General features: G+C 38.5%; 50 protein-coding genes and 1 pseudogene (1 of these 51 running past the window's edge). 42 read left to right on the top strand and 9 right to left on the bottom strand.

Annotated elements, in window-relative coordinates; all coding sequences use genetic code 11:
- From H7T98_RS07775 to htpX, 5 genes are all read left to right on the top strand, one after another.
- Nucleotides 1–727, top strand: partial view of an Rpn family recombination-promoting nuclease/putative transposase gene (locus H7T98_RS07775; protein ID WP_201061608.1) — the 3' portion only. Its footprint begins 197 nt before the window's first position; 727 of the gene's 924 nt are visible here — the last part of the coding sequence; its start codon lies beyond the left edge, outside the window; its stop codon occupies nucleotides 725–727.
- Between the two features lie 532 nt (nucleotides 728–1,259).
- Entirely contained in the window at nucleotides 1,260–4,250 is a 2,991-nt protein-coding gene (locus H7T98_RS07770) for a YSIRK-type signal peptide-containing protein (protein WP_201035937.1), read from the top strand.
- 145 nt (nucleotides 4,251–4,395) lie between these two features.
- On the top strand, nucleotides 4,396–5,400 hold the full coding sequence (locus H7T98_RS07765) for a DNA/RNA non-specific endonuclease (RefSeq protein WP_037600896.1): 1,005 nt from the start codon (nucleotides 4,396–4,398) through the stop codon (nucleotides 5,398–5,400).
- Between the two features lie 148 nt (nucleotides 5,401–5,548).
- Nucleotides 5,549–6,109 carry a LemA family protein gene (locus tag H7T98_RS07760; protein ID WP_002890636.1) on the top strand — a complete coding sequence of 187 codons (561 nt, stop codon included), beginning with the start codon at nucleotides 5,549–5,551 and terminating at the stop codon, nucleotides 6,107–6,109.
- Between the two features lies 1 nt (nucleotide 6,110).
- A complete protein-coding gene (gene htpX / locus H7T98_RS07755) occupies nucleotides 6,111–7,010 on the top strand; it encodes a zinc metalloprotease HtpX (protein WP_048790736.1) in 900 nt (299 codons plus the stop codon).
- Nucleotides 7,011–7,060: 50 nt separating this feature from the next.
- Here htpX and H7T98_RS07750 read toward each other — a convergent pair whose 3' ends face one another.
- From H7T98_RS07750 to H7T98_RS07735, 4 genes are all read right to left on the bottom strand, one after another.
- Nucleotides 7,061–7,708: a metal-dependent transcriptional regulator gene (locus H7T98_RS07750; protein WP_048790737.1), complete on the bottom strand. Its 648-nt coding sequence runs from the start codon at nucleotides 7,706–7,708 to the stop codon at nucleotides 7,061–7,063.
- A gap of 79 nt (nucleotides 7,709–7,787) precedes the next feature.
- Nucleotides 7,788–8,714, bottom strand: coding sequence for a metal ABC transporter substrate-binding protein (locus H7T98_RS07745; protein WP_048790738.1), 927 nt, complete (start codon nucleotides 8,712–8,714; stop codon nucleotides 7,788–7,790).
- 19 nt (nucleotides 8,715–8,733) lie between these two features.
- Nucleotides 8,734–9,573 (bottom strand): metal ABC transporter permease, encoded by an 840-nt coding sequence (locus H7T98_RS07740; RefSeq protein WP_021147014.1) that lies wholly within the window; start codon nucleotides 9,571–9,573, stop codon nucleotides 8,734–8,736.
- On the bottom strand, nucleotides 9,563–10,291 hold the full coding sequence (locus H7T98_RS07735) for a metal ABC transporter ATP-binding protein (RefSeq protein WP_002890643.1): 729 nt from the start codon (nucleotides 10,289–10,291) through the stop codon (nucleotides 9,563–9,565). Before H7T98_RS07735 ends, H7T98_RS07740 begins: the two co-directional genes overlap by 11 nt.
- Before the next feature lie 288 nt (nucleotides 10,292–10,579).
- On the opposite strand from H7T98_RS07735, the gene H7T98_RS07730 reads away from it, so the two are divergent.
- The 6 genes from H7T98_RS07730 (at nucleotide 10,580) to H7T98_RS07705 (ending at nucleotide 17,747) form a co-directional block, all read left to right on the top strand.
- On the top strand, nucleotides 10,580–11,053 hold the full coding sequence (locus tag H7T98_RS07730) for a substrate-specific component CbrT of cobalamin ECF transporter (RefSeq protein WP_021147012.1): 474 nt from the start codon (nucleotides 10,580–10,582) through the stop codon (nucleotides 11,051–11,053).
- Complete coding sequence (locus tag H7T98_RS07725) at nucleotides 11,050–11,445, top strand: DUF4430 domain-containing protein (RefSeq protein ID WP_048790740.1); 396 nt, start codon at nucleotides 11,050–11,052, stop codon at nucleotides 11,443–11,445. Before H7T98_RS07730 ends, H7T98_RS07725 begins: the two co-directional genes overlap by 4 nt.
- A gap of 173 nt (nucleotides 11,446–11,618) precedes the next feature.
- Nucleotides 11,619–14,441 (top strand): phosphoenolpyruvate carboxylase, encoded by a 2,823-nt coding sequence (gene ppc / locus H7T98_RS07720; protein ID WP_073689706.1) that lies wholly within the window; start codon nucleotides 11,619–11,621, stop codon nucleotides 14,439–14,441.
- A gap of 67 nt (nucleotides 14,442–14,508) precedes the next feature.
- Nucleotides 14,509–15,543, top strand: a complete 1,035-nt coding sequence (holA, locus tag H7T98_RS07715; RefSeq protein WP_195917818.1) for a DNA polymerase III subunit delta — start codon at nucleotides 14,509–14,511, stop codon at nucleotides 15,541–15,543.
- Between the two features lie 95 nt (nucleotides 15,544–15,638).
- The gene (gene sodA / locus H7T98_RS07710) at nucleotides 15,639–16,244 is read left to right on the top strand and encodes a superoxide dismutase SodA (protein WP_004182735.1); all 606 of its coding nucleotides are present in this window, start codon (nucleotides 15,639–15,641) and stop codon (nucleotides 16,242–16,244) included.
- Nucleotides 16,245–16,340: 96 nt separating this feature from the next.
- Entirely contained in the window at nucleotides 16,341–17,747 is a 1,407-nt protein-coding gene (locus H7T98_RS07705; RefSeq protein WP_195917817.1) for a serine hydrolase, read from the top strand.
- Between the two features lie 31 nt (nucleotides 17,748–17,778).
- Here the strand turns inward: H7T98_RS07705 and H7T98_RS07700 are convergent, their stop codons facing one another.
- Nucleotides 17,779–18,435: a prepilin peptidase gene (locus tag H7T98_RS07700; protein WP_195917816.1), complete on the bottom strand. Its 657-nt coding sequence runs from the start codon at nucleotides 18,433–18,435 to the stop codon at nucleotides 17,779–17,781.
- 109 nt (nucleotides 18,436–18,544) lie between these two features.
- On the opposite strand from H7T98_RS07700, the gene H7T98_RS07695 reads away from it, so the two are divergent.
- From H7T98_RS07695 to ileS, 17 genes are all read left to right on the top strand, one after another.
- Nucleotides 18,545–19,066 (top strand): Dps family protein, encoded by a 522-nt coding sequence (locus tag H7T98_RS07695; RefSeq protein ID WP_195917815.1) that lies wholly within the window; start codon nucleotides 18,545–18,547, stop codon nucleotides 19,064–19,066.
- Nucleotides 19,067–19,153: 87 nt separating this feature from the next.
- On the top strand, nucleotides 19,154–19,591 hold the full coding sequence (locus H7T98_RS07690) for a Fur family transcriptional regulator (protein ID WP_195917814.1): 438 nt from the start codon (nucleotides 19,154–19,156) through the stop codon (nucleotides 19,589–19,591).
- A 101-nt stretch (nucleotides 19,592–19,692) separates the two neighbouring features.
- A complete protein-coding gene (locus tag H7T98_RS07685) occupies nucleotides 19,693–19,899 on the top strand; it encodes a YqgQ family protein (protein ID WP_014634249.1) in 207 nt (68 codons plus the stop codon).
- A complete protein-coding gene (locus H7T98_RS07680; RefSeq protein WP_195917813.1) occupies nucleotides 19,892–20,860 on the top strand; it encodes an ROK family glucokinase in 969 nt (322 codons plus the stop codon). Before H7T98_RS07685 ends, H7T98_RS07680 begins: the two co-directional genes overlap by 8 nt.
- A 144-nt stretch (nucleotides 20,861–21,004) precedes the next feature.
- On the top strand, nucleotides 21,005–22,855 hold the full coding sequence (gene typA, locus H7T98_RS07675) for a translational GTPase TypA (protein ID WP_002884130.1): 1,851 nt from the start codon (nucleotides 21,005–21,007) through the stop codon (nucleotides 22,853–22,855).
- Nucleotides 22,856–22,874: 19 nt separating this feature from the next.
- Complete coding sequence (locus tag H7T98_RS07670; protein ID WP_002884134.1) at nucleotides 22,875–23,144, top strand: DUF3165 family protein; 270 nt, start codon at nucleotides 22,875–22,877, stop codon at nucleotides 23,142–23,144.
- 127 nt (nucleotides 23,145–23,271) lie between these two features.
- Nucleotides 23,272–24,624: a UDP-N-acetylmuramoyl-L-alanine--D-glutamate ligase gene (gene murD / locus H7T98_RS07665; protein ID WP_201061606.1), complete on the top strand. Its 1,353-nt coding sequence runs from the start codon at nucleotides 23,272–23,274 to the stop codon at nucleotides 24,622–24,624.
- Nucleotides 24,625–24,627: 3 nt separating this feature from the next.
- Nucleotides 24,628–25,698: a UDP-N-acetylglucosamine--N-acetylmuramyl-(pentapeptide) pyrophosphoryl-undecaprenol N-acetylglucosamine transferase gene (locus H7T98_RS07660; RefSeq protein ID WP_014634252.1), complete on the top strand. Its 1,071-nt coding sequence runs from the start codon at nucleotides 24,628–24,630 to the stop codon at nucleotides 25,696–25,698.
- A 9-nt stretch (nucleotides 25,699–25,707) separates the two neighbouring features.
- Nucleotides 25,708–26,847, top strand: a complete 1,140-nt coding sequence (locus H7T98_RS07655; RefSeq protein ID WP_201061604.1) for a cell division protein FtsQ/DivIB — start codon at nucleotides 25,708–25,710, stop codon at nucleotides 26,845–26,847.
- A 126-nt stretch (nucleotides 26,848–26,973) separates the two neighbouring features.
- Nucleotides 26,974–28,350 (top strand): cell division protein FtsA, encoded by a 1,377-nt coding sequence (gene ftsA / locus H7T98_RS07650; protein WP_022496829.1) that lies wholly within the window; start codon nucleotides 26,974–26,976, stop codon nucleotides 28,348–28,350.
- Nucleotides 28,351–28,378: 28 nt separating this feature from the next.
- Nucleotides 28,379–29,701 (top strand): cell division protein FtsZ, encoded by a 1,323-nt coding sequence (gene ftsZ / locus H7T98_RS07645; protein WP_002884133.1) that lies wholly within the window; start codon nucleotides 28,379–28,381, stop codon nucleotides 29,699–29,701.
- Between the two features lie 2 nt (nucleotides 29,702–29,703).
- Entirely contained in the window at nucleotides 29,704–30,387 is a 684-nt protein-coding gene (locus tag H7T98_RS07640; protein WP_048674456.1) for a YggS family pyridoxal phosphate-dependent enzyme, read from the top strand.
- A 4-nt stretch (nucleotides 30,388–30,391) separates the two neighbouring features.
- On the top strand, nucleotides 30,392–30,976 hold the full coding sequence (locus H7T98_RS07635) for a cell division protein SepF (protein WP_038675734.1): 585 nt from the start codon (nucleotides 30,392–30,394) through the stop codon (nucleotides 30,974–30,976).
- Nucleotides 30,977–30,979: 3 nt separating this feature from the next.
- Entirely contained in the window at nucleotides 30,980–31,237 is a 258-nt protein-coding gene (locus tag H7T98_RS07630) for a YggT family protein (RefSeq protein WP_004182719.1), read from the top strand.
- The gene (locus H7T98_RS07625; RefSeq protein ID WP_002883997.1) at nucleotides 31,237–32,040 is read left to right on the top strand and encodes an RNA-binding protein; all 804 of its coding nucleotides are present in this window, start codon (nucleotides 31,237–31,239) and stop codon (nucleotides 32,038–32,040) included. Before H7T98_RS07630 ends, H7T98_RS07625 begins: the two co-directional genes overlap by 1 nt.
- Nucleotides 32,041–32,092: 52 nt before the next feature.
- Nucleotides 32,093–32,968, top strand: coding sequence for a DivIVA domain-containing protein (locus tag H7T98_RS07620; RefSeq protein WP_002884119.1), 876 nt, complete (start codon nucleotides 32,093–32,095; stop codon nucleotides 32,966–32,968).
- Nucleotides 32,969–33,214: 246 nt separating this feature from the next.
- The gene (ileS, locus tag H7T98_RS07615; protein WP_048674459.1) at nucleotides 33,215–36,013 is read left to right on the top strand and encodes an isoleucine--tRNA ligase; all 2,799 of its coding nucleotides are present in this window, start codon (nucleotides 33,215–33,217) and stop codon (nucleotides 36,011–36,013) included.
- A 93-nt stretch (nucleotides 36,014–36,106) separates the two neighbouring features.
- Here ileS and nrdF read toward each other — a convergent pair whose 3' ends face one another.
- From nrdF to nrdH, 3 genes are all read right to left on the bottom strand, one after another.
- Nucleotides 36,107–37,066, bottom strand: a complete 960-nt coding sequence (nrdF, locus tag H7T98_RS07610) for a class 1b ribonucleoside-diphosphate reductase subunit beta (protein ID WP_014633295.1) — start codon at nucleotides 37,064–37,066, stop codon at nucleotides 36,107–36,109.
- A gap of 157 nt (nucleotides 37,067–37,223) precedes the next feature.
- A complete protein-coding gene (gene nrdE / locus H7T98_RS07605; protein ID WP_013990782.1) occupies nucleotides 37,224–39,383 on the bottom strand; it encodes a class 1b ribonucleoside-diphosphate reductase subunit alpha in 2,160 nt (719 codons plus the stop codon).
- A 90-nt stretch (nucleotides 39,384–39,473) separates the two neighbouring features.
- Nucleotides 39,474–39,698, bottom strand: coding sequence for a glutaredoxin-like protein NrdH (nrdH, locus tag H7T98_RS07600; RefSeq protein ID WP_003096895.1), 225 nt, complete (start codon nucleotides 39,696–39,698; stop codon nucleotides 39,474–39,476).
- Nucleotides 39,699–40,032: 334 nt separating this feature from the next.
- Here nrdH and acnA point away from each other — a divergent pair, with 334 nt between their 5' ends.
- The 9 genes from acnA (at nucleotide 40,033) to H7T98_RS07555 (ending at nucleotide 51,866) form a co-directional block, all read left to right on the top strand.
- Nucleotides 40,033–42,696: an aconitate hydratase AcnA gene (acnA, locus tag H7T98_RS07595; RefSeq protein WP_201061602.1), complete on the top strand. Its 2,664-nt coding sequence runs from the start codon at nucleotides 40,033–40,035 to the stop codon at nucleotides 42,694–42,696.
- Between the two features lies 1 nt (nucleotide 42,697).
- Nucleotides 42,698–43,822: a citrate synthase gene (locus tag H7T98_RS07590; RefSeq protein ID WP_002890679.1), complete on the top strand. Its 1,125-nt coding sequence runs from the start codon at nucleotides 42,698–42,700 to the stop codon at nucleotides 43,820–43,822.
- A 13-nt stretch (nucleotides 43,823–43,835) separates the two neighbouring features.
- Nucleotides 43,836–45,011, top strand: a complete 1,176-nt coding sequence (gene icd, locus H7T98_RS07585) for an NADP-dependent isocitrate dehydrogenase (RefSeq protein WP_002890680.1) — start codon at nucleotides 43,836–43,838, stop codon at nucleotides 45,009–45,011.
- 261 nt (nucleotides 45,012–45,272) lie between these two features.
- Complete coding sequence (locus tag H7T98_RS07580; protein WP_002884015.1) at nucleotides 45,273–45,536, top strand: phosphocarrier protein HPr; 264 nt, start codon at nucleotides 45,273–45,275, stop codon at nucleotides 45,534–45,536.
- Between the two features lie 4 nt (nucleotides 45,537–45,540).
- Nucleotides 45,541–47,274, top strand: a complete 1,734-nt coding sequence (gene ptsP / locus H7T98_RS07575; protein ID WP_002890681.1) for a phosphoenolpyruvate--protein phosphotransferase — start codon at nucleotides 45,541–45,543, stop codon at nucleotides 47,272–47,274.
- A gap of 218 nt (nucleotides 47,275–47,492) precedes the next feature.
- Nucleotides 47,493–48,926, top strand: a complete 1,434-nt coding sequence (locus tag H7T98_RS07570) for an NADP-dependent glyceraldehyde-3-phosphate dehydrogenase (RefSeq protein WP_175057514.1) — start codon at nucleotides 47,493–47,495, stop codon at nucleotides 48,924–48,926.
- Between the two features lie 115 nt (nucleotides 48,927–49,041).
- Nucleotides 49,042–49,869 (top strand): alpha/beta hydrolase, encoded by an 828-nt coding sequence (locus H7T98_RS07565; RefSeq protein ID WP_201061600.1) that lies wholly within the window; start codon nucleotides 49,042–49,044, stop codon nucleotides 49,867–49,869.
- Between the two features lie 46 nt (nucleotides 49,870–49,915).
- Entirely contained in the window at nucleotides 49,916–50,656 is a 741-nt protein-coding gene (locus H7T98_RS07560) for an esterase family protein (protein ID WP_002884014.1), read from the top strand.
- A 46-nt stretch (nucleotides 50,657–50,702) separates the two neighbouring features.
- Nucleotides 50,703–51,866 carry an ATP-grasp domain-containing protein gene (locus H7T98_RS07555; RefSeq protein ID WP_002890685.1) on the top strand — a complete coding sequence of 388 codons (1,164 nt, stop codon included), beginning with the start codon at nucleotides 50,703–50,705 and terminating at the stop codon, nucleotides 51,864–51,866.
- A 52-nt stretch (nucleotides 51,867–51,918) separates the two neighbouring features.
- Here the strand turns inward: H7T98_RS07555 and H7T98_RS07550 are convergent, their stop codons facing one another.
- The gene (locus tag H7T98_RS07550; RefSeq protein WP_175057515.1) at nucleotides 51,919–53,001 is read right to left on the bottom strand and encodes a DEAD/DEAH box helicase; all 1,083 of its coding nucleotides are present in this window, start codon (nucleotides 52,999–53,001) and stop codon (nucleotides 51,919–51,921) included.
- 91 nt (nucleotides 53,002–53,092) lie between these two features.
- Between H7T98_RS07550 and udk the strand changes: the two genes are divergently transcribed.
- The 5 genes and pseudogenes from udk to H7T98_RS07525 all read left to right on the top strand — a co-directional run.
- Nucleotides 53,093–53,728, top strand: a complete 636-nt coding sequence (udk, locus tag H7T98_RS07545; RefSeq protein ID WP_002890688.1) for a uridine kinase — start codon at nucleotides 53,093–53,095, stop codon at nucleotides 53,726–53,728.
- A 36-nt stretch (nucleotides 53,729–53,764) separates the two neighbouring features.
- Nucleotides 53,765–55,684, top strand: a complete 1,920-nt coding sequence (locus tag H7T98_RS07540) for an ABC-F family ATP-binding cassette domain-containing protein (RefSeq protein WP_175057516.1) — start codon at nucleotides 53,765–53,767, stop codon at nucleotides 55,682–55,684.
- Nucleotides 55,685–55,773: 89 nt separating this feature from the next.
- Nucleotides 55,774–56,034: a YiaA/YiaB family inner membrane protein gene (locus tag H7T98_RS07535; RefSeq protein WP_048674474.1), complete on the top strand. Its 261-nt coding sequence runs from the start codon at nucleotides 55,774–55,776 to the stop codon at nucleotides 56,032–56,034.
- A gap of 139 nt (nucleotides 56,035–56,173) precedes the next feature.
- Nucleotides 56,174–56,629, top strand: coding sequence for a hypothetical protein (locus tag H7T98_RS07530; protein ID WP_201061598.1), 456 nt, complete (start codon nucleotides 56,174–56,176; stop codon nucleotides 56,627–56,629).
- Between the two features lie 30 nt (nucleotides 56,630–56,659).
- Nucleotides 56,660–57,671, top strand: a pseudogene (locus tag H7T98_RS07525) (ATP-binding protein); the annotation flags it as partial.

Raw genomic sequence — 57,671 nt, 5'->3', positions numbered from 1 at the left:
TTGGGCTAAGTTGAATGATGGAACTGAGGTTATCATTGAGATTCAGGTGCGTAAGCAGCATTATTTTCTCAATCGTTTTCATTATTATTTGGCTAACCAGCTGGTGGAAAATGTGCAACAATTACGCCAACAAGGACAGACGCATAAGATGTACGAGCAGATGAAGCCAGTCTATGGCATAGCTATCTTGGAGAAGACCTTGTTGCCAGATGAGGAGTCCCCGATTAATACTTATTGGATGGCCAATAGTCGGACGGGCAAGCCTTTGTATTCTTTCTATAAGGATGGGAAACGGCAAAACCTTCTTCAGATTGCCTTTTTAGAGTTGGATAAGTATAATAAAGATAAGCATATCAGGGATGAAGGGCGGCAGTGGCTAGAGTTTTTTGGAAATCTCCCATTTTCCAAGGCACCTAGTCAAGCGGTCACGCATGCCGATTCATTACTGGATTCATCCAGCTGGACACAGGAGGAAAAGGCGATGATTGATGAACGCATACGTATTCAAGAAAATTATGACATGACTATGGAAACAGCTATCGATGAAGCACGTGAAGAAGGCATAGAGAAAGGGTTAGAGCAGGGACTAGAACAAGGCTTGGAGCGAGGTCGCCATGAGGGACAACTAGAACTGATTCGTAAGATGCTGTCAAAAGGTCTATCTCTAGAAGTAGTATCAGATGTGACTGGTCTGTCACTTGAAGAACTAGAGGCAATGTTATCGTAAAATCTTGTTAGGTTAGTTATTTTTTTGAAAAATAAGAGGCAGATTTTTGTCTCTTTTTTATTTTTTTGATGTTTAACATTTGTAATACTAAAACATTCGGAAAATAATACTTTGAAGCGTAAAATTAAAAAAGACTGTCAAACGTTTGACAGAAATCTGAGAAAACAAATTTAAAACATTTTGATTGTTTTGCCTGATAACTCTTGCTAAATAAGCCTTTATGGAAATTCAGAGTTTTTTCTTTCTTACACGTGAAAGAAATCACCTTTTTGTGCGACATTTTTAGACTGTAATTTAGACGTGATTGACTGAACTTTCTAATATGACAATTTTGTTAAGGCCTTGTTAAAATGGATAGCCTAGCCTTTTTTTTTACTTTTTCATCCCTTATAATTTATTTTGGTTTGTTTTTAATAAGAAAAACAACAGCATTATTAACAATCTTTAATGTGAGGGAATCTTTATTTTCTTTCAAAGGACGGCTTGGTCCTATGATAGAGAGATTGTGAAAAAAAGTATCAGGAGAATAGACTTGTTTAAAGAAAGAAAAACGAAACCAAAGTACAGCATCCGTAAATATTCTATTGGCGCAGCATCAGCTTTGATTGGCTTTATGGCTCTTGCTAATGGGCAAGCTGCTCAGGCTGATGAGGCACAATCGATTAGTGATTTGACTGATGCCTCAAATCAGGCACAGACACCTCAAACAGCCTCAACGGCACAATTGGCGACTTCCGAACCAGCATCAGTTGAGACTGTGCAAGCGTCACAGCCTGCCAATATTATGCCAGCTCAGCCACAGGTTACCACTGTTCAAGCGGCTGAACAGACTCCGACCATTGATCAATTAGTTGAGGCAAGTAACCCACAAACTCAAGAAACTTCAGCAAATGTCTTAACCAATGCGACTGAGGACCAAGGTCAAGGCAAGGAGTACAGCACAGATGGTTACGGTGCAAAAATGCCTTATACGACTCATGAGGCAGAAAATGCAAGTGTTGAAAATGGTGCTACAATCCAGCAGTCAACGGACATGGAATCTACGGCTGTGGAAGCGACTAACCAAACTTATGTTGAACTTCCTAAAAAGGATGCGGCAGTTACTTTCAATGTCACTGAGCCAGCCAATGCTTTGAATGTGCGTTATACAATACCTGATGGTGCATCAGGTCAGTTGGATGTGCAGGTCAATGGTTCAAGCGTTGGTAATCTTGATTTGTCATCTCACTCAGCATGGCAGTACCTTAAAGGGGACCATGAGTATGATCAAGCCATTGATGGTTCAAGTGCACGTTTTCGTTTTGATGAGACACGTCTTCTCCTAAAGGATATCCAATTGAAATCTGGAGATAAGATTTCTCTAGTTAAAAAGAAAGATGACAATGTCCCTTACGGTATTGACTTTATTGAGCTAGAACAGGCTCCAGCGCCTGTTGCCCAAGGTGAAAATAGTATCAGTATCGTGGATAAGGGTGCATCTGCCAATGATGATAGTGACGACACAGCTGCCCTACTTGCGGCTGTGGAAGAAGCTAAAGCCAGCGGAAAATCTGTCTATATTCCAGAAGGACGTTTCAATTTTGACAAACAGGTTAATATTGAAGCTGATAATCTAAAAATCTCAGGTGCCGGCGTTTGGCATACGCAACTACACTTTACAAGTGACAAACGCTATGGTGGTGGTATTGTCTTCGGTCATAATAGTAATGGCATTGAGTTGAGCAATCTTTACATGGATTCTAACTTGACGTCTCGTTATAATGAGGATGCGCAGTACAAGGCTATTTCGGGAACACTTGGTAAGGATTCGAAAATTCACGACATCTGGGTTCAGCATTTTGAAGTCGGTATGTGGATTGGAGACTACGACCAGACGGGAAATATGAAGTATACGGACGGTCTTGTCGTTGAAAATGCTCGTATCCGTAATAACTTAGCTGATGGTATTAACTTTGCTCAAGGGACCAAGAATTCAACAGTTAAAAACTCTAATATCCGTGGGAATGGTGATGATGGTTTAGCTATCTGGTCAAGTATTTCAGATGGGACAAATGCAGCAGTTGAGGAAAATAATAGATTCCTAAACAACACCATTGAATCAGGCTGGCGTGCGGCTGGTATCGGTATTTTTGGTGGTAAGGGGCATGAAATTTCAGGAAACCTCATCAAGGACGTCTTTGCTGGAGCAGGTATCCGTATAAACACTGTCTTTGCAGGTCACAATTTTGACCTCAATGATTCTGGAATTAAGATTCATGACAATACCGTTCTACGTTCAGGGACAACTAATGACCTCTATAACCTCCATCGTGGTGCCATTGATTTCCAACAAGTTCGTGGAACAATCAAGAATGTCGATGTCTACGATAATAAACTATTGAATACCTTGGCTGATCCAGTGATTACCAAAAACTTTGAGATGGGTGACAATGGTAATGGAGAAATCCGTTTATCTAATAATACGATTGACAATAAGGCGACGATTGTTGGAGCTGTTTCAACAGTTTCTCCAACAAAGCCTGTCAATAATCCAGTCTCAGAGACTTCAGTTTCCGAGACACCAAAGAGTGAGGGAGGTTCAAGCACTCCAGTTTCTGAAGCATCTAACAGTGAAGTAGCTTCCGAGACATCAGTTTCAGAAACACCAAAGAGTGAGGCAAGTTCAAGCACTCCAGTTTCTGAAGTATCTAACAGTGAAGTAATCTCAGAGACATCAGTTTCAGAAACACCAAAGAGTGAGGCAAGTTCAAGCACTCCAGTTTCTGAAGCTTCTAACAGTGAAGTGATCTCAGAGTCTTCAGTTTCAGAAACAGCAAAGAGTGAAGCAAGCTCAACTGCTCCAGTCTCTGAGTCACCAAAGAATGAGGAAACTTCAGTGGCTTCATCTACTAGTCAGGTTAACGTAGCAATTACTTCTGACAGCCCAGAGAAATCTCCAACTTCAGAAAGTACACAAAAGGATCCGATTAGCGAGGTTTCTTCAGAAGTTATTGAAAAAGGTTCAACAAGTCAGGTCGATGTCAAAGTTTCTGAATCTCCAACAACAGCACGTACATCTGAAGTTGTCAGCATCTCACCAAATAGTCAGGTCGCTTATAACAATGACCTAAAAATCTCTGTAACAAGCAGTCAGCTCGCCTCAGAAGCTATTCGCTATAATTCTCTTTTGAATGAGAAGTCTGTGGATATGATTGCAAGTAAAGTTATGGCGGTTATGGCCTCTGAAACATTAGCCTCAGAAGCGGCATCACTTACAAGCTCTGAAGGTGTTGCCAAAGAGATTAGCAGTGATTTGTCAGAATTGGCGGAAAGCAAGAAGGATGACACACCTAAGAATGTCGCCCGAATTGATAAAGCAACTGAGGCTAAACAGGTGGCCAAGAGTTCTGAAAGCCAAGCTAGCACTTCAAAAGAAAAAGGTAAGTCTAATACGACAACGGTCTTCCTTCTTGTCGGAGTTGCTGCGGCACTAAGTATATCTACAGTTTATCTTACAAAACAAGGTAAAAAAGCAGGTAAATAATAGGTAAGAAACATCCATTAAATTGGATGTTTTTTTGTTTTTAAGCAAGCTCTAAGATACCTAATATCATTATTCTTTATTTTTAATCATCCGTTTTGATTTGGTCCTGTATAATTAAAGTGATAAGAAAAATTAAGGAGTTAAGATGATGAAAGAAAAAAGAAATAGTAGGATTTGTTTATTTGCTCTCCTTGTTTTAGTATTTACTTTAGGATTCGGATTTTCATTAGATACTAGCAAACAATCTTTGGCTGTGAGTTCTCAAGTGGTTCAAGCGGATGAGAATAATGGTATCTTGGCTTTTAATGGTCAAAAGCAGTTTGTCATGGAGGAGAAGGACCAGCTAGGACGTGCCCACAGTGCTCATATACAGTTACAAGATAAGGACGAGCCGAAGAATAAACGCCCCGGTAAAATAAAATATGATCCTGTAGGATGGCATAACTATAAGTTTTATTATGGTGATGGTAAATCAAAATCTTGGTTAATGAATCGAGGACATTTGATTGGCTATCAGTTTTCTGGTGTCAATGACGAGGGCAAGAATTTAGTACCTATGACTGCCTGGTTGAACTCTGGAAATTATAAAGGAACCGACGAAGGTAATCAGTCAGGCATGCTTTATTACGAGAATCGCTTGGATAACTGGCTGGCACTCCACCCTAACTATTGGTTAGATTATAAGGTAACAGCTATCTACAGTGGAGACGAGTTGTTGCCTCGTCAAGTGGAACTTCAGTATGTCGGTATTGATAGTTCTGGAAATCTCTTAGAAATTAAACTTGGTGGAGATAAGGAGACTCTTGACAGTCAGGGAGTTACGCATGTTATCTTGGATAACCAATCACCAAATGCAGAAATCAATTATGCAGATGGGACAGCGACAAATACGGTTACTGAATTTACTGAAGCACCATCTGAGCCTAGTTCTGAGAGTTCACAGGTGACTGAACAACCGAGTTCTGAGCTAGAGCCTGTGCAACCTACACAAGAAGAAAGTAGAACAGTTTATGTGGCGCGTCATGGAACAGCAGATGTTTATTGGTATGACATCAACAGTATGCCTAGCAATACCAACAAAGCAAATGTCGTTACTATGACAGAAGCAGATGCCCTAGCCCAAGGTAAACGACACACGTCTAAAGAGTAGTACAAAAGCTGGACATCTTGTCCAGTTTTTTTGTAAAACGGCTCACATTTTACCACTTTTATCTGAAAATTTGATATACTGAGACTATCAAAATACTTGTAAGAGAAGTCGTACCGACTCTTTTTAAGTATAAGAAAGGAAACTAAATATGATTTGGATTATTATTGCCATTATTGTTGTTCTTGTGATTTTTGTTATTACAAGTTATAACGGCTTGGTTAAAAGCCGTATGCAAACCAAGGAGGCTTGGAGTCAAATTGATGTTCAATTGAAACGTCGTAATGATCTCCTTCCTAACTTGATTGAAACAGTTAAAGGTTACGCTAAATATGAAGGTTCAACGCTTGAAAAAGTAGCAGAACTTCGTAATCAAGTAGCAGCTGCGACTTCTCCTGCAGCAGCTATGCGTGCCAGTGATGAATTGACTCGTCAGGTTTCTGGAATCTTTGCCGTAGCTGAAAGTTACCCTGATCTTAAGGCTAGTGCCAACTTCAGCCAGCTTCAAGAAGAGTTGACGAACACTGAAAATAAAATTGCCTATTCGCGCCAACTCTATAACAGTGTGACAAGTAACTACAATGTGAAATTGGAAACTTTCCCAAGCAATGTTATTGCTAAAATGTTTAGCTTTAAGGCTGCTGAATTCCTTGAAACACCAGAAGAAGAAAAAGCTGTTCCTAAGGTTGATTTCAGTGGACTAGGTAACTAATATGTTATTTGATCAGATTGCTCGAAATAAGAGAAAGACTTGGCTTTTGCTCCTGGTCTTTTTCCTCTTGTTGGGTCTTGTTGGTTACGGTGTCGGCTATCTTTGGTTAGGTTCAGGCTTCGGTGGTCTGATTCTTGCTCTAGTTATCGGTTTTATCTATGCTGTTACCATGATTTTCCAATCAACCAATGTCGTTATGGCTATGAATGGTGCACGAGAGGTTGATGAACAAACCGCTCCGAACCTTTATCATGTGGTCGAGGACATGGCTATGGTGGCTCAAATCCCAATGCCACGTGTCTTTATTGTCAATGATCCTTCAATGAATGCTTTTGCAACGGGATCTAGCCCTAAAAATGCTGCTGTAGCTGCTACAACAGGTCTTCTTGCGGTTATGAATCGTGAGGAACTTGAAGGAGTTATTGGACATGAAGTGAGTCATATTCGCAACTACGATATCCGAATCTCTACCATAGCAGTTGCCTTAGCATCTGCCATTACCATGCTAGCTGGGATGGCTCGTAATATGATGTTCTGGGGTGGAGGCCGTCGTAGAAATGATGATGACCGTAATGGAAGCAGCGGTTTGGAAATTATTCTTCTCATTATTTCCTTGATTGCCATTATTCTTGCGCCTTTGGCAGCTACCTTGGTTCAGTTGGCTATTTCACGCCAGCGTGAATTTTTAGCTGATGCTTCTAGCGTCGAATTGACACGTAACCCACAAGGTATGATTAATGCTCTGCTTAAACTTGATAATAGTGCGCCAATGCAACATCATGTGGATGATGCTAGCGCAGCCCTCTTTATCAATGACCCTAAAAAAGAATCTGGTTTGCAGAAGCTCTTTTATACCCACCCCCCAATTTCAGAACGGGTGGAACGCTTGAAACAAATGTAAAAAAAGTGAGGCTGATGACACTTCTAAGTGTGTTCATCAGCCTCGCTTTTTTAGTTTGATTCAATATAAAGGTTGCTAGCAACAGTTTCTGGAATTTGAATTTCTTTTCCATCAATATTCAGGCGGTATAGTAGTGTAAAAGGGTCAAAGCCTTCAAAGGTAAAAGGTGTTCCAATTTTAAGACCGACAGTCTTCAAATAATGGAGTAGATCAATTTGATCTTGAACTCGACGAAGGACATAGTCTCCAGGAGCAAGGTCTTGTGTAAAAGTCTGGTTGTAGATTTCCTCTATGAGCTGACCTGATTTAGGAATCTGCCCACCGTGTGGACAGGTTTTGGGGTAATTGAGTAGGCGGTCAAGGGCATTGATAAAGTGATCAGAGACAGTATGCTCTAAAATTTCTGCCTCTTGATGAATTTGATCACAAGTGTATTGCAAGTGGTCCACCAAAAAGGCTTCGATGAGGCGATGTTTCCGATAGAGTTCAGCAACGTTGATTGTACCTGTTTCCGTTAGGAGGTAGCCCTTGGCTTTATCTTTGATGATAAGGCCTTCTGAAATCAATTTCTTAATCATTTCTGTCACAGCAGGTGGAGACACCTGCATGCGGTTCGCAATTTCCTTATTACTAATTTTGCCTTCTTCAGTACCAATCTCATAGATACATTTGAGGTAGTCTTCTTTATTAGGTGTCATTTCTCTTCCTTTGAAAATAGTCTCATCTTAGTATAACAGATTTATCAGAAGAATACAGAACATATCTTAGATAAGATTTTTACTGATTCAAGCCTTGGGTGATTTTATCCAGATTATATTTCATCATGTTGTAGTAGCTGTCACCGTTTTGCCCTTTTTCAGCAATAGAATCTGTAAAGATCTTTGCATAGATAGGAATATTGGTATCCTTAGATACTGTTTTCATAGGGCGTTCATCGACACTAGATTCGACAAAGAGAGCTGGTACCTTTGTTTGACGTAGTTTTTCCACGAGTGTTTTGATTTGGTCTGGTGTGCCTTCTTCTTCTGTATTGATTTCCCAGATGTAGGCAGATGGTACGCCATAGGCTTTTGAGAAGTATTTGAAGCATCCTTCACTAGTGACAATCAGTTTTTTCTCATCGGGAATCTTGTTAAATGTTTCTTTAGCTTCTTGGTCCAGTTTACTAAGTTTGTCAGTATAGGATTTTAGATTCTTTTCGTAGTAGGTCTTGTTTTTAGGGTCCTTAGCAATCAGTTGCTTGGCAATATTTTGAGCATAAATAATCCCATTTTCCAGATTAAGCCAAGCGTGGGGATCCTCTTTACCTTTTTCTGACTGACCTTCAAGATAAATCACCTCAACACCATCACTAACTGCAAAATAATCTTTATTTTCTGTCTTATGAGCATTCTTGACTAACTTAGTAAACCAAGCATTTCCACCAGTTTCTAAATTGATACCGTTGTAAAAAATCAAGTCAGCTTGCGATGTCTTCTTTACATCATCAGGAAGGGGTTCGTATTCGTGAGGATCCTTACCAACGGGGACAATACTGTGGAGAGTGATTTTATCTCCGGCAATATTTTTGGTGATATCAGCAATAATGGAATTGGTCGTAACGACTCGTAATTTATCCTTGTTACTGCCTTGTTTATTGGTACAAGCTGTTAGAGTAACTACCGCTAAAAGTAGTAGTACTATTGTTGATAGTATTTTTTTCATATTATTTTCATCCTATTTTTTATTGTTTAGAAGTTTTATTCATGCCACTTTGTTTTGGGGCGATGAAAAAGCTGATGAGAAAGAGTAGAGCAGACGTTAATACAATGCTCGAACCAGCTGCAATATTAAAACTATAGCCGATAAAAAGACCTAGAACAGATGCCAGAGCCCCCAATCCTGATGAGAGAAGAATCATTGTTTTTAGGCTATGAACATAAAGGTAGGCAGTGGCAGCCGGTGTAATTAAAAGTGCCACAATAAGAATAGTGCCAACACTCTGCATGGCAGTTACAGAAACCAAAGTTAGAATAACCATAAGTAAGTAGTGGTAGAAGGTGACCTTAACTCCCATAGACTTGGCCAAAATTGGATCAAAGGATGTTAGGAGTAGAGGGCGAAAGAAGATTGTAATAGTTGCTAGTACGAGAAGTGAAACGATAATCGTTATCCACATATCCATGTCTTGTACAGCTAGAATATTCCCGAAGAGAATATGAAAGAGATCTGTGGAACTATTAGCAACACCGATGAGAATAATACCGAGAGCTAGAAAGCTCGAAAAGGTAATCCCAATTGCCGTGTCACTCTTAATAATGGAATTGCTTTTGATATAGGTAATCATTGTAGAAGCTAAAAGTCCAAAGATGATGGCTCCTATGAAAAAGTTAATACCCAAGATAAAGGAAGTAGCTACGCCGGGTAAAACCGCATGTGAAATCGCATCACCCATAAGCGACATGCCTCTTAGAATAATAAAACAACCAACAGCCCCTCCGACAATTCCAATAACTAAAGCCGTTATAAGAGCATTTTGTAAGTAGTGGAAATTTAGCAAACCATCAATAAATTCAGAAATCATTTACATCTCCTTTATAAAATAAACTGTTACCGTAGGTTTTACGGAGATTATCCTCATTAAAAACAAGATTAGTAGGCCCACTAGCAATCAGTTTACGATTTAGGAGGATAACTTGGTCAAAATAATGAGGAACTTTGCTCAAATCATGGTGGACAATAAGAATAAGCTTACCTTTGTCCCTAAGTTCTCTCAAGGTGTTCATGATAATATCTTCGCTAACAGAGTCAATCCCTACAAAGGGTTCATCTAATAAAATAATATCAGCCTCTTGTACAAGACAACGAGCGATTAGAACACGTTGAAATTGCCCTCCTGATAATTGGCTTATTTGTCGATGGGCCAAATCATTTAGACCAAGTAGTGTTAAAGCATCTGTGACCTTAGACCAATCACTCTTAGATAGACGTTTAAAGAACTTGGTTTTGGGATAGAGTCCTAGAGAGATGCACTCTCTGACAGTAATCGGAAAGTTAAAATCAATATCAGCCTTCTGTGCAACATAGGAAATACGATTCAATTGCTGACGAATAGGTTGTTTATTGAAAAGGATTTTTCCAGAGTGAGGAATAATACCAATTAATGCTTTAATTAGAGTTGATTTACCAGCACCATTTGGTCCAATAATCCCAGTAATACTAGGTCCCTCCAAGTTTAAGGTGATATTATCCAGAGCCAATGTCTGTTGGTAAGACACATTAATATTTTCAATTTGAATCATTAGCTACCTCCTTGAGTTTAATATACTTTAAAATAAAAAATAAGTCAAGTTAACTTTTATAATTAATCAAACTTAATTATTTACTGTTGTCAAGATGACAGAGGATAGTGAATGAGAGTACATTTTTATATCAAATATTTAGCCTAATCAAACTGTTTGACATTTGGGAGAGGCAACAAGGAATATTACTTTCTTCAATTTGTACAATCTTACTCTGTATTTCAAGAAATCTTTAGTTTTTATTTTTAAAAACTAGTCATATTTCCTTATTTCTGGCATAATAGATGTATGAAACTAACGATTCAACGAATGGCTCGAATAGCCATTTTGTCAGCTCTGGCAGTAGGATTGCGGTCGGCATTTATAGGATTGCCAAATATTCAGCCTATTACAGCTATGTTTTTTGTGGCTGTTCTTTACTTGGGTTTGGTAGATGGTCTCTTGATTATGGCTTTAACCATGTCCATCTCAGGATTCATCTTTGGTTTTGGTCCTTGGGTCTTTAATCAGATTCTTGCCTTCGGCGTCTTGATGGCTCTTTGGAGTTTGATTGCACCTAGGTTGTCACTTGTTTGGCAGATTGCTTTGGTAACTCTCTTGTCCTTTCTCTATGGGGTTCTCATGGATTATAGCTATGGCCTCCTATTTAGAAGTGGGATTACCTTTGTTATTTCTGGTCTGCTTTACGACACCTATCATGCAGTATCGACGCTTCTATTCTATCCATTCATCCAGTCTATTTTTAGGAGGTTTTTGAAATGAAAAAATTATTGACATATATTTTTCTTGCTTTATCACTTGTTACTCTAGCAGCCTGTGGAAAAAATGAGGCAGCTAAACTTACTAGCAGCACAAATAATCATCAGTCTAAGGTTCAAGGTCAAGTGACTTTGATTTTGAAAACAGATAAGGAAAGTAAGAAAAAATCAGTAGAAATCCAAAAAGGTGATACAGTGCTTGATGTATTGGAAGAGGTATATCCTGTTCAAGAAAACGATGGCTTCATCACTGAGATTGATGGTATTTCTCAAGATAAAGATAAGGGGATCTATTGGATGTTTGATGTCAATGGTAAACTAGGTGAAAAAGCAGCCAACCAACTTAAGGTTGAAGATGGCGATGAAATCAAATTCTATCAAGAAAAGTATAATTAAGATTCTGAACTCTGTTTCAGAGTCTTTTTTATAAAGTTCGGAAATAGCCTTGAAAATTTGTTTGAAAAAGTCGGAAAATTGCAAAATAACTGACGATTTAAAGGAAAATAGTTTACTTTTGTTTTAAAAGTGATATGATAAGAGGGTACTACATAAAGTAAGGAGAATAAGGTTTGGCTTTTAACAAATTGGAAAGCAGTAACAACCAGGAAATCATCTCTGAAGAAGTTGGTATCTTGAAAGAATTGTTGGATGATGCAACACGAGGCATGGCTGGAGAGCAAGGTCTCACAACTATCCAACATTTGGTTGAACTTTATGATGAAGGTGACTATGTGGCCCTTACACAAGCCATTTCAGAAATGACAAATGACGATATGGTCGTTGCATCACGTTATTTCTCTTTGTTACCTCTCTTAATTAATATCTCTGAAGACGTGGATTTGGCTTATGAAGTCAACCACAAGAACAATATTGATGAATCTTATCTAGGTAAGTTGTCTGAAACCTTTGATGTTGTCGCTGAAAGTGAAAATGCACGTGACATTCTTGAACATGTCAATGTCGTGCCAGTATTGACAGCCCACCCAACTCAGGTTCAACGTAAAACTATGCTTGAATTGACTAACCACATTCACGAACTTCTCCGTAAGCATCGTGATGTTAAGGCTGGTCTTATTAACAAGGATAAATGGTATGCAGATTTGCGTCGTTATGTAGAAATCATGATGCAAACAGATATCATTCGTGAGAAAAAACTTAAGGTTAAAAACGAAATCACTAACGTTATGGAGTATTACAACTCCTCATTGATTAAGGCGATTACAAACTTATCACATGAATTCAAACGTTTAGCAGTTGAAAAAGGTATCGAACTTGACAATCCAACACCTATTACTATGGGAATGTGGATTGGTGGTGACCGTGACGGGAACCCATTTGTAACAGCAGAAACTCTTAAACTTTCTGCCACTGTACAAAGTGAAGTTATCCTTAACTACTATATTGAAAAAGTTGATAATCTTTACCGTTCGTTCTCCCTCTCATCACGCTTGACTGAGGTTTCAGATACAGTAGCAGAGATGGCGAAACATTCTCCAGATACATCTGTTTATCGTGAAAATGAACCTTACCGTCGTGCTTTCAGTTACATCCAGTCTAAGTTGATTCAGACACTTCTTTTCTTTAAAGAAGGAAACTTTAGCAAGGAAAGAGTTGCTAAACGTCTTTCTGAAAATGTTCGTCTAGGCTCAGCTTCAACGGGTGAAGTAGTAGCTGATTACGTGCAACAACGTCTCAGCCAAAGTCTTCAAGCTGTCTCACAACAAACGACTGAATTTTATGAAACAGCTGAGGATTTCCATGATGATCTTTTGGCAATCAAAAATTCACTTCTTGAAAATGACGATGCTGTCTTAATTTCAGGTGATTTTGAAGAGCTTCTCCAAGCTGTAGAAGTCTTTGGTTTCTATCTTGCTACAATCGATATGCGTCAGGATTCAAGCGTTCATGAAACTTGTGTGGCAGAATTGCTTAAGTCTGCTAATATTGTTGATAACTATAGTGAATTGACTGAGGTTGAAAAGGTTGCGGTTCTTCTCAAAGAATTGCAAGAAGATCCTCGTACTTTGTCATCAACTAATGTGCCTAAGTCAGAAATTCTTGAAAAAGAATTGGCAATCTTCCGTACAGCTCGTCTCTTGAAAGACTATATTGGTGAAGATGTCATCAAACAACATATCATTTCTCACACTGAGAGCGTTTCTGATATGTTTGAGTTGGCTATCCTTCTTAAAGAAGTTGGCTTGGTTGATACAGAACGTGCGCGTGTCCAAATCGTTCCACTTTTTGAAACTATCGAAGACTTGGAAAACTCTAATGATATCATGAAACAATACCTTGGTTATGATATCGTTAAACGTTGGATTAAGAATAGCAATAACTACCAAGAAATCATGTTGGGTTACTCAGACTCTAACAAAGATGGTGGTTACTTGTCATCTGGTTGGACACTCTACAAGGCTCAAAATGAATTGACTAAGATTGGGGAAGAGCGTGGTATTAAGATTACCTTCTTCCATGGTCGTGGTGGTACTGTTGGTCGTGGTGGTGGCCCATCATATGATGCCATTACTTCTCAACCATTTGGTACCATTAAAGACCGTATCCGCTTGACTGAACAAGGTGAGGTTATCGGTAATAAATATGGCAACAAGGATGCTGCTTACTACAATCTTGAAATGCTTGTTTCAGCTGCTCTTGACCGTATGGTGACACGTCAAATTGCCGATCCAGAAGAATTGGTTGATTTCCGTGAGGTTATGGACGGAATTGTTCACGATTCAAATGTTATTTATCGTGACCTTGTCTTTGGAAATGAACATTTCTATGATTACTTCTTTGAAGCTAGTCCTATCAAAGAAGTGTCAAGTTTGAATATTGGTTCTCGTCCAGCTGCTCGTAAGACTATTACTGAAATTTCTGGTCTTCGTGCGATTCCTTGGGTATTCTCATGGTCACAAAACCGTATCATGTTCCCAGGTTGGTATGGTGTGGGTTCTGCCTTTAATCGCTTTATCCAAGCTGAAGAAGGCAACCTCGAGAAACTTCAACATATGTTTGAAACATGGCCATTCTTCCGTTCACTTTTGTCAAACGTAGACATGGTGCTTTCAAAATCAGATATGAATATCGCCTTCCACTATGCACAATTGGCAGAAAGTGAAGAAGTTCGTAGTGTCTTCAATATTATTTTGGATGAGTGGCAGTTGACTAAAGATGTCATTCTTGCGATTGAAAAACATGATGGCTTCCTTGATGAAAGTCCATCGCTTAAAGCAAGTTTGGACTTCCGTTTACCATACTTCAATGTCTTGAACTACATCCAAATTGAATTGATTAAACGTCTTCGTAACAATGATTTGACCGATGACGAAATTAGCCTTATTCACATTACCATCAATGGTATTGCAACAGGTCTTCGTAACTCTGGTTAATAAAGTAAAGTTCATCACGTTAGTGGTGGGCTTTTTGTTATGGTGAAAATTCTGTTATAATAAAACCATGATTGCTATGGAAACGATTGAAAAGCTGTCCAAAGAAAAGCTCCCTATGATAACGGTCTTGGCGGGCGAGGATTTAGGGCAGTATAGTCAAGCTAAAGAAAAATTTTTAAAACAAATTGGTTTTGATCCCAGTGACTTAACCTATTCTTATTTTGATATGTCTGAGACTGATTATCAAGATGCTGAGCTCGATTTAGAAAGCATGCCTTTTTTTGCAGATGAAAAGGTGGTCATTTTTGATCATTTCGCAGATATGACTACTGCTAAAAAATCGTATCTGGATGAGAAAGAGTTGAAGCGCCTTGAAAATTATCTTGAGTCTCCTGTTGAAACAACACGTCTTGTCTTGATGTCTGCAGGAAAGCTAGATGGAAAGCGTCGTTTAGTCAAACTTCTCAAACGTGATGCCATGGTGCTTGAAGCCAGTCCTTTAAAAGATGCAGAACTTAGAACCTATTTTCAAAAGCAGGCGCATCAAGAGGGGCTTACATTTGATACAGGAGTCTTTGAGGAACTTTTGATTAAGTCAAATTTTGACTTTTCAGATGTTCAAAAAAACTTAGCTTTTCTAAAGGGGTATAAAACGGAAGGAAATATCTCATCGCAAGATATTGCTGAGGCCATTCCGAAAAGTTTGCAAGATAATATTTTTGATATGACGCAACTTCTTTTGCGAGGCCAAATTCAGAGTGTTCGTGAATTGGTTCATGATTTACGGCTTCAGGGTGAAGATGAGATTAAGTTGATTGCTGTGATGTTGGGACAATTTCGTACCTATTTACAGGTTAAACTCTTATCTGCTCAAGGCAAAAGTGAGCAGCAAATTATTTCAAGTCTGTCAGATTATTTAGGGCGTAAAGTCAATCAATTTCAGGTTCGTTTTGCTCTGAGAGATAGTCGTCCTTTGTCAGTAGCATTCTTAAAAATGACGATTAAGATTTTAGTAGAGACAGATTACCAGATAAAAACAGGAACCTTAGATAAAGATTACTTGTTTGATTTAGCACTTTTAAAAATCGTATCAAACCGCTAGAGATTTAGAATTTTCTTTGATTTTGTAAGCAAAATTTTTGAAAGCTCTACCACTTTACGGTAAAATGAAGAAAAAATGAAAAGAGGACCTTTACTATGGCAATTATCCTTCCAGACCTTCCTTACGCTTACGATGCTTTGGAACCATACATTGATGCTGAAACAATGACTCTTCACCACGATAAACACCACGCAACTTATGTAGCAAATGCTAATGCTGCTCTTGAAAAACACCCAGAAATTGGTGAAGATCTCGAAGCACTTTTGGCTGACGTGGAACAAATTCCAGCAGATATTCGTCAAGCACTTATTAACAATGGTGGTGGACACCTTAACCACGCACTTTTCTGGGAACTCTTGTCTCCTGAAAAACAAGAACCAACTGCAGAAGTAGCAGCTGCCATTAACGAAGCTTTCGGCTCATTTGAAGCCTTCCAAGAAGCTTTCACAGCAGCAGCAACAACTCGTTTTGGTTCAGGTTGGGCATGGCTTGTTGTTAACGCTGAAGGTAAGCTTGAAGTCGTTTCAACAGCTAACCAAGACACTCCTATCTCAGACGGTAAGAAACCAATCTTGGCACTTGATGTTTGGGAACATGCTTACTACCTAAACTACCGTAACGTACGTCCAAACTACATCAAAGCTTTCTTTGAAATCATTAACTGGAATAAAGTTGCTGAGCTTTATGCAGCAGCTAAATAAGTTTAAAATTATCCTCACTATTGGGGATATTTTTTTGTAATATGATTGTAAAATCTCCTTGATTTTTAGTGAATTATAGCTTAAACTATATTTGTTATGAAAAAAAAGAAAAAACATTCAAGCAAAAAGTATAGTGGAAGCCGCCGAAAAACTAAAGATAAAAAGAAAGATTCGGTAAAACAAGACCTTCAACAAGACGTCCAAAAAGACACTAAAGACACTAAAGATACTAAAAAAGATGTCAAAAAAGGCGCTAAGAAAGACAACAAAAAAGCATCGAAAAAAGATGCTAAAAAGACTTCTAAAAAATCAGTAGAGAAGAAATCTGCTGAGGAATCAGTAGTACCAGTTGAGCACAAGGAAAATGAAGCAAAAAATGAAACCTTGGCACTTAGAAGTAAGCGCTCTAAGAAATCTAAAGCTAAATCAAAATCAACTCGTGATGATAAAAAAGCTTATATTATCTTAGCATTCCTAGGTGTTTTGGTAATTCTTTTGTTTGTTGCCATGCTTGCTTTAGCAGGACGTGGTAAACAAGCTGGTCACACTGGTGGTATTGGAAATATCTTCGGATCTAGTTCTAAAGTCACTAAAAAAGAAGACAAAGAAAAAGAGGAAAAGGTAACTCCAACTAATAAATCAGCCGAAGCTAAACAAGCAGTCATGGAAGCAGATGCAGATACCATGTATGGTAATGGCTTGTATTATGATTATGCTAACATGACATTGAACCAAGTGGTTGAAGCATTTATGGCTGACCAAGGTATTGAGTCTAGCCAAATTGCCTTTTCATATAAAAATACCAAGACAAATGAGCAATTCTCAATGAATGATACTCAACCAATGACTGCAGGATCAACTTATAAATTGCCATTAAACATGCTTGTCATGGATCAGGTTAATAAGGGTAAACTTTCTTTAACTGAACGTTTTGATATTACTAATACTGAGTATGAATATCAGGCTGAGCACGATAGTTATGTTGCTGCTTTCGGTGGTTCGATGACTATTCCAGAGATGCAAGAGTATTCTCTTGTTTACTCTGAGAACACTCCTGCCTATGCTTTGGCGGAACGCCTTGGTGGTATGGAAAAATTCTATGGCATGCTCGATAAATACGGTAAATCAAAAGGTGAAGTGAAGACTATCCAAATGCATGGTAATAAGACGACAACGGATTATTACATCCAAGTTTTGGATTATCTTTGGAAACACCAAGAGGATTATAAAGACATTCTCAAATATTTAGGAGAGTCTTTCCCAGAATATTATTATAAAACATATAATCAAGGATTGACTATTTATCAGAAACCAGGTTATGTTCGTGAAGCACTTAACGTTGATGCTATTGTAATGGAAGATACACCGTATCTTATTGCAATTTATACACGTTACCTAGGAGGTTCTAACGAAGAAACTTCAGAGGTTAATAATGTGGGATTACAACAATTAGAGATGCTCTCTTATGTCATTAATGAGTGGCACCGTGTCAATATGAACTAATAAAGAAAAGCCGAATTTATCGGCTTTTTTTCTATATAATTGAACAAAAAGTAAGAAGTACTATCCCTAGAAAAAGAAATGGGACAAATGCAATGCATTCCTTAAGATTTTTTCGTAGAAGGAAGTAAGCTAGTCCTAATAGGCAGGCAATTTCGATAATAAGTAGTATTTTTGAAAATGGGAAAATAAGGGAGGCACTTGCTAAATAGAGAAAATCTCCTTCCCCAATATTTAGATGCTTCATATAAGAAAGGATAGCGAGGATTATCCCTAAGGCAAATGTGATGTAGTAGTTGCCCATGAATAAGAGTGGGACTGTTCCAACTATCCAAATCAGAAGCGGATAGGATTTATGTTTCAAATCAAAAATTGATAGACAAAGGCTGAAGTAAAGAAAGTAGGTTACTTCAAGACTTAAAAAGTCATAGAAATATAGCAGGCATATTACTCCACAAAATAGTTCAATAAAGAGGTAACGAAAAGGGATAGGAGTCTGACATGAACGGCATCTAGATTTTAAGAAAAGTTGTGAGAGGATAGGGATTATCTCGAAAAAACGCAACTGATGCTTGCAATGGCTACAGTGACTTCTAGGAAAAATAATCGACTTTTCAGGAAAACGATCACAAATCAGTCCGGTAAATGAACCTAAAGAGGCTCCTAGAAAAAAATAAATAATACTTAACATACCTAATTATTCGAAAAAGAGTGAGAAAAAACATTTTGCTTGCATCTTATTTAGAAATATTCTAAAATAAAAGTGTAAATAATAGTAATTCTAAATAAGGAGAATTAATATGGTAGATTCAATTAAAGAAACAATCAATGAAACAGTTAACCAACAAGCTGAAACACCTTCAAATACAAAAACTAAAGCAGTTTTGAATCAAGCAGTTGCTGATTTGTCTGTAGCAGCTTCAATTGTTCACCAAGTTCATTGGTATATGCGTGGTCCTGGTTTCCTCTATCTTCATCCAAAAATGGATGAATTGATGGATAGTTTGAATGCTCATCTTGATGTTATTAGTGAACGTTTGATTACTATTGGTGGGGAACCATACTCAACTTTGGTAGAATTTTCATCTAATTCAGGCTTGACTGAAACTACTGGTACATTTGACAAACCAATGTCTGACCAGATCCAATTATTGGTTGATACATACAAATATTTGTCAGTATTGTTCCAAGTTGGTTTGGATATCACAGATGAAGAAGGAGATGCTCCTTCAAATGATATCTTCACTGCGGCTAAATCTGAAATTGATAAGACAGTCTGGATGTTGACTGCTGAACTTGGACAAGCTCCAGGCTTGAGATAAGCATTTTTGAGTTAAGATGATTGTCAAGAGTTCCTCTAAAAGTGTATAATAGACGTAAAATACTTTTAGAAGAAGGGAGGCGGCGATATGTCTGAGCATCGACGTAGTCTAGGCGTTTATGAAGATGTCCTAAATCAGTTAAAAGCTAAAGGAATTCGGTTGACGGAATCTCGTAAAGCTGTTATTCGCTATTTGATGATGTCTGATCAACACCCTAGTGCAGATGTGATATATTATGACCTTCTCCCTGACAATCCTGGGATGAGTTTGGCGACGGTCTATAACAACCTGAAGGTGTTGGTAGAAGAAGGGGTTGTCTCTGAAATCAAGGTTAATAATGATAATACAACCTATTATGATTTTATGGGACATGACCACTTAAACATTGTTTGTGAAAAATGTGGTCACATTACTGACTTAGACTTACCGATTCCGTCTTTCAAGGAAGAGGTAGAATCACAAACAGGCTTTCGCATTACTCGTGAACAGATGATTTTACATGGGATTTGTCCGAATTGTCAATAACCTGAGTCTAAATGACTTAGGTTTTTTTGAAGTATACAATAATCTGTAAAGGTTTTCAAAACTATCTTGTCATGGCAGAAGCTTTTTGCTAAAATATTGCTATGAAAACTTTATATGACGTTCAACAGTTGTTGAAACAGTTTGGCATAGTAGTTTACCTAGGGAAAAGGCTCTATGATATCGAAATGATGAAGATTGAATTAGAAGCCCTCTACCAGAATGGTTTGGTGGACAAGGACAGCTACCTTACTGCTGAAATGATTTTACGACGTGAACATCGCATTGAAATGGAGAAAGAAAATGAGTAAAAAACTCTTGGGAATTGACCTTGGTGGAACAACTGTTAAATTTGGTATTTTGACTTCAGAAGGTGAAGTGCAAGAAAAATGGGCGATTGAAACAAATACGCTTGAAAATGGTCGTCACATTGTCCCTAACATCGTGGAGTCTTTGAAACACCGTTTGGAAATGTACGGACTTACTGCAGAAGATTTCATTGGAATTGGTATGGGTTCTCCAGGAGCTGTTAATCGTGAAAATAAAACGGTCACTGGTGCTTTCAACTTGAACTGGGCAGAAACTCAAGAAGTTGGATCTTTCATCGAAAAAGAACTCGGTATTCCATTTGCGATTGATAATGATGCTAACGTTGCTGCCCTCGGTGAACGTTGGGTTGGTGCTGGTGCTAACAATCCTGATGTTGTCTTTGTGACATTAGGAACAGGAGTTGGTGGCGGCGTTATCGCTGATGGTAACTTGATCCATGGTGTTGGCGGTGCTGGTGGTGAAATTGGCCACATTATCGTTGAGCCTGAAACAGGATTTGAATGTACTTGCGGAAACAAAGGATGCTTGGAAACTGTAGCTTCTGCAACAGGTGTCGTACGTTTGGCACGTCATTTAGCAGAAGGATATGAAGGTGACTCTTCTATTAAAGCTGCTGTAGATAATGGTGAGCAAGTAACAAGTAAAGATATTTTCGTTGCCGCTGCTGAAGGCGACAAGTTTGCCGATAGCATCGTTGACAAGGTCTCTGAATACCTAGGACTTGCAACAGCAAATATCTCAAATATTCTTAACCCAGATTCAGTTGTCATCGGTGGTGGTGTTTCAGCAGCTGGTGAATTCTTGCGTAGCCGTGTCGAAGGATACTTTACACGTTATGCATTCCCACAAGTTCGCCGTACAACAAAAGTGAAATTAGCAGAGCTTGGAAATGATGCTGGTATCATCGGAGCTGCTAGCCTTGCACTTACAATTGATAACTAATGAATGACAGAAGGTGTGTCTGACCAATTATAGGTGGACAGCACCTTTTTCTTGTTGAAAAACGTTTACAATCAGCTGAGCTCTGCCATTTTGTTGAAAATGTGGTATACTTTAAAAGTTGAAATAAAAATTAAAGAGGAAAAAATGACTAAACTTAGAGAAGATATCCGTAACGTAGCCATCATTGCCCACGTTGACCACGGTAAAACAACACTTGTTGATGAATTGTTGAAACAATCACACACTCTTGACGAGCGTAAAGAGCTTGATGAGCGTGCAATGGACTCTAACGATCTTGAAAAAGAACGTGGAATTACCATCCTTGCCAAAAATACAGCCGTTGCTTATAACGGTACGCGTATCAACATCATGGATACACCAGGTCACGCGGACTTCGGTGGAGAAGTTGAACGTATCATGAAAATGGTTGATGGGGTTGTTCTTGTTGTCGATGCCTACGAAGGTACAATGCCTCAAACACGTTTTGTGTTGAAAAAAGCGCTTGAGCAAAACTTGACACCTATCGTTGTTGTTAACAAGATTGATAAACCATCAGCTCGTCCTGAAGAAGTTGTTGATGAAGTTCTTGAACTTTTCATCGAGCTTGGTGCCGATGATGATCAGTTGGAATTCCCAGTTGTGTATGCTTCAGCGATTAACGGAACATCATCATTGTCAGATAACCCTGCTGATCAAGAGCACACTATGGCTCCAATCTTTGACACTATTATTGACCACATCCCAGCTCCTGTAGATAACTCAGACGAGCCTCTTCAATTCCAAGTGTCACTTCTTGACTACAATGATTTCGTTGGTCGTATCGGTATTGGACGTATCTTCCGTGGAACTGTAAAAGTCGGTGACCAAGTTACCCTTTCAAAACTTGATGGAACAACAAAGAACTTCCGTGTTACTAAACTTTTCGGTTTCTTTGGTTTGGAACGTCGTGAAATTGAAGAAGCAAAAGCTGGTGATTTGATTGCCATCTCAGGTATGGAAGACATCTTCGTTGGTGAAACAATTACACCAACTGATGCTGTTGAACCATTGCCAGTTCTTCGTATTGACGAACCAACACTTCAAATGACTTTCTTGGCTAATAACTCACCATTTGCAGGTCGTGAAGGTAAACACGTGACATCACGTAAGGTTGAAGAACGACTTTTGGCAGAGTTGCAAACAGACGTTTCTCTTCGTGTTGATCCAACTGATTCTCCTGATAAATGGACTGTCTCAGGTCGTGGTGAATTGCACTTGTCAATCCTTATCGAAACAATGCGTCGTGAAGGTTACGAACTTCAAGTATCTCGTCCAGAAGTTATCATCAAAGAAATTGATGGCGTGAAATGTGAGCCATTTGAACGTGTTCAAATTGATACTCCAGAAGAGTACCAAGGTTCTATCATCCAAGCCCTTTCAGAACGTAAAGGTGACATGCTTGATATGCAAATGGTTGGTAACGGTCAAACACGTCTTATCTTCCTTGTACCAGCTCGTGGTCTTATCGGATTCTCAACTGAATTCTTGTCTATGACACGTGGTTACGGTATCATGAACCATACTTTCGACCAATACTTGCCAGTTGTTGCTGGTGAAATTGGTGGACGTCACCGTGGTGCCCTTGTTTCTATCGATACAGGTAAAGCGACAACTTACTCAATCATGCGTATCGAAGAACGTGGTACAATCTTTGTTAACCCAGGTACTGAAGTTTATGAAGGTATGATTGTTGGTGAAAATGCTCGTGAAAATGACCTTGGTGTCAATATCACTACAGCAAAACAAATGACAAACGTGCGTTCAGCAACTAAGGACCAAACGGCTGTTATCAAGACTCCACGTATCTTGACTCTTGAAGAATCGCTCGAATTCTTGGATGATGATGAGTATATGGAAGTAACGCCTGAATCTATCCGCTTGCGTAAACAAATTTTGAATAAAGCAGAGCGTGATAAAGCCAATAAACGTAAGAAAAAAGCAGCAGAAGCTGAATAATATTTAGAGAGGAGAAGAGATGTTTTATCTGATTGTTGCTATATTGATTGCATCGTTCTATTTCTTTATTGCACCAAAGTCGGTAAAAAACACCATGAATCTTCTCTTTGTCATGGCTACCTTAGCATTGCTCTTACTTTTAGCAGTGCTATCAATCATTAAATTCTTCAGTTTACCTGGTGAGTTCTTTGTTACGGTGGGAATGCTTGTATTGAGCTATTTCACCTTGAAAGATTTTTTCGCTATGTCAGAGCTTAATCATGAAAAAGCCGAACATGAAGATAAATAAGTAGCATGAGATTAAAAGTCAATCGAATAGATTGGCTTTTTCTTTTGCCAAGAAGAGGTAACTCCTTGAAATAGCTTAGGATAAAGGGTAAAATGATTATGATACAATTTGAGAGAATGGACGAATTATGAAATCAGTAACACAATTTGAAAATAAAAAAGTTTTGGTCCTTGGTTTGGCTAAATCTGGTGAAGCAGCTGCCCGCCTATTGGCTAAGTTGGGTGCTATTGTCACAGTAAATGATGGGAAACCATTTGAGGAAAATCCATCAGCACAGGCGCTTCTTGAAGAAGGGATTAAGGTTGCCTGTGGCGGACATCCTCTTGAACTATTGGATGAAAATTTTGAATTAATGGTGAAAAATCCTGGAATTCGTTATGACAATCCAATGGTAGCTCGTGCACTTGAAAAAGGCATTCCTGTTTGGACTGAAGTCGAATTAGCTTACCTAGTATCTGAAGCACCTATTATCGGTATTACAGGCTCAAATGGTAAGACAACAACGACAACTATGATTGCTGATGTCCTAAACCATGGTGGCAAATCGGGTGTCTTGTCTGGAAATATCGGTTTCCCTGCGTCAGAAGTTGCACAGTCAGTTACTGCTCAAGATACCTTAGTTATGGAATTGTCTTCTTTCCAATTGATGGGGATTGACAGCTTCCATCCACATATTGCTGTGATTACTAACTTGATGCCGACACATATTGACTATCATGGTAGTTTTGAAGAATATGTGGCTGCCAAATGGAATATTCAAAATCAGATGACTGCGGATGATTTTGTTGTTTTGAACTTCAATCAAGACTTGGCTAAGGAATTAGCTACACAAACTAAAGCACAAGTAGTTCCATTCTCAACAGTGGAAAAAGTAGATGGTGCCTATCTTGAAAATGGTGGTCTCTACTTCAAAGGTGAATTGGTGATGCAAGCCGATGAGATTGGCGTTCCTGGTAGTCACAATGTTGAAAATGCCTTGGCAACTATAGCTGTAGCAAAATTGTCAGGTATTTCAAACCAAGCTATCAAGGAAACTCTCGCAAGCTTTGGTGGGGTTAAGCACCGTCTCCAATTCGTTGACACTATTGATGAAGTAAGATTCTACAATGACAGTAAGTCAACAAATATTTTAGCGACACAAAAAGCACTTTCTGGTTTTGATAATAGTAAAGTCATTTTGATTGCCGGTGGTTTGGATCGTGGTAATGAATTTGATGAACTCATTCCTGACATTACTGGTCTTAAGAAAATGGTGATTTTAGGGGAATCTGCTCCTCGTGTCAAACGTGCTGCTGATAAAGCGGGTGTGACTTATCTTGATGCCAAAGATGTGGCAGATGCGACACGTATTGCTTTTGATCAAGCCAGTGCAGGAGATGTTGTCTTGTTGAGCCCTGCAAACGCAAGCTGGGATATGTACAAGAATTTCGAAGTGCGTGGTGACGAATTTATCACAACTGTTGAGCAATTGAAGGGATAGTCTATGGCAAAAGCGAAAAAGATTGTTTTTACCGGTGGTGGAACCGTTGGACATGTGACTTTAAATCTTATCTTAATTCCAAAATTTCTCAAAGATGGATGGGAAGTGCACTATATCGGTGATAAGCACGGAATTGAACATGAACAGATTGATAAATCTGGCTTAGATGTGACTTTCCATAGTATTGCTACAGGTAAACTACGTCGTTATTTCTCATGGCAAAATATGTTGGATGTCTTTAAAGTTGGTTGGGGTATTCTACAGTCTATTGCAATTATTGCCAAGATTCGCCCCCAAGCACTCTTTTCAAAAGGTGGCTTTGTCTCAGTTCCACCGGTAATTGCTTCTAAATTATTAGGAGTTCCTGTATATGTGCATGAGTCTGACCTTTCTATGGGCTTGGCCAATAAAATTGCCTATAAATTTGCGACTACTATGTTTACGACTTTTGAACAATCAAAAGGATTGGCAAAGACAAAACATGTAGGTGCTATTACAAAGGTAGGAATGGCGACATCCAATCAGTCTGATGCCCTTGAAAAGATTAAAGAACAGTTTGATGACAACTTAAAAACTGTCCTTTTCATTGGTGGTTCAGCTGGTGCAAAAGTATTTAATGATTTTATTAGTAATACTCCACAACTGACGGAAAAATATAATGTCATTAATATTTCTGGGGACTCTTCATTGAATACCTTAGAACGTCATCTTTATAGAGTTGATTATGTGACAGATTTGTACCAACCTCTTATGGATACGGCAGATTTAGTTGTAACTCGTGGTGGCTCAAATACGATTTTCGAATTGTTGGCTATGAAAAAACTTCATTTAATTATTCCTTTAGGGAAAGAAGCTAGCCGAGGAGACCAACTTGAAAATGCTGCCTATTTTGAACGAAAAGGCTACGCACGTCAATTACAGGAAACAGAATTAAGTTGGGAAACCTTGAATCATGAGCTTGAACAACTTGTTGAACATGCAGAGACTTACAAAGAAGCGATGGCTAAATCTGAGGAAATCACTTCTCCTGATGATTTTTATAACCTATTAGTGACTAGTATTTCAAAAAAATAAAGGAATTTCATGGCAAAAAAGGATCAAGAATCACAAGAAAAACAAGTTCTCACAGAGTGGCAGAAGAGAAATCTCGAATTTTTGAGAAAAAAAGAAACCGAAGATTCTGAAGAATTTGCGAATGGAAAGGTCGTTCATTCACAAGAAGCGACTTCAAATGAGAGCCAGCCACCAGTGAAAAAGAAGGTTAAAAAGAAAAAAAAGACCAAAAGGAAGAAACGAAAAAAAGGTAATACAACTAGTAATATTCCAATTGCACAACAAAATCTTGCAGGACTAGTTGTTTTTATCGCTGCACTCCTAATCGTATTTTCACTTTTCTTTATTTCACCTTGGTCAAAACAAAAGGTTCTCACTGTATCAGGAACAAAAAATGCTTTACCAGAAGATGTGAAAGTTGCAAGTGGTATTCTTGATACAGACTATATCACTCATGTCTTTTTCAACCAAGGAAAGATTGCATCAACTGTTGAAAAAACCAATGTTTGGGTTAAAAAGGCTACAGTTACATATAGTTTTCCAAATCAATTTAATATTGCGGTAAAAGAATACCCAATTGTGGCTTATCGTCAAACTACAAATGGTTATGTTTCTATTCTTCAAAGTGGTAAGACGGGAGGAACAGTTTCAACTAGTAATCTACCTGATAAATTCATCACTTTAAAAATGGATGACGAGAAGAAAATCGAAGAGTTAGTAAAAGAATTAAATAAACTTGATACAAAAATCAAGAATAATATTCAAATTATTAATCTTACGCCTACTAAAGCAACTTCAGATTTACTAACGATTGAGCTGTATGATGGCAATTCCATTCGTGTTCCTCTTTCTCAATTAACAGTTAAGCTTCCTTACTACGAGAAAATTAAGAGTCAACTTTCAGATGGAAGTATTGTAGATATGGAAGTTGGACTTTATACAACGACCCCTGAAGTTGAATCATCAAAAACTGATGGGGATAAAAAGAAAGACAAAGATAAGACTGATAAAAAGGAAAATCCAACTTCTGAAGAAGGTCAAGATACTACAACATCAACGGAACAGCATTCTGAGGAAGAGTCTAATTCTGAAAATCCGGGTATTCAAGGACAAGAAAATCCAACTGTTGGTCAAGAAACAACTCTTCGCCCTTCCCCTGCTCAAGGCTAATATTGAATAATAAAAAACGTAAAATGCTGACATTTTACGTTTTTTTATGGTACAATAGTATCCGAATAATTCTGTTTTTATACAGTTTACAAAGATATTGAATGGAAAGATTGAGAGGTCGAGTGAATGGCTAGAGATGGCTTTTTTACAGGATTAGATATAGGAACTAGCTCGATTAAGGTTCTTGTTGCTGAGTTTATTGATGGATCAATGAATGTCATCGGAGTAAGTAATGTTAAGAGTTCTGGTGTGAAAGATGGCATCATTGTTGACATTGACGCTGCAGCGAAATCAATCAAAACAGCTATTGAACAAGCAGAAGAAAAAGCTGGGATTGTTATTGAGCAAGTGAACGTTGGGCTTCCAGCTAATCTTCTTCAAATTGAGCCTACACAAGGTATGATTCCTGTAACAAGTGAATCAAAAGAAATCAAAGATGAAGATGTTGAAAGTGTTGTTCGCTCAGCCTTGACAAAGAGCATTACACCTGAGCGTGAGGTTATCTCACTAGTTCCCGAAGAGTTTATTGTTGATGGCTTCCAAGGAATTCGTGATCCTCGTGGAATGATGGGGATTCGTCTTGAAATGAGAGGTCTCATATACACAGGTCCAACAACAATTCTTCACAACCTTCGTAAGACAGTTGAACGTGCTGGTATTCAAGTAGAGAATATTATCATCTCTCCTCTTGCAATGACACGTGCTGTTCTAAATGAAGGTGAACGTGAGTTTGGTGCTACTGTTATTGATATGGGTGGCGGTCAAACAACTGTTGCGAGCATGCGTGCTCAAGAACTTCAATTTACCAATATTTATTCTGAAGGTGGCGAGTACATCACTAAGGATATTTCAAAAGTTTTGAAGACTTCAATGCAGATTGCTGAAGCACTTAAGTTCAATTTTGGTAATGCAGATATTGAAGAAGCAAGCGAAACAGAAACTGTCCAAGTAGAAGTTGTAGGTGAGAATTCACCAGTTGAGATTACAGAAAAATACCTTGCTGAGATTATCTCAGCTCGTGTTAAGCATATCCTTGATAGAGTTAAACAAGACTTGACTCGAGGACGTCTACTTGATTTGCCTGGTGGCATTGTCCTTGTAGGTGGAACAGCTATCATGCCAGGTGTGGTTGAAGTTGCTCAAGAAATTTTTGAGACAAATGTTAAACTTTACGTGCCAAATCAAGTTGGTATCCGTAATCCAATGTTTGCAAATGTGATTAGTCTTGTTGAGTATGTTGGTCTTCTTACAGAAGTTGATATCATCGCGCAACAAGCTGTGTCTGGTGAAGAGTATCTTCGTCGTAAACCAATCGACAATGAGGCTCCTGCCTTGAGTTTTGATAGAACTCCAGCTCCAGCACCTCGAGTGGCTCCTCAACCAAATCCTATTCCAGTTGAGAATACCATTGAGGTACCTCTGCCAGTTGAAGAAGAAAATCATGAACAAAAACAAAAACTTGGTGATCGTGTTCGTGGTATTTTCGGCAGTATGTTTGATTAATTGAATCTAGTAAAAGCGAGGAAATAAAATGAGTTTTTCATTTGATAGCGCATCAGTTCAAGGTGCGGTAATTAAAGTTATCGGTGTCGGTGGAGGTGGCGGAAACGCCATCAACCGAATGATTGAAGAAGGTCTTGCTGGTGTTGAATTTATTGCAGCTAATACTGATATTCAAGCACTCAGCTCTTCTAAAGCAGAAACAGTAATCCAATTGGGTCCTAAATTGACTCGTGGCCTTGGTGCCGGAGGTCAACCTGAAGTTGGTCGTAAGGCAGCTGAAGAAAGTGAAGAAACACTTACAGAAGCACTTACAGGAGCTGATATGGTCTTTATCACTGCTGGTATGGGTGGTGGCTCTGGTACAGGGGCAGCACCAGTTATTGCACGTATTGCGAAAAGCTTGGGTGCATTGACAGTTGCAGTTGTGACACGTCCATTTGGATTCGAAGGTAACAAACGTGGTGCCTTCGCTGTCGAAGGTATTCAAGAGTTGCGTGAGCAAGTTGATACCCTTCTTATTATCTCTAACAATAACCTTCTTGAAATCGTTGATAAGAAAACACCACTTCTTGAAGCTCTTAGTGAAGCAGATAATGTTCTTCGTCAAGGGGTCCAAGGTATTACGGACCTTATCACTAACCCAGGTTTGATCAACCTCGACTTTGCCGATGTGAAAACAGTTATGGCAAATAAAGGTAATGCACTTATGGGTATTGGTATTGGTTCAGGTGAAGAACGTATTGTTGAAGCTGCGCGCAAAGCAATCTATTCACCACTTCTTGAAACTACTATTGATGGTGCAGAAGATGTTATCGTTAACGTAACTGGTGGTCTTGATATGACGCTTACAGAAGCAGAAGAAGCATCTGAAATTGTTGGTCAAGCAGCTGGTAGCGGTGTTAACATTTGGCTTGGTACATCAATCGATGATACATTGAAAGATGAAATCCGTGTAACTGTTGTTGCAACTGGAGTTCGTCAAGATCGTGCTGAAAAAGTATCTGGTATGAAAGCTCAGCCACGTAAAGTGACTACAGCTCCTTCACAACCATCAGCTCCTGCTCAACAAGTTGTTCAAGAAGAGCAACGTCCAGTTTCTCAACCTTCATTTGAACGTCAACCAAATTTTGACTATAATGAAACACCTTCAATGCCTCAAGCAGGAGTTCGTCCTGCAGCGGCAGCTCCTCAACAAGAGCAGTCAGCTTTTGGTAATTGGGATTTGAGACGTGATAATATTTCTCGTCCTGAAACTGGTCAACTAGATAGTCAATTGACTATGTCTACATTCTCAAGTGATGTTGAAGATGATGATGAATTGGAGACACCACCATTCTTTAAAAATCGTTAATAATGACTATAGAAGAGAATAAAAATAATGTTTATCAAGCGGTAAAAAAAGCTTGTGATAAGGCTAATCGCTCTAGTGATGATGTCAATATTATTGCTGTAACCAAATATGTTTCAAGTGATGTCGCTGAAGAATTAGTTAAAACGGGAATCAAGCACATTGCTGAAAATCGCGTTGATAAATTCTTAGATAAGTATCAAGCTTTAAAAAATTATGATTTGACTTGGCACCTTATTGGTACCCTGCAACGTCGTAAAGTAAAGGATGTTATTAATTTAGTTGATTATTTTCATGCTTTGGATTCTGTTAAATTGGCAGAGGAAATTCAAAAGCGTGCCGACCACACCATTAATTGCTTCCTACAAGTTAACGTTTCAGGTGAAGAGTCAAAACATGGTTTTTCACCTGAAGAACTTGATACTGTTCTAAAACAAATTGAAAATCTTGATAAGATTTGTATAGTTGGACTCATGACTATGGCTCCAATTGATGCAGATGCTCAAGAACTTGATAAGATTTTTGCTGAGACAAATGAACTTAGACAATCAATTCAAGAGAAAAAACTAAAGAATGTTCCTTGTGATCAGTTAAGCATGGGGATGAGTCGAGACTATGACATGGCTATTCAGAATGGATCAACCTTTGTCAGAATAGGCAGTGCATTCTTTAAAGAGAACGGAGAATAACCTTATGGCATTAAAAGACGCAATTGATAAAATTGTTTCATATTTTGATACCGACGAAGTAACAGATTATGAAGATGCTGCTAAAGAAGAGGCTAAAGAACGTCCAGTGAAAGCACAGAAACCTGTGCAGACACCACCTCCTCGTCAGCAACGTCAACCTGAGCGTTCTCAGGCAACAGTCCCTCCTCGTCGCCAACATGTTCATTCAGACTTACAGGAAACTCAAGTCCTTCGTAGTTTACCTCTGAGTCGTTCACAAGCAAACCAGGGACCACAACAAATGAATACAACTAAAACAACAATTGCAATTAAATATCCTAAAAAGTATGAAGATGCTCAGGAAATTGTAGAACTATTGATTGAAAACGAATGTGTTTTAATCGATTTTCAATATATGTTGGAAGCGCAAGCTCGTCGTTGTCTTGACTTTATTGATGGTGCTAGCAAGGTACTTACAGGCAACTTGCAAAAAGTTGGCTCTTCAATGTATTTGCTTACGCCAATTAATGTCGTTGTTGACATCGAAGAGATTGGGTTGGCACATGGCAATCAAGAAGCTAATTTTGACTTCGACATGAAGAGACGTTAAGCGATGTCTGTATTACTTTATGTTATTTGGGCACGTGTTGTTAACGTGATAGAGATTCTTCTTGTAGTTTATGCGTTCTTATCCTGGTTTCCAGGAGCTTATGACACTAGCCTTGGAAGAATCATTAGACAAATTGTTCAACCGATTCTCGCACCATTTCGTCGCTTGAATTTAGCTTTTGCTGGTATTGATTTTTCAATATTGGTAATTGTACTTCTACTAAACTTTTCACTTAGAATTCTTAGATTTATTCTACTCTGATGTCAGATATTAAAAATATTGAACAGCATTACTCGTTAGATGAACGGCCTTTTCTAGAGAAGGTTAGGGGATTTTGTCAATTAGTTGATGATAGGTACAGTCCTTACTTAACTGATTTCTTGAATCCTCGTGAAATTCAGATTGTTGAAGAGTTAGCTCATTACTACAATTTAAAATTTTTTGTGAGTTCTACTCCTGAATCTGAAGAATATGGAAGAGTTATTCTTGCTCCCGAATATTACGAGCTTGATGACGAAGACTTTGAAATTAAACGCCTAGAAATCTCTTATGCGAGACAGTTCAATAAATTGACACACCCAAAAGTTTTGGGAGCACTGATTAATCAACTTGGTCTTGACCGTCAAGTATTTGGAGATATTATTCTTGATGAAGAAGGACGCGTTCAATTTTCCATTGCTTCTCATTTAGCAAGTTATGCGATAATGACTATTACTAAGATTGGTAATGTTTCGGTTACTCTAAAAGAAGTAAGTAAAGACGATTGGATTTCAAATCAAGAAAATTATTCACAATCTTTTGTTTTACTTTCCAGTATGCGTCTTGATAATGTGTTGGCGACGGTACTAAACCTATCCCGTTCTAACGCCTTAAAACTTATTGCTTCTGGAAAAGTTAAATTAAATTATAGACAAATTGAGAAGGCTAATCAGACGGTTATGATTGGTGATATGATTTCGGTTAGAGGTTATGGTCGATTTCGACTAGCTCAACGAGACGGATTTTCAAAGTCCGGGAAAGCTAAAATCGTTATTGAAAGTCTGTTAAGACGGAGAAAAAAGTAGTTATTTAATTTAAACCATCAGATATGGTAATGAAAAATAAAGGAGGCCTGTAATGGCTATTACAGCACTTGATATTAAAGATAAACAGTTTACAACTAAATTTCGTGGATATAATGAGCAAGAAGTTGATGAATTTCTTGATATTATTGTAGATGATTATGAAGATTTGGTTCGTGATAATCGTGAACTTGCTGCTCGTGTAAAAGAGCTTGAAGAAAAATTGGCTTATTTTGATGAAATGAAAGAATCATTGAGTCAATCAGTTATTTTGGCTCAAGAAACAGCTGAAAAAGTTAAAGCTTCAGCGGCTGATGAATCAGCTAACTTGATTAATAAGGCTAACTTCAATGCTACTCATTTGGTTGAAGAAGCTAAATCTAAGGCATCTGAAATTCTTCGTGATGCAACAGATGAAGCCAAACGAGTTGCCATCGAAACAGAAGAACTTAAGCGTCAAAGTCGTGTCTTCCACCAACGCCTATTGGCTGCAGTTGAAGGTCAACTTAGCTTAGCAAGTGCTCCAGAATGGGGTGAATTGTTGCAACCAACAGCTATTTATCTTCAAAATTCAGATGCTGCCTTTAAAGAAGTTGTTGAAAAAGTTTTGGATGAGCATGTACCTGATTCAAATGACGCAGCTTCATTTGATGCAACTCGTCAATTCACTCCTGATGAAATGGCTGAACTTCAACGTCGCGTTGCTGAAAGTAATAAGCAAGTTGAAGATTTCTCTAGTCCAGAAGTTGATGAAACAAACGAAGTTGTCTCAACTCCAGTTGATTTTGGTATTCCAGATACTTTCGAGAGTGAAGTGGCAGATTTCCCAACTTCAGCACCAGTAGATGAAGATTTTGATTTGCAACCTGAGTCAACAGGTGAAATTAATCTTAACGAAACACAAACGTTTAAATTGAATATTAGCGAATAAGAAAAATACAACTTACCAAGTATATTAACAGCGAGTGGGAGATGGTGTGAGTCCCACATTCCCTATTTGGATAGTTATCATTTTCAAGCATTCTAACTGAACTAAGTAAGTTAGAAGGATGGTCCTCCTTACGGACATATGAGGGAGCAAATGTTTTTTGCTCTGAATTAAGGTGGTACCACGAGCTTTCGTCCTTTTTGATGAAGGCTCTTTTTATTTAGTAAATTAATTTAAAGAGGAGATATAATGAAACTCAAAGAAACCTTAAATCTAGGTAAGACAGCTTTTCCAATGCGAGCTGGACTTCCTAACAAAGAACCAATCTGGCAAAAAGAGTGGGAAGATGCTAAGATGTATCAACGTCGTCAAGAGTTGAACCAAGGTAAACCTCACTTCACTCTTCATGATGGTCCTCCGTATGCCAATGGTAATATTCACGTTGGACATGCGATGAATAAAATTTCTAAGGATATCATTGTTCGTTCAAAATCAATGTCTGGTTTCTATGCTCCTTACGTTCCTGGTTGGGATACGCATGGTCTTCCAATTGAGCAAGTGTTGGCAAAACAAGGTGTGAAACGTAAAGAACTTGATCGTGCTGAATATCTTAAGATGTGTCGTGATTATGCACTTTCACAAGTTGACAAACAACGTGAAGATTTCAAACGTCTTGGTGTTTCGGCTGATTGGGATAATCCATATGTTACTTTGACACCAGACTATGAAGCTGCACAAATCCGTGTCTTTGGTGAGATGGCTAAAAAAGGTTACATCTATCAAGGTGCAAAACCAGTTTATTGGTCATGGTCATCAGAGTCAGCACTTGCTGAAGCAGAAATCGAGTACCATGATTTAGTTTCAACCTCACTTTACTATGCCAATAAGGTTAAGGATGGTAGAGGAGTACTAGACACAGATACATATATCGTAGTTTGGACAACAACACCATTTACAGTAACAGCTTCACGTGGTTTGACTGTTGGTGCTGATATTGAATACGTTCTCGTAAAACCTGCCGGAGAAAACCGAAAATTTGTCGTTGCTTCTGAATTACTTAATAGCCTTTCTGAGAAATTTGGTTGGACTGATGTGGAAGTACTTCAGTCATGCCGTGGTGAAGAATTGAATCAAATCGTCACTGAACACCCATGGGATACAGAAGTTGATGAGCTTGTTATCCTTGGTGATCACGTTACTACTGATTCAGGTACAGGTATCGTCCATACGGCTCCTGGTTTTGGTGAGGATGACTATAACGTAGGTATCGCTAATGGCCTTGAAGTTGCCGTAACCGTTAATGAGCGTGGTATCATGATGGAAAATGCTGGTCCTGATTTTGAAGGTCAGTTCTACGATAAAGTGGCGCCAATCGTTATGGAAAAACTCGGTGATTTGCTCCTTGCTAAAGAAGAAATCTCACACTCATACCCATTTGACTGGCGTACGAAGAAACCAATCATCTGGCGTGCTGTGCCACAATGGTTTGCCTCTGTTTCTAAATTCCGTCAAGAGATTTTGGATGAGATTGAAAAAGTTAAATTCCATTCTGAGTGGGGGAAAGTTCGTCTCTACAACATGATTCGTGACCGTGGTGACTGGGTAATCTCTCGTCAGCGTGCTTGGGGTGTGCCTCTCCCAATCTTCTATGCTGAAGATAAAACACCAATCATGACTGAAGAAACAATCGAACATGTGGCTAAACTTTTCGAAGAGCACGGTTCAGTTATCTGGTGGGAACGTGATGCCAAAGATCTTCTTCCAGAAGGATTTACACATCCGGGTTCACCAAATGGTGAGTTTACTAAAGAAACTGACATTATGGACGTATGGTTTGACTCAGGTTCATCATGGAATGGTGTCGTTGTTAACCGTCCTGAGTTGACTTATCCAGCTGACCTTTATCTTGAAGGTTCAGACCAATATCGTGGATGGTTTAACTCATCACTTATCACATCTGTTGCTAATAATGGTGTTGCACCATACAAACAACTCTTGTCTCAAGGTTTTGCGCTTGATGGTAAGGGTGAAAAGATGTCTAAATCCCTCGGTAATACTATTGCTCCTAGTGATGTTGAGAAACAATTTGGTGCTGAAATTCTGCGTCTTTGGGTAACAAGTGTTGATACAACTAATGACGTTCGTATCTCAATGGATATCCTTAGCCAAGTATCAGAATCTTATCGTAAGATTCGTAACACACTTCGTTTCTTGATTGCTAATACATCTGACTTCAATCCAACAACTGATGCAGTAGCCTTTGAAGACTTGCGTTCTGTAGATCAGTACATGACTATTCGATTTAACCAATTAGTTAAGACTATTCGTGATGCCTATGCAAACTTTGAATTCTTAACTATCTACAAAGCCTTGGTTAACTTTATTAACGTTGAGTTGTCTGCTTTCTATCTTGATTTTGCCAAAGATGTGGTTTATATTGAGAGTGCAGAATCACTTGAACGTCGTCAAATGCAAACAGTCTTCTACGATGTTCTTGTTAAGATTACAAAACTATTGACTCCAATTCTTCCTCACACTGCAGAAGAAATTTGGTCATATCTTGAATTTGAAACAGAAGACTATGTTCAATTGTCAGAGTTGCCAGAAGCAGAAGATTTCGCTGGTCAAGATGCACTTCTTGAAAAATGGAATGCCTTCATGGATTTCCGTGGCCAAGCTCAAAAAGCTTTGGAAGAAGCGCGTAACGAAAAAGTTATCGGTAAATCACTTGAAGCTCATTTGACAATCTATCCTAATGCTGAAGTCAAAGAACTTCTTGAAGGTTTGAACACTAACCTTGCTCAACTTTTGATTGTTTCAGCATTGACTATTGCTGAAGGAGATGCTCCTGAATCTGCTGTAAGCTTTGAAGGTGTAGCATTCACAGTAGAACGTGCTGAAGGTGATGTCTGTGATCGTTGCCGTCGTATCGATCCAACTACCAAAGAACGTAGCTACAATGCGACTATCTGTGATCACTGTGCTAGCATTGTTGAAGAAAACTTTGCTGAAGGTGTAGCAGAAGGTTTTGAAGTAAAAGCAAAATAAAATAAAAAGAGTTCAATTTGAACTCTTTTTCTATTTGTTTTTCGAATATAGTATTGAACACAATAAAAAAAAAACTAGCTCAGCTAGTTTTTCTTATAGTCCGTAGTTATAATCATCATCTTGCATGGCTTCAACAGTACCTAGAAGGTAACCATTACCAACTTGAGAGAAGAAGTCGTGGTTAGATGTTCCTGTAGAAATACCATTCATAACGATTGGGTTAACATCGTTCGCACTATCTGGGAAGAGTGGATCTTGTCCTAGGTTCATGAGAGCCTTGTTGGCGTTATAACGTAGGAAAGTCATGACTTCCTCAGTCCATCCAACACCATCATAAAGAGATTTAGTGTAGAGCTCTTCATTTTCATACAATTGGTAGAGAAGATCATACATCCATTCACGGAAACTTTCTTGCTCTTCTTCAGGTAATTCGTTGAACCCTAGTTGGAATTTATAGCCAATATAGGTTCCGTGAACAGATTCGTCACGGATAATGAGCTTGATGATTTCAGCGACGTTAGCCAGCTTGTTATTACCAAGATAATAGAGTGGAGTAAAGAACCCTGAATAGAAAAGGAATGTTTCAAGATATGTTGAAGCAACCTTTTTCTGAAGAGGTGTTCCATTTTCATAGATATCGTTAATGATTTTCGCCTTGGTTTGTAGGTATTCGTTACTGTTAGTCCACTCGAAAATTTCTTCAATTTCAGATTTAGTATTCAAAGTTGAGAAGATTGAAGAGTAAGATTTGGCGTGAACAGACTCCATGAACTGAATGTTGTTCAATACAGCTTCTTCATGAGGTGTACGGACGTCTGCACGAATGGCTTCAACACCCGTTTGAGATTGCATGGTATCTAGCAATGTTAAACCACCGAAAACTTTTCCAACCAAATCTTTTTCTTCAGCGGAAAGTTTACGCCAGTCATCAAGGTCATTTGAAAGTGGGATACGTGTATCTAGCCAAAATTGCTCGGTCAATTTTTCCCAGGTAGATTTATCAATCGCATCTTCGATTTCATTCCAGTTAATGGCTTTGTAGTAAGTTTCCATTAGAAACCTCTTTCTTTATTGATATCGTTACTATTTTATCATAATTCAAAATCATGATATAGTTTTTTGAGTTGATCTATTAAAAAAGTCGGCGAACCGACCTTTTAATGCATTTTGTAAATAAGAGTAGTGAAGTTGCTATCGTTAAATCACTATCTTAAATGACACAGCTTTCACATTGGTTAGAACCAACCTCTTCCCCATCATCTGTATAAGTACGGATGTAGTAGATTGATTTAATTCCTTTGTTAAAGGCGTAGTTACGAAGGATAGAAAGGTCACGAGTTGTTTGTTTATTTTCTGTTTTCCATTCGTAAATTTCTTTTGGTAACTCACTACGCAAGAATAGGGTTAATGACAAACCTTGATCAACGTGTTCAGTCGCAGCGGCATAGACGTCGATAACTTTACGCATGTCCATGTCGTAGGCTGAAGTGTAGAAAGGAATTGTGTCTGTTGAAAGACCGTTGGCTGGATAGTAGATTTTTCCGATTTTCTTTTCTTGACGTTCTTCAATACGTTGTGTGATTGGATGGATAGAAGCCGAACAGTCGTTAATGTAAGAGATTGAGCCATTTGGCGCAACAGCCAAACGGTTTTGATGGTAGAGTCCATCTTTCTTAACGAGTTCACGGAGTTCCTCCCAATCTTTAGCTTGGGGGATGAAGTGGCCATCGAAAAGTTCTTTGATACGGTCAGATTTAGGAACGTATTGGCCTGTAACGTATTTGTCAAAGTAAGAACCATCAGCATATTTTGATTTTTCAAAACCGACAAAGGTTTCTTGACGTTCACGGGCAATGTTGTTAGATTCAACTAAAGTCCAGTAGTTCATAAGCATGAAGTAGATATTAGTGAATTCAACAGATTCAGGGCTACCATACTCGATATGGTGTTTAGCGAGGTAAGAGTGAAGCCCCATAGCTCCCAAACCAAAGGTATGAGCTTGTTGGTTACCATTTTTGATAGATGGAACAGCATCAATACTTGAGCTATCTGTAACAAAGGTAAGCGCACGTGTCATTGCTCTAATCGAACGACCAAAGTCAGGTGAAGTCATCATGTTAAGGATATTAGTTGATCCAAGGTTACATGAAATGTCTGTACCGAGTTTAACAAACTCTTGTGCATCGTTAAGTTCACTTGGTGTTTGAACTTGAAGAATTTCAGAACAGAGGTTTGACATGATAATCTTACCATCGATTGGATTGTGTCGATTGGCTGTATCAACATTGACGATATATGGATAACCTGATTCTTGTTGGAGTTTAGAAATTTCAGTTTCTAGCTCACGGGCATTAATCTTGGTTTTTGTGATATTTGGATTGGCAACCAACTCATCGTACATAGCTGTAATATCAATGTAGTTATATGGTTTACCGTACTCTTTTTCTACTGAGTAAGGACTGAAGAGGTACATATCTTCATTATTACGTGCCAACTCGTAGAATTTATCTGGAACTGTAACACCAAGTGATAGTGTCTTAACACGCACCTTCTCATCAGCATTCTCTTTCTTAGTAGAAAGGAAGGCAAGGATATCTGGGTGGAAAACATCCAAATAAACAACACCAGCACCTTGACGTTGGCCAAGTTGGTTTGAGTAAGAGAAGCTATCTTCAAAAAGCTTCATAACAGGCACGACACCAGAGGCTGCCCCAGCATATCCTTTGATAGGAGCACCAGCTTCACGCAGGTTAGACAAGCTAATACCTACCCCACCACCAATACGTGATAACTGGAGGGCAGAGTTGATAGAACGTCCGATAGAATTCATGTCATCCGTTACTTGAATAAGGAAACATGACACGAGCTCACCACGACGGCTACGTCCAGCATTTAGAAATGAAGGAGTAGCAGGTTGGTAACGTTGGTGAATCATTTCGTTAGCTAGGTCACTAGCTAGGTTTTCATCACCATCAGCAAAGTAAAGGGCGTTGAATAGAACACGATCTTCAATACTTTCGAGGTAAGACTCGCCATCGTTTGTTTTGAGGGCATATTGTTGGTAGAACTTGTAGGCTGCCATGAAAGATTGGAAGCGGAATTTTTGAGAATGAATTTCTGCAGACAATTTTTCGATGAAAGCAGGCTCGTATTTACCGATGAATTCAGACTCAATATAATCGTTCTCAATCAAATAATTAATTTTATCTGTGATGCTGTTGAATGCCATTGAATTTGGCTTAACGTTTTCAAGGAAGAAGGCACGAAGTGCTTCTTTATCCTTATGCAAAGGAATTTGACCGTTAACAGGACGGTTAATTTCGTTGTTGAGGCGGAAGTATGAAACATCGCCAAGATTTTTTAAAGACATAATACAGATACCAGGCTCAGTTTAATAGTAGATTAAGGTTAAAACATTAAACTAAGCAAACAAGTTCCTTTCTATATAAAAACTTGATAATTAAAGGATTTCTTTAAGTTTAGCAGGTTGAAAACCTGAAAAGACGATATCGCCGGCTTCAATAACTGGAGCAGCAGTAAAACCGAGGCTTTTAACGTAATCGATTTTTTCTGGCTGTTCATCAATGTTGATTTCTTCGAAATCAGCACCTTCCTTTTCCAAGAATTTTTTAGTCATTTTGCACTGCATGCAGTTGTTTTTAGAAAACAATGTAATCTTTGCCATTGCAAATACTCCTTTATAAAAAGATTTTAAGTGGCCAAGAGCCACTTTTTCAACTCTAATAGAATACTACCCAAAATATTGGGAAAAATCAAGCTAAATATCTCAAGGAAATACAATATTTTGTGTTTAGTATTAAAACACAACCCTATATCTTGTGTTTTAAAGGCTTTTTTAAGTTTCCTAAATTAAATAGGATTTGTATATGGAAATGACGAAAAAAGAAACATCTAACCACGAATGTTATATAATATAACATCAAAATGCCAATTCTATTTGTTTTTTCAAAAAAAACAGTGTAGAATAAAGAAAATTTTTAACTAATGGAGGTTCAAGTATGCAAGAATACTGTTCAAATCTAACTGTAAATGGTAAGACATTCTCTTTCTATGATCTCGAAAAAGCAGCAAAATCTCATGATGTTAAGGTCGGAGAACTACCTTATACCATTCGAATACTACTTGAAAGTCTCCTTCGAAAAAAAGATGGCGTCGATGTTAAGGAATCTCACATTTCTGATCTAATGAAATTTCCGAATTTTCCAACAATTTCTGAAGTACCTTTTAAACCAAGTCGTGTTATCTTACAGGATTTTACAGGGGTTCCTGTTGTTGTTGATTTAGCTTCCATGCGTGATGCTATAGTGGCTAATGGAGGTAAAGCCGAATTTATTAATCCCGAGATTCCAGTAGATTTGGTCATCGACCACTCTGTCCAAGTTGATTCATATGGATGTGATACTGCTCTTGAAGATAATATCAATCTAGAGTTTAAACGTAATAACGAGCGCTATGAGTTTCTTAAATGGGCCGAACAGTCTTTTGAAAATTACCGTGCTGTTCCACCAGCAACAGGTATTATTCATCAGGTTAATATTGAATTTTTGAGTGATGTCATTATTGAAAATGATGGGCTCCTATATCCTGACTCTATGTTTGGTACAGATAGTCACACGACTATGATTAATGGTATTGGCGTTCTTGGTTGGGGTGTTGGTGGAATTGAAGCTGAAGCAGCTATGCTAGGTGAAGCGTCTTATTTCCCAATTCCAGAGGTTATTGGTGTACATCTGACAGGAGAGCTGCCTAAAATTGCCACAGCAACAGATTTGGCTCTCAAGATTACTCAGGTGCTTCGTTCTGAAAATGTGGTTGGTAAATTTGTTGAGTACTTTGGACCTGGCTTGAAGAGTTTATCTCTAGCTGACCGTGCTACTGTCGCTAATATGGCACCGGAATATGGTGCGACTTGTGGTTATTTTCCTATTGATGACGAGACTCTTAACTACATGCGTTTAACTAATCGTGATGAGGAACATATCCAAGTCACTGAAGCCTATACAAAAGCCAATCATCTTTTCTATGATCCAAGTAAAGAAGCCAAGTATACTAAGATTGTTGAAGTCGATTTGTCATCTATTAAACCTTCTATCTCAGGTCCTAAACGTCCACAAGATTTGATTCTCTTATCTGATGCTAAGCAAGAATTTCAAGATGCAGTGGTACGTGAAGCAGGTGTCCGTGGTTTCGGTTTGGATAATGAAGAGTTAGCAAAAACTGCAAAAGTTGATTTTGAGGATCATTCAGAAACAATTCAAACGGGTCATGTTGCCATTGCAGCAATCACATCATGTACCAATACCTCAAATCCGTACGTTCTTATGGCAGCCGGTCTTTTAGCTAAAAAAGCGGTTGAGAAAGGATTAAAAGTCTCTCCAACAGTCAAGACCTCTTTGGCGCCTGGATCTAAAGTCGTTACAGGTTATCTCAAAGCTTCAGGCTTGCAAACCTATCTAGATAAGCTTGGCTTTAACTTGGTAGGTTATGGTTGCACAACTTGTATTGGTAACTCAGGAGATTTACGTCCTGAAGTGGCTAAGGCTATTGTAGACAATGACCTCCTAGCGAGTGCTGTATTGTCAGGAAATCGTAATTTTGAAGGGCGTATTAATCCACTTGTTAAAGCGAATTTCTTGGCTAGTCCACCATTAGTTGTTGCTTATGCCTTGGCTGGTAACACGAATATTGATTTGACAACTGAGCCTCTAGGCTTTGACGACAATGGTCAAGCTGTTTATTTAGAGGAGATTATGCCATCTCGTGATGACATTGAGACTTATGTTGATAAATACGTCACCCGTCAACTCTTCCAAGATGAATATGCCAGTGTCTTTTCTGATAGCGAGAAGTGGAATGCCATTCCTACTGAACAAAATCAAAATTATAAATGGAATCAAAACTCTACCTATATTCAAAACCCACCTTACTTTGATGCTTTAGGAGATGATTTGAGTATTAAACCATTGAATGATTTGAAGGTTTTGGCTAAATTTGGAGATACGGTTACAACAGACCATATTTCTCCAGCGGGTAATATTGCTAGAAATAGTCCAGCAGCTCGTTATTTGACTGAGAATGGTGTTGATTATCAAGAATTTAATTCTTATGGTAGCCGTCGTGGAAATCACGAAGTCATGATGCGAGGAACTTTTGCTAATATTCGTATCAAGAATGAGCTAGCAGATGGAAAAATTGGTGGATATACTAAATATGATGGTGATATTCTACCTATATATGATGCTGCTATGAAATATAAAGAAGCTAATCAAGATACGCTTGTAATTGCTGGTAAGGATTATGGTATGGGCTCTAGTCGTGACTGGGCTGCTAAAGGTGCAAATCTCCTTGGTGTAAAAGTAGTGCTTGCTGAGAGTTTTGAGCGTATTCACCGTTCAAATCTAGTTATGATGGGGATTTTACCAGTACAATTTATGGAAGGGGAAAATGCTGAAAGTCTTGGATTGACAGGGCATGAGACCTTTAGCTTCGATCTTTCAGAAAATCCAGGTGTCCATGATGTTATCACTGTTACAGCTTCAACACCTGAACAAACCAAAACCTTTAAAGCCTTGGTACGCTTCGATGCAGATGCTGATATTCGCTACTATAAAAATGGTGGTATCTTACCAATGGTTGTAAGAAAAAAATTGAAGGGAGCCTAATATGACAACAGTTGAAATTAATGGACTTAAGGATATGATTGCCTGTAATACTAGGATTTCATCTATTATTGATGACCATTTATCCTATGCAGGATATGATATTTCCGAGTTTATGGAAAATAAAGCGTCTTTTGAGGAAGTGATTTATCTCTTATGGAATGGTCATCTTCCTACGCAAATGGAACTCAAGTATTTTGAAGCTGAGTTGCGTAAGAACTATGACATTTCAGATGCTGTAGAACAATGCATTCTTATCCAATCTCGTCCCCATTTGCACCCAATGAGTGTTTTACGTTCAACAGTTTCACTTCTTGGGGTATACAATGTGGATGCTGAGGAGAAATCCATGGAAGCCGTTTATCAGCAAAGTATTGAATTGATGGCTAAATTGCCAACAATTATTACGACTTTTGCACGCTTACGCACTGGTAAAATGCCCCTCAAACCAAGAGAAGATTTAGGTTTTGCTGCTAATTTTCTTTACATGCTGAATGGTGTTGAACCTTCTGAAATTGAAGTTGAGGCTATGAATAAGGCCTTAATTCTACATGCTGATCATGAGTTGAATGCTTCAACTTTTGCAGCGCGTGTTTGTGCTTCGACTCTGACAGATATTTATTCGTGTGTTACAACAGCTATTGGTGCTCTAAAAGGTCCCCTGCATGGTGGGGCTAATGAACGCGTCTTTGATATGCTTAAAGAAATCCGCGAATCAGGTGATGTTTATGCTTACTTACAGGAAAAACTTGACTCTAAAGAGAAAATCATGGGATTTGGGCACCGTGTATACAAGAAACAGGACCCTCGTGAAATTTTCTTAAGAGATATGGCTAAAAAGTTGACAGAGGGTACCGAGAATGAAGAATTCTTTAATATGTCTCAAGAAATTGAAGAGTTCATGAAAGATAAGAAGGGATTAATTCCCAATGTAGACTTCTATTCAGCCACCGTATATCATACTCTAGGAATTGACAGCGATATCTTCACACTTATCTTTGCAATGAGTCGTGTTGCCGGCTGGATTGCTCATATTCAAGAGCAGCAAAAAAATAACAAATTGATTCGTCCTCGCTCACAGTATATTGGACAAGAAAATATGACCTATATTCCTTTAGAAAAACGCTAGGGAGGAAAGCTATATGGCAGAAAAAATCGTAATGACAAATGGACAGCTTCAAGTTTCTGATAGTCCAATTATCCCTTTTATTGAAGGGGATGGTGTTGGAGATGATATCTGGAAGAATGCCCAAGCAATCTTTGATAAAGCAGTAGAAGTAGCCTATGAAGGAAAGCGTCAAATTGAGTGGCAAGAGCTCCTAGCTGGTAAGAAGGCTTATGATAAAACAGGGGAATGGTTGCCGAAAAAAACATTGGAGACTATTCGAGAAAGTTTAGTTGCTATTAAGGGTCCGCTTGAGACGCCAGTAGGTGGAGGGATTCGTTCTTTAAATGTAGCTTTACGTCAAGAACTTGATCTCTACGCTTGTGTTAGACCGGTTCGTTACTTTGAAGGAGTAGCAAGTCCGCTTAAGGAACCTGAAAAAACGAATATTACTATTTTTCGTGAAAATACTGAAGATATTTATGCGGGAATTGAATGGGAAGCGGGAACAACAGATGTTAAGCGCGTGATTGAGTTTCTCCAGACAGAAATGAATGTTAGTAAAATTCGCTTCCCAGAATCAAGTAGTATCGGAATCAAGCCAATTTCAATAGAAGGAAGTAAACGTCTCATTCGCTCGGCTATCGACTATGCTCTCAAGAACAATCTAAAAAAAGTGACCTTAGTTCATAAGGGGAATATTCAAAAATTTACAGAAGGTGGCTTCCGTAAATGGGGTTATGAAGTGGCTCAGGAAGAATATAAAGAAGAATTGCTGACTGGTCGTTTAGAGATTAATGATATAATCGCGGATAACTTTCTACAACAGATTCTTTTAAATCCAGAAAAATTTGATGTTGTTGCCTTAACCAACTTGAATGGTGATTATGCCAGTGACGCCTTAGCTGCACAAGTTGGCGGTATCGGCATTTCCCCTGGAGCCAACATTAACTATCAAACAGGCCATGCTATTTTTGAAGCAACACATGGAACAGCTCCGGATATCGCAGATCAAGATAAGGCTAATCCTTGCTCAGTTCTATTATCTGGCTGCATGCTTCTAGATTATATTGGTTGGACTGAGGCAGCTCAACTGATTACAAGTGCTATTGAAAAGACATTTAAAGCTGATATCTTTACAGCTGACTTAGCATTTGGAAAACAAGCTTATTCAACGAGTGCCTTTAGCAATCAAATTCTTTCAATTATGTGATTGTTTTTGCTCGAAAATGAAAATTAACGATTGAAAACACCATGAAAGAAATTTTCTGAAAATGTTGTAAATAACTAGAGACTAGTATTTGCTTATGTTTAAAAAATTGAAAATGAGCAGTAAAATGAGAGATAGGCTTTTGAAAAACTTGTAGAAAGTACGTTTTAACCTTGATAATCTCAATTAGCTATGTTATAATTCTAAATTGTAAGGGTTATCATTGATAACTCAAATATTCCAAACTAAGAAGGAGAATCCATTATGGCTTCTAAAGATTTCCACATTGTTGCAGAAACAGGTATCCACGCACGTCCAGCTACTTTGCTTGTTCAAACAGCTAGCAAATTTGCTTCAGATATCACTCTTGACTACAAAGGTAAAGCAGTTAACCTTAAATCAATCATGGGTGTTATGAGCCTTGGTGTTGGTCAAGGTGCTGACGTAACTATCTCTGCAGAAGGTGCTGATGCTGATGATGCAATCGCAGCAATCGCAGAAACAATGACAAAAGAAGGATTGGCATAAGAATATGACAGAAATGCTTAAAGGAATCGCAGCATCTGATGGTGTTGCAGTTGCTAAGGCATATCTGCTTGTTCAACCGGACTTGTCATTTGAAACTGTAACAGTTGAAGATACAAGTGCAGAAGAGGCTCGTCTAGATGCTGCTCTAGCGGCGTCACAAGACGAGCTTTCTGTTATCCGTGAAAAAGCAGTTGAAAGCCTTGGTGAAGAAGCGGCAGCCGTTTTTGACGCTCACTTGATGGTTCTTGCTGACCCAGAAATGACTGGTCAAATTAAAGAAACTATCCGTGCTAAACAAGTTAATGCTGAAGCTGCTTTGACAGAAGTAACAGACATGTTTATCGCTATTTTTGAAGGTATGGAAGATAACCCATACATGCAAGAACGTGCAGCGGATATTCGTGACGTTACAAAACGTGTGCTTGCTAACTTGCTTGGTAAGAAATTGCCTAACCCGGCAACAATCAACGAAGAATCAATCGTTGTTGCTCATGACTTGACACCATCTGATACAGCTCAGTTGAACAAAAAGTACGTAAAAGCCTTTGTTACTAACATCGGTGGACGTACAAGTCACTCAGCTATCATGGCGCGTACACTTGAAATCGCAGCCGTTCTTGGAACAAATAACATCACAGAACTTGTCAAAGATGGTGATGTTTTGGCTGTTTCAGGTATTACTGGTGAAGTTGTTATCAACCCAACTGAAGAGCAAATTGCTGAGTTCAAAGCAGCTGGTGAAGCTTACGCTAAACAAAAAGCTGAATGGGCTCTCCTTAAAGATGCTCAAACAGTTACTGCTGATGGAAAACATTTCGAATTGGCTGCTAACATCGGTACACCTAAAGACGTTGAAGGTGTAAATGATAACGGTGCAGAAGCTGTTGGTCTCTATCGTACAGAATTCTTGTATATGGATTCTCAAGACTTCCCAACTGAAGATGACCAATATGAAGCTTACAAAGCAGTTCTTGAAGGTATGAACGGTAAACCTGTTGTCGTTCGTACAATGGATATCGGTGGGGATAAAGAACTCCCTTACTTCGACCTTCCTAAAGAAATGAACCCATTCTTGGGTTACCGTGCTTTGCGTATTTCTATCTCTGAAACTGGTAATCAAATGTTCCGTACACAATTGCGTGCTTTGCTTCGTGCATCTGTTCACGGTAAATTGCGTATCATGTTCCCAATGGTTGCTTTGTTGACTGAGTTCCGTACTGCTAAAGGTATTCTTGAAGAAGAAAAAGCTAAATTGGTTGCTGAAGGTGTTGCCGTTGCAGACGATATCGAAGTAGGTATCATGATTGAAATCCCAGCTGCAGCTATGCTTGCTGACCAATTTGCTAAGGAAGTTGATTTCTTCTCAATTGGTACAAATGACCTTATCCAATACACAATGGCTGCTGACCGTATGAACGAACAAGTTTCATACCTTTACCAACCATATAACCCATCAATCCTTCGTTTGATTAACAATGTTATCAAAGCGGCTCATGCTGAAGGTAAATGGGCTGGTATGTGTGGTGAAATGGCCGGTGACCAAACTGCTGTTCCACTTCTTGTTGGAATGGGCTTGGATGAGTTCTCAATGTCAGCGACATCTGTTCTTCGTACACGTAGCTTGATGAAGAAACTTGACACAGCTAAAATGGAAGAATACGCTAACCGTGCTCTTACTGAATGTGCAACAATGGAAGAAGTTCTTGAACTTTCAAAAGAATACGTTAACGTAGACTAATCATAAAAAGTGGAGGCTTAGGCTTTCACTTTTTTTATATCTAAACGGAGACAAAATAATTGACTCATTCTTTAGTTAGGAGTAGAATACGGCTAACCTAGGTTAACAATTTTAACTATTTTTTGTCAAAATTTTCTGAATAATTCTCGTTTAAATCTTGGAATATTTCTAAAAAAATGATAAAATAGGTTTTATAATAGATAAAAGGAGTTACTATCTTGGCTAAACAATACAAAAACTATGTCAATGGTGAGTGGAAAACATCTGAAAACGAAATTACTATCTATGCACCTGCAAACGGTGAGGAACTTGGATCAGTTCCAGCAATGAGCCAAGCTGAAGTAGACGAAGTCTACGCAGCAGCTAAAGCAGCACTTCCAGCATGGCGTGCGCTTTCATATGCTGAACGTGCAGCTTACCTTCATAAAGCAGCAGATATCTTGGAACGTGATGCAGAAAAAATCGGTCAAGTTCTTTCTAAAGAAATCTCTAAAGGTTTGAAATCTGCAATCGGTGAAGTTGTTCGTACTGCTGAAATCATCCACTATGCAGCTGAAGAAGGTTTGCGTTTGGAAGGTGAAGTACTTGAAGGTGGTGCATTTGACGCTGGTAGCAAGAAAAAAATCGCTGTTGTTCGTCGCGAACCAGTAGGTCTTGTCCTTGCTATCTCTCCATTTAACTACCCAGTAAACTTGGCTGGTTCTAAAATTGCTCCTGCCTTGATTGCTGGTGACGTTGTTGCCTTCAAACCACCAACACAAGGTTCTATCTCAGGTCTTCTTTTGGTTGAAACATTTGTTGAAGCTGGTATCCCTGCAGGTGTCTTGAACTCTATCACAGGTCGTGGTTCTGTTATCGGTGACTACATCGTTGAACACAAAGCAGTTGATTTCATCAACTTCACAGGTTCAACACCAGTTGGTGAAAATATCGGTCGTTTGGCAGCTATGCGTCCAATCATGCTTGAACTTGGTGGTAAAGATGCCGCTATCGTTCTTGAAGATGCTGATCTTGACTTGACTGCTAAAAACATTGTTGCTGGTGCCTTTGACTATTCAGGTCAACGTTGTACAGCTATCAAACGTGTCCTTGTAATGGATAGCGTTGCAGATGAATTGGTAGAAAAAGTAACTGCTTTGGTAGGTAATATCACTGTTGGTATGCCTGAAGAAAGCGCAAGCGTTACACCACTTATCGATACAAAAGCAGCTGACTTCGTTCAAGGTTTGATTGATGATGCCGTTGAACAAGGTGCTACTGCTAAAACTGAATTGAAACGTGAAGGTAACCTTATCTACCCAGCTGTCTTTGACCATGTGACAACTGACATGCGTCTTGCTTGGGAAGAACCATTTGGTCCAGTATTGCCATTCATCCGTGTATCTTCAGTTGAAGAAGCAATCAAGATTTCTAACGAATCTGAATTTGGACTTCAAGGTGCTGTCTTCACACAAGACTACCCACGTGCATTTGCAATTGCTGAACAACTTGAAGTTGGTACAGTTCACATCAACAACAAAACACAACGTGGTACAGACAACTTCCCATTCCTTGGTGTTAAAGGATCTGGTGCCGGAACTCAAGGTGTGAAATACTCTATCGAAGCTATGACTCGTGTGAAATCAACAGTATTTGATATCGCAAACTACTAAGAGTGTAGCTATTCAATCATTAAAAAAGTGTAAAGAGTCCCAATAATAGGGGCTCTTTTTCTTTTAAAATATGGTATAATAGAACTAAATTTCGAATATAGAGAGTTTTCTGACAATGAATAAATCTTATTTTTACTTGGTTATGAAGACGCATGAGTTAGAGGTACCATACACTGGTCAACTTCGTCGTGTGCGTGTTCTTCTACCTAAGAACTATGAAACGGATACAGATCGTTCTTACCCTGTCGTGTATTTCCATGATGGTCAGAATGTTCTTTATAGTAAGGAGTCCTTTTCTGGCTATTCTTGGAAGATTATCCCAACAATCAAGCGTAATCCTGATATTTCGCGCATGATTGTTGTAGCCATTGATAATGATGGTCCTGGCCGTATGAATGAGTATTCTGCGTGGAAGTACCAAGAATCTAATATCCCTGGTGTCCAGTTCGGAGGTAAGGGTGTAGAGTATGCAGAGTTTGTCATGGATGTGGTTAAACCCTTTATTGATAAGGAATACCGTACCCTCTCTGACCGTCAGCATACAGCTATGATTGGTTCATCTCTCGGTGGTAATATCACTCAGTTTATGGGGCTTGATTATAAGGAGCAGATTGGTTGTCTTGGGGTATTTTCTTCAGCTAACTGGTTGCATCAGGATGCTTTTGATCGTTACATGTCGCATCAAAAGCTCGATTCAGATCAACGTGTCTACATATATGTAGGAACTGAGGAAGCTGATGATACTGACAAGACCTTGATGGCTGGTAATATTAAGCAGGCTTATATAGACTCTTCATTGAGCTATTATCATGATTTGATTGCTCGTGGGGTTGATTTGGAAAATATCAAGATTCACATTCAATCTGGTGCTGAACACAATGAAGAAGCTTGGGCAGAGAATTTACCAGACTGTCTTCGCTTTTTCGCTGAAAAATGGGACTAGTCTTTATTAACGCAAATTAATTTAATTTAGGAAAAGGAATATAAATATGAATATCGAACATCTTAGCCACTGGAGTGGTCAACTTAACCGTGAAATGTATGTTAACCGTTACGGTCACGCTGGTATCCCTGTTGTGGTTTTTGCCTCATCAGGTGGTAGCCATAACGAATACTATGACTTTGGTATGATTGATGCTTGTGCACGTTTTATCGAAGAAGGACGCGTACAATTCTTTACACTTTCAAGTGTTGATAGTGAAAGCTGGCTTTGTGATTGGAAAAACCCACATGATCGTGCTGAAATGCATCGCGCTTATGAACGTTATGTTATTGAAGAAGCTATTCCATTTATCAAACACAAAACTGGTTGGTTTGATCCAATGATGACAACAGGTTGTTCAATGGGGGCATACCATGCGCTTAATTTCTTCTTGCAACACCCTGATGTTTTCAATAAAGTAGTAGCCCTTAGTGGTGTCTACGATGCTCGTTTCTTTGTGGGTGAGTTTGGAGGGGACGAAGCTATTTACCAAAATTCCCCATCAGATTATATCTGGAACCAAAATGATGGTTGGTTTATCGACCGCTACCGTCAAGCTGAGATCATCGTATGTACAGGTCTTGGTGCATGGGAACAAGATGGTCTTCCATCTTACTATAAACTCAAGGAAGCCTTTGAACAAAAGAATATTCCAGCTTGGTTCTCTGAGTGGGGTCATGATGTCGCTCACGATTGGGAATGGTGGCGTAAACAAATGCCTTATTTCCTTGACAATATGAACCTATAATTTCTTTGTCCATCCCATCTAAATAACTATAAAAGAGGAATTACTAATGAATTATCTTGTTATTTCACCATACTATCCACAAAACTTCCAACAGTTTACAGTTGAACTTGCTAATAAGGGCATCACTGTTCTTGGTATTGGTCAAGAGCCTTATGAACAATTGGATCAACCTTTGAAAGAGGCTTTGACTGAGTACTTCCGTGTAGACAATCTGGAAAACTTGGATGAAGTTAAACGTGCGGTAGCCTTTCTTTTCTATAAACACGGACCAATTGACCGAATCGAATCTCATAACGAATACTGGTTGGAATTGGATGCTGCTCTTCGTGAACAGTTCAATGTTTTTGGTGCTAAGCCAGAAGATCTTAAGAAGACTAAATTTAAGTCTGAAATGAAAAAACTCTTCCAAAAAGCTGGAGTTCCAGTTGTACCTGGTGCTGTCATTAAAACTGATGAAGATGTGGATAAAGCTGTGAAAGAAATCGGTCTTCCAATGATTGCTAAGCCAGATAATGGGGTTGGTGCAGCTGCAACCTTCAAACTTGAAACAGAAGATGATATCAATCACTTTAAGGCTGAGTGGGATCATGAAACAGTTTATTTCTTTGAAAAATTTGTAACTTCAAGCGAAATCTGTACTTTCGATGGTTTGATTGATCATGACGGTAATATTGTCTTCTCGACAACTTTTGATTATGCCCACACACCACTTGACTTGATGATTTACAAGATGGATAATTCTTACTACGTTCTTAAGGAAATGGATCCTAAGTTACGTAAGTATGGTGAGGCAATTGTCAAAGAATTTGGTATGAAGGAACGTTTCTTCCATATTGAGTTCTTCCGTGATGGTGACGATTATATTGCTATTGAATATAACAACCGTCCAGCAGGTGGTTTCACAATCGACGTGTATAACTATGCTCACTCTCTCGATTTGTACAAGGGGTATGCGGATATCGTTGCTGGCGAACCATTCCCAGCTTCTCAGTTTGAGCCACTTTACTGTTTGGCGACTTCACGTCGTGCAAGCTCTCACTATGCTTATTCAGAAGAAGAACTTTTTGATAAGTATCGTGAACAACTTAAAGTTAAGAAAATCATGCCTGCAGCCTTTGCGGAGTTGCAAGGTGACTTCCTCTATATGTTGACAACTCCAAGTCGTGAGGAAATGGAACAAATGATTGAGGACTTTGGTAAAAAAGCCTAATTTGTATATGTTAAAAGCACTTCAGTTTACTCTGAAGTGCTTTTGTAATGCCTTATTTTTCGTGAAGTTCTTGATTTTTAAGAACCAGTTCTGAAACTTTGGCGAATTTTTTAAGTTTTTTGAGGTCTTCTGGATGGGTTACAAAGCTAATGACGCTACCTTCATTTCCCATACGACCAGTACGTCCTGCACGGTGAGTATAGGCTTCGCGATCTCGAGGAATATCGAAATTGATGACTACCTCTAGATTTTCAATATCGATGCCGCGTGCCAAGAGGTCAGTACCTAGTAAGAGTGAAATCTCATGATTCTTGAATTTTTCCAAGATAACCTTACGGAATTTGACGTTGATGTCACTAGCCAATGATACCGCTGAGGCCCCGTTAAATTGGAGGCGTTCTTCAGTAGCCCCAAGGTCAGAAAGACTGTTGAAAAAGACAAGGCCACGGAAGTCAGGAATATTGGAGAATTTACGAAGAAGTTCGACACGGTTACGTTTATCAACGCTGATATAATAATGTTTGATGGTGTCTAATTCCTGATCAGATAGGTCATAAACGATGGTATTTTCGACAAGATTTTGATCATCAATTTTGTTGGTTGCCGAAATATAAATCATTTGATGGTCACGAGGAACATGGTGGCTGATTTTTGTCACAAAGTGGTATTGGCTATCACTGAGAAGCTCATCAAATTCATCTAGGACGATGGTGTTGACATTCATCATCTTGATCTTTTTGAGTTTAATCAGCTCAAAGACACGGCCAGGTGTTCCGATGAGAATTTCCGGTCCTTTCTTCAGGCGTTCAATTTGTCTCTTTTGACTAGAGCCAGAAAGGAAGAGTTGGGCAGTGAGTCCTAGTGGCTCAGCCCATTGTTTGGTCACATCAAAAATCTGTCCAGCAAGCTCTGAATTGGGTGCTAGGATAAGCAATTGCTGAGATTTTTTGGGCTTGAGTAAGAGGAGCAATGGGAGAAGGTAGGCTAGAGTCTTACCTGTTCCTGTAGGACTGATACCTAGGATATTGTCTCCTTCAGTGATTGGTGCAAAGAGTTCTTTTTGAATGGCAGTCTCTGTAGTGATTCCTTTTTCTTTAAGGAGGTCTTGCCATTGTTCAGGAAAGTTTTTAAACATAAAAGTCTCATTTTCTATATGGATTTGCTTTTATTATATCATGATTTAGTGTAGAATAAATAAGAAAGACTATATTAGATAGGAATTTACCATGCCTAAAAAACCGATTATTATTGGGGTTACGGGTGGCTCTGGTGGGGGTAAGACCAGTGTTTCTCGTGCCATTCTATCAAATTTTCCAGATGAGAAAATTGCTATGATTGAGCATGATTCTTATTATAAGGATCAGTCACATTTGACTTTTGAAGAGCGTGTATCAACTAACTACGATCATCCCTTTGCCTTCGATACAGATCTTATGATTGAACACATCAATGAGCTGATTGCTGGGCGTCCAGTGGATATTCCGATTTATGACTACACCCAACACACTCGTAGTGAAAAGACTTATCGTCAGGAACCACAGGATGTCTTCATTGTTGAAGGGATTTTGGTACTTGAGGATAAACGCTTGCGTGACTTGATGGATATCAAGCTTTTTGTAGATACTGATGATGACATTCGTATTATCCGTCGTATCAAGCGTGACATGGAAGAGCGTGGCCGTAGCTTGGATAGTATTATTGAGCAATATATCAGTGTGGTTAAACCTATGTACCACCAGTTTATCGAACCTACGAAACGCTACGCAGATGTGGTGATTCCTGAAGGTGTCACAAATACTGTTGCTATCGATTTGATTAATACTAAGGTAGCAAGCATTTTGAAAGAAAGTCAGAAAGCCTAAGCAGGAGCTTGGCTTTTTTGGTATAATTGAAACGTTATGATTATTTTACAAGGAAACAAGATTGAGCGCTCTTTCTCAGGGGATGTGCTCTTTGATAATATTAATATTCAGGTAGATGAACGCGATCGTATTGCCCTTGTTGGACGTAACGGTGCTGGGAAATCAACCCTATTGAAAATTTTGGTTGGAGAGGAAGCGCCGACAAGTGGTGAAATCAACACAAAACGTGATTTGAATTTGTCTTACTTAGCTCAGGATAGTCGCTTTGAGTCTAGCAATACCATCTATGCGGAAATGTTAAATGTTTTTGCAGGTCTTCGTGCAGACGAAAAACGCCTTCGTGACATGGAAATGAAGATGGCTGAGTTAACTGGGTCAGACTTGGACAAGTTAATGACTGACTACGATCGCCTTTCTGAGGATTTCAGACAGCGAGGTGGTTTTACCTATGAATCTGATATCAGAGCCATTCTCAATGGTTTTAAGTTTGATGAAAGCATGTGGGAGATGCCTATTTCAGATCTTTCTGGAGGGCAAAACACGCGCTTAGCTTTGGCGAAAATGCTGCTTGAGAAGCCTGAACTCTTGGTACTGGATGAACCGACTAACCACTTGGATATCGAAACCATTGCCTGGTTGGAGAATTACCTGGTCAATTATCAGGGAGCTCTAATCATTGTCAGTCACGACCGTTATTTTTTGGATAAGGTGGCGACAGTAACCCTGGATTTGACCAAACATAGTTTAGATCGTTATGTCGGAAACTATTCAAAATTCATGGACCTTAAGGCTGAAAAGTTGGCCACTGAAGCAAAGAACTTCGAAAAACAACAAAAGGAAATTGCTAAGTTGGAGGACTTTGTTAATCGTAATATTGTCCGTGCTTCTACAACTAAGCGTGCTCAAGCCCGTCGTAAACAGCTAGAGAAAATGGAACGTCTGGATAAGCCAACAGAAGGCCAGAAGTCAGCTAATATGACTTTTCATGCGGATAAGGTCTCTGGGAATGTGGTCTTGACAGTTAAGGATGCTGCTATCGGTTATGACGATGAGATTCTCTCAGAGCCTATTTCCCTGGATGTTAAGAAGATGGATGCCATTGCCATCGTTGGTCCAAATGGTATCGGGAAAACAACCTTTATCAAGTCGGTAGTGGGTAAATTGCCGTTTATCAAGGGAACGTCAACCTATGGTGCCAATGTTGAAGTGGGGTATTATGATCAAACCCAATCTGCCTTGACACCGTCGAACACTGTTCTTGATGAGTTGTGGAATGATTTTGCGACAACTCCAGAAGTTGAGATTCGTAACCGTCTGGGAGCCTTCCTTTTCTCAGGTGATGATGTCAAAAAGTCGGTTTCCATGCTTTCTGGTGGTGAGAAAGCTCGTCTGCTCCTAGCTAAATTATCAATGGAAAACAACAACTTCCTCATCCTAGATGAGCCGACCAACCACTTGGACATTGATAGTAAGGAAGTCTTGGAAAATGCCCTCATTGACTTTGATGGAACGCTTCTCTTTGTCAGCCATGACCGTTACTTTATCAACCGTGTGGCAACCAAAGTAATGGAAATTTCTGAGGATGGGGCAACCATTTATCTTGGAGATTATGATTACTACCTTGAAAAGAAGGCGGAGCTTGAAGAGTTAGCACGTCTTGAAGCAGAGGAAAATCAAGTATCAGAGGAGGTTCAAGTAGCTTCAGCGGGTGCTAGTGATTATCAAGCTCAAAAAGCCAATCAAAAAGAGATGCGTAAATTAAGCCGACGCATTGAGCAAATTGAAAATGAGCTAGAGACGATTGAAGAACGCTTGGAGGAAATCTCTGCTGCCATGCTTGAAACAAATGACGTGGCAGAATTGTCTGACTTACAGAAAGAGCTGGATGACTTATCAGTCAATCAAGAAGCTCTGATGGAAGAGTGGAGTGACCTATCAGAACAATTGGAAAGTTAAGGAATGATGAGAACCTTTTCATGTTTTGAGTTGTGAAAGGCTTACATTGTTGGTATAATAGTCTTAGTATATAAAAGGAGACTAACTTTATGAACAAAGTAAAGAAAAAAGTGTATCGTAACACAACATCTTTCAACATGATGGCATGGGGATCATTTGGCTTCTTCGTAATCTTGATGTTGGTAGGCCTCTATACCCTTAAAGAGCCTTTGATGGTTAAGGGTTACTACCTCATGGGATGTGTTGGTTTGATTTCATCTTCATTTACAGTATCTAAGGTTGTCCGTGATAACCAAGAAGATGAAGAAAACTATAATAAGCTCATCGCTCAACAAACTTTCGAACAATAAGAGGAGAAGCCTGAAAAGGCTTTTTCTTTTTGCAGATTTCATGAAAGCTTTATTGTTATGGCTGAAAATAAGTGATAGAATAAGGGAGTCATGAAAATCATTTTCATGGTTAAAAGTTATCTTATTAGGAGAATATTTCATGGAGAACTACGTAGAGAAAATTAATTGGGAGAAGTTTAAAAAGCCGATAGTCATAGAGACAGTAACATTGAATGAGGATTCTGAAAACTATTTATTTAAAAAACAACTAGATGCTGTAAAAGAAATGTTGAATCATTTTGATAACGAAAAAGATTCAAAAGGTGAAGTAATATCAAGGAATATCTCAATTGCCGGGGAACGTGGGTCTGGTAAAACTTCTTTTTTAAAATCTCTAAAGAATATCTTGAGTGATGACTACTATGTTTTTGATATTGTGGGTTCTGAAATATTGTCTTCTAATATGACAATAATAGATGTTTTTTTATCACATTTAGATGGATTGATTAATATAATTTCTAAAGATAATCAAGGAAATTGTATAAAACTTTCAGAGTTGAAAAGGTTATTAAAAAAAGCTATGGCTGCCATTGGTGCTGAGAAGCAAGAAAAGTAGTACTATAAAAACGGGCAGCCAGAAAATGCGATGTTGCAGGCCTTATCTGATCGCCTAGGTTTAGAAGTTATTTTCGCAGATATATTAGATTGTTTGAAGGGAATACTTGAATTTCAAGGACAAATTGTAAAAGATTTTGTTTTGATCATTGATGATTTAGATTTAGTGAAAAATTCGTTGGTCTCTCAATTTTTGACTGAAATGCAACGCTATTTGGATAAAAAGCTAATCATTATATTTGCCTATCGAGAAAGACAGTTAGAGAATTCGTTATTTGAAGATAGATTTAATGATAATAAGAATCTTATTGGTCAAAATATTATTGAAAGTGATGAACTATATTCACAAATTGAACAATTCCTTGTTAAGCTAGTTCCCTATGGAAATAGAATAAAATTATATAGTCAAGATGATGTTTTAAAACTTCCAATTACAAAAATTTTAAGTTCACTTGAGATTATTGGTGAAAATCATTATATTGTAAATGACAATTTACATATAGTTAATTCGAGAAGTGAATCGTTAGAGTTTACAGTTGAGGAATGGTTTTATAAGTACATTCATAGGCACACAGATTTATACATTAAACCGGTAGATACAAGAGAAGATACTCATCAATTTTTACCTAGAAGTTTAAGGGAATTGATTCAATGTTTTGAAATGTTTGATAATATGAAGCCATTGGGAACGATTGATGATAAAGACTTCTCAAAAAATATACTTTCAAATCTTGAAATATTGAAACGCTATAAATCCTTTAAGGTAAGTATACAATTTGCTTCAAATTCTAGCATACTGGATTACTTTAATGAGTGGGAAGCTTCAAAACCGTTTCATAAAAATATGATAACATATCGTTTTTTAAATCGTAGTGATAAACTAAAAGGTTATCCTTATGATTTAGAAAATAGAACGGATTATAATATTACCTTTGGAGATGTATTGGCACGTATTGAGGCTGAGAAATATCAAAAAAATATTTTAAATAATAGATTAGAGAATTATTTTCTTTATATTGTTAAGCTTAATTATTCAATAGAGC

The sequence above is a fragment of the Streptococcus sp. 23.2 genome, from assembly GCF_016648665.1.
Lineage (GTDB): Bacteria > Bacillota > Bacilli > Lactobacillales > Streptococcaceae > Streptococcus > Streptococcus salivarius_E.
The sequence above is the reverse complement of the archived record's forward strand: the minus strand, read 5'-3'. Positions and strand labels throughout refer to the sequence as shown.

Excerpts from the sequence above, each read along its gene's own strand:
- H7T98_RS07765 (WP_037600896.1), top strand. The coding sequence starts at position 4,396 with ATGATGAAAGAAAAAAGAAATAGTAGGATTTGTTTATTTGCTCTCCTT.
- H7T98_RS07760 (WP_002890636.1), top strand. The coding sequence starts at position 5,549 with ATGATTTGGATTATTATTGCCATTATTGTTGTTCTTGTGATTTTTGTT.
- htpX (WP_048790736.1), top strand. The coding sequence starts at position 6,111 with ATGTTATTTGATCAGATTGCTCGAAATAAGAGAAAGACTTGGCTTTTG.
- H7T98_RS07750 (WP_048790737.1), bottom strand. The coding sequence starts at position 7,708 with ATGACACCTAATAAAGAAGACTACCTCAAATGTATCTATGAGATTGGT.
- H7T98_RS07745 (WP_048790738.1), bottom strand. The coding sequence starts at position 8,714 with ATGAAAAAAATACTATCAACAATAGTACTACTACTTTTAGCGGTAGTT.
- H7T98_RS07740 (WP_021147014.1), bottom strand. The coding sequence starts at position 9,573 with ATGATTTCTGAATTTATTGATGGTTTGCTAAATTTCCACTACTTACAA.
- H7T98_RS07735 (WP_002890643.1), bottom strand. The coding sequence starts at position 10,291 with ATGATTCAAATTGAAAATATTAATGTGTCTTACCAACAGACATTGGCT.
- H7T98_RS07730 (WP_021147012.1), top strand. The coding sequence starts at position 10,580 with ATGAAACTAACGATTCAACGAATGGCTCGAATAGCCATTTTGTCAGCT.
- H7T98_RS07725 (WP_048790740.1), top strand. The coding sequence starts at position 11,050 with ATGAAAAAATTATTGACATATATTTTTCTTGCTTTATCACTTGTTACT.
- holA (WP_195917818.1), top strand. The coding sequence starts at position 14,509 with ATGATTGCTATGGAAACGATTGAAAAGCTGTCCAAAGAAAAGCTCCCT.
- sodA (WP_004182735.1), top strand. The coding sequence starts at position 15,639 with ATGGCAATTATCCTTCCAGACCTTCCTTACGCTTACGATGCTTTGGAA.
- H7T98_RS07705 (WP_195917817.1), top strand. The coding sequence starts at position 16,341 with ATGAAAAAAAAGAAAAAACATTCAAGCAAAAAGTATAGTGGAAGCCGC.
- H7T98_RS07700 (WP_195917816.1), bottom strand. The coding sequence starts at position 18,435 with ATGTTAAGTATTATTTATTTTTTTCTAGGAGCCTCTTTAGGTTCATTT.
- H7T98_RS07695 (WP_195917815.1), top strand. The coding sequence starts at position 18,545 with ATGGTAGATTCAATTAAAGAAACAATCAATGAAACAGTTAACCAACAA.
- H7T98_RS07690 (WP_195917814.1), top strand. The coding sequence starts at position 19,154 with ATGTCTGAGCATCGACGTAGTCTAGGCGTTTATGAAGATGTCCTAAAT.
- H7T98_RS07685 (WP_014634249.1), top strand. The coding sequence starts at position 19,693 with ATGAAAACTTTATATGACGTTCAACAGTTGTTGAAACAGTTTGGCATA.
- H7T98_RS07680 (WP_195917813.1), top strand. The coding sequence starts at position 19,892 with ATGAGTAAAAAACTCTTGGGAATTGACCTTGGTGGAACAACTGTTAAA.
- typA (WP_002884130.1), top strand. The coding sequence starts at position 21,005 with ATGACTAAACTTAGAGAAGATATCCGTAACGTAGCCATCATTGCCCAC.
- H7T98_RS07670 (WP_002884134.1), top strand. The coding sequence starts at position 22,875 with ATGTTTTATCTGATTGTTGCTATATTGATTGCATCGTTCTATTTCTTT.
- murD (WP_201061606.1), top strand. The coding sequence starts at position 23,272 with ATGAAATCAGTAACACAATTTGAAAATAAAAAAGTTTTGGTCCTTGGT.
- H7T98_RS07660 (WP_014634252.1), top strand. The coding sequence starts at position 24,628 with ATGGCAAAAGCGAAAAAGATTGTTTTTACCGGTGGTGGAACCGTTGGA.
- H7T98_RS07655 (WP_201061604.1), top strand. The coding sequence starts at position 25,708 with ATGGCAAAAAAGGATCAAGAATCACAAGAAAAACAAGTTCTCACAGAG.
- ftsA (WP_022496829.1), top strand. The coding sequence starts at position 26,974 with ATGGCTAGAGATGGCTTTTTTACAGGATTAGATATAGGAACTAGCTCG.
- ftsZ (WP_002884133.1), top strand. The coding sequence starts at position 28,379 with ATGAGTTTTTCATTTGATAGCGCATCAGTTCAAGGTGCGGTAATTAAA.
- H7T98_RS07640 (WP_048674456.1), top strand. The coding sequence starts at position 29,704 with ATGACTATAGAAGAGAATAAAAATAATGTTTATCAAGCGGTAAAAAAA.
- H7T98_RS07635 (WP_038675734.1), top strand. The coding sequence starts at position 30,392 with ATGGCATTAAAAGACGCAATTGATAAAATTGTTTCATATTTTGATACC.
- H7T98_RS07630 (WP_004182719.1), top strand. The coding sequence starts at position 30,980 with ATGTCTGTATTACTTTATGTTATTTGGGCACGTGTTGTTAACGTGATA.
- H7T98_RS07625 (WP_002883997.1), top strand. The coding sequence starts at position 31,237 with ATGTCAGATATTAAAAATATTGAACAGCATTACTCGTTAGATGAACGG.
- H7T98_RS07620 (WP_002884119.1), top strand. The coding sequence starts at position 32,093 with ATGGCTATTACAGCACTTGATATTAAAGATAAACAGTTTACAACTAAA.
- ileS (WP_048674459.1), top strand. The coding sequence starts at position 33,215 with ATGAAACTCAAAGAAACCTTAAATCTAGGTAAGACAGCTTTTCCAATG.
- nrdF (WP_014633295.1), bottom strand. The coding sequence starts at position 37,066 with ATGGAAACTTACTACAAAGCCATTAACTGGAATGAAATCGAAGATGCG.
- nrdE (WP_013990782.1), bottom strand. The coding sequence starts at position 39,383 with ATGTCTTTAAAAAATCTTGGCGATGTTTCATACTTCCGCCTCAACAAC.
- nrdH (WP_003096895.1), bottom strand. The coding sequence starts at position 39,698 with ATGGCAAAGATTACATTGTTTTCTAAAAACAACTGCATGCAGTGCAAA.
- acnA (WP_201061602.1), top strand. The coding sequence starts at position 40,033 with ATGCAAGAATACTGTTCAAATCTAACTGTAAATGGTAAGACATTCTCT.
- H7T98_RS07590 (WP_002890679.1), top strand. The coding sequence starts at position 42,698 with ATGACAACAGTTGAAATTAATGGACTTAAGGATATGATTGCCTGTAAT.
- icd (WP_002890680.1), top strand. The coding sequence starts at position 43,836 with ATGGCAGAAAAAATCGTAATGACAAATGGACAGCTTCAAGTTTCTGAT.
- H7T98_RS07580 (WP_002884015.1), top strand. The coding sequence starts at position 45,273 with ATGGCTTCTAAAGATTTCCACATTGTTGCAGAAACAGGTATCCACGCA.
- ptsP (WP_002890681.1), top strand. The coding sequence starts at position 45,541 with ATGACAGAAATGCTTAAAGGAATCGCAGCATCTGATGGTGTTGCAGTT.
- H7T98_RS07565 (WP_201061600.1), top strand. The coding sequence starts at position 49,042 with ATGAATAAATCTTATTTTTACTTGGTTATGAAGACGCATGAGTTAGAG.
- H7T98_RS07560 (WP_002884014.1), top strand. The coding sequence starts at position 49,916 with ATGAATATCGAACATCTTAGCCACTGGAGTGGTCAACTTAACCGTGAA.
- H7T98_RS07555 (WP_002890685.1), top strand. The coding sequence starts at position 50,703 with ATGAATTATCTTGTTATTTCACCATACTATCCACAAAACTTCCAACAG.
- H7T98_RS07550 (WP_175057515.1), bottom strand. The coding sequence starts at position 53,001 with ATGTTTAAAAACTTTCCTGAACAATGGCAAGACCTCCTTAAAGAAAAA.
- udk (WP_002890688.1), top strand. The coding sequence starts at position 53,093 with ATGCCTAAAAAACCGATTATTATTGGGGTTACGGGTGGCTCTGGTGGG.
- H7T98_RS07540 (WP_175057516.1), top strand. The coding sequence starts at position 53,765 with ATGATTATTTTACAAGGAAACAAGATTGAGCGCTCTTTCTCAGGGGAT.
- H7T98_RS07535 (WP_048674474.1), top strand. The coding sequence starts at position 55,774 with ATGAACAAAGTAAAGAAAAAAGTGTATCGTAACACAACATCTTTCAAC.
- H7T98_RS07530 (WP_201061598.1), top strand. The coding sequence starts at position 56,174 with ATGGAGAACTACGTAGAGAAAATTAATTGGGAGAAGTTTAAAAAGCCG.